47 protein-coding genes and 2 pseudogenes (1 of these 49 only partly in view) are annotated in these 57,671 nt (G+C 36.0%); 29 read left to right on the top strand and 20 right to left on the bottom strand.

The genetic code is table 11. The annotated features are described in order from the left end of the window. Positions 1-65 precede the first annotated feature (65 nt). The 5 genes from lpdA to pta all read right to left on the bottom strand — a co-directional run bounded on the left by lpdA (position 66) and on the right by pta (position 9,207). Positions 66-1,847 carry a dihydrolipoyl dehydrogenase gene (gene lpdA / locus IPH52_12390; GenBank protein ID MBK7055826.1) on the bottom strand — a complete coding sequence of 594 codons (1,782 nt, stop codon included), beginning with the start codon at positions 1,845-1,847 and terminating at the stop codon, positions 66-68. 11 nt (positions 1,848-1,858) lie between these two features. Then, complete coding sequence (aceF, locus tag IPH52_12385; GenBank protein MBK7055825.1) at positions 1,859-3,145, bottom strand: dihydrolipoyllysine-residue acetyltransferase; 1,287 nt, start codon at positions 3,143-3,145, stop codon at positions 1,859-1,861. A gap of 13 nt (positions 3,146-3,158) precedes the next feature. Next, complete coding sequence (gene aceE / locus IPH52_12380; protein ID MBK7055824.1) at positions 3,159-5,849, bottom strand: pyruvate dehydrogenase (acetyl-transferring), homodimeric type; 2,691 nt, start codon at positions 5,847-5,849, stop codon at positions 3,159-3,161. A gap of 67 nt (positions 5,850-5,916) precedes the next feature. Next, on the bottom strand, positions 5,917-7,122 hold the full coding sequence (locus tag IPH52_12375; protein MBK7055823.1) for an acetate kinase: 1,206 nt from the start codon (positions 7,120-7,122) through the stop codon (positions 5,917-5,919). Between the two features lie 3 nt (positions 7,123-7,125). Then, a complete protein-coding gene (pta, locus tag IPH52_12370; protein ID MBK7055822.1) occupies positions 7,126-9,207 on the bottom strand; it encodes a phosphate acetyltransferase in 2,082 nt (693 codons plus the stop codon). A 678-nt stretch (positions 9,208-9,885) separates the two neighbouring features. On the opposite strand from pta, the gene IPH52_12365 reads away from it, so the two are divergent. Continuing rightward, entirely contained in the window at positions 9,886-10,071 is a 186-nt protein-coding gene (locus tag IPH52_12365; GenBank protein MBK7055821.1) for a hypothetical protein, read from the top strand. A gap of 342 nt (positions 10,072-10,413) precedes the next feature. On the opposite strand, the gene IPH52_12360 is transcribed toward IPH52_12365, so the two are convergent. The 5 genes from IPH52_12360 to IPH52_12340 all read right to left on the bottom strand — a co-directional run bounded on the left by IPH52_12360 (position 10,414) and on the right by IPH52_12340 (position 17,761). Further along, positions 10,414-11,316, bottom strand: a complete 903-nt coding sequence (locus IPH52_12360; GenBank protein ID MBK7055820.1) for a hypothetical protein — start codon at positions 11,314-11,316, stop codon at positions 10,414-10,416. Between the two features lie 412 nt (positions 11,317-11,728). After that, positions 11,729-12,055 carry a DoxX-like family protein gene (locus IPH52_12355; GenBank protein MBK7055819.1) on the bottom strand — a complete coding sequence of 109 codons (327 nt, stop codon included), beginning with the start codon at positions 12,053-12,055 and terminating at the stop codon, positions 11,729-11,731. Positions 12,056-12,095: 40 nt separating this feature from the next. Next, positions 12,096-13,796 carry a hypothetical protein gene (locus IPH52_12350; protein MBK7055818.1) on the bottom strand — a complete coding sequence of 567 codons (1,701 nt, stop codon included), beginning with the start codon at positions 13,794-13,796 and terminating at the stop codon, positions 12,096-12,098. Between the two features lie 9 nt (positions 13,797-13,805). Next, positions 13,806-15,413, bottom strand: coding sequence for an FAD-dependent oxidoreductase (locus tag IPH52_12345; protein MBK7055817.1), 1,608 nt, complete (start codon positions 15,411-15,413; stop codon positions 13,806-13,808). 212 nt (positions 15,414-15,625) lie between these two features. After that, complete coding sequence (locus IPH52_12340) at positions 15,626-17,761, bottom strand: adenylate/guanylate cyclase domain-containing protein (GenBank protein ID MBK7055816.1); 2,136 nt, start codon at positions 17,759-17,761, stop codon at positions 15,626-15,628. A 110-nt stretch (positions 17,762-17,871) separates the two neighbouring features. On the opposite strand from IPH52_12340, the gene IPH52_12335 reads away from it, so the two are divergent. From IPH52_12335 to IPH52_12230, 22 genes and pseudogenes are all read left to right on the top strand, one after another. Then, complete coding sequence (locus tag IPH52_12335; GenBank protein MBK7055815.1) at positions 17,872-19,086, top strand: tyrosine--tRNA ligase; 1,215 nt, start codon at positions 17,872-17,874, stop codon at positions 19,084-19,086. Positions 19,087-19,129: 43 nt separating this feature from the next. Beyond that, entirely contained in the window at positions 19,130-19,840 is a 711-nt protein-coding gene (locus IPH52_12330) for a hypothetical protein (protein ID MBK7055814.1), read from the top strand. Then, positions 19,837-20,019 carry a hypothetical protein gene (locus tag IPH52_12325; protein MBK7055813.1) on the top strand — a complete coding sequence of 61 codons (183 nt, stop codon included), beginning with the start codon at positions 19,837-19,839 and terminating at the stop codon, positions 20,017-20,019. The genes IPH52_12330 and IPH52_12325 overlap by 4 nt, the downstream gene beginning before the upstream one ends. 542 nt (positions 20,020-20,561) lie before the next feature. Continuing rightward, positions 20,562-23,573, top strand: a complete 3,012-nt coding sequence (locus IPH52_12320) for an Eco57I restriction-modification methylase domain-containing protein (GenBank protein MBK7055812.1) — start codon at positions 20,562-20,564, stop codon at positions 23,571-23,573. Beyond that, a complete protein-coding gene (locus IPH52_12315; protein ID MBK7055811.1) occupies positions 23,573-24,331 on the top strand; it encodes a hypothetical protein in 759 nt (252 codons plus the stop codon). The genes IPH52_12320 and IPH52_12315 overlap by 1 nt, the downstream gene beginning before the upstream one ends. Positions 24,332-24,699: 368 nt before the next feature. After that, positions 24,700-25,392 carry a hypothetical protein gene (locus IPH52_12310; GenBank protein ID MBK7055810.1) on the top strand — a complete coding sequence of 231 codons (693 nt, stop codon included), beginning with the start codon at positions 24,700-24,702 and terminating at the stop codon, positions 25,390-25,392. 20 nt (positions 25,393-25,412) lie between these two features. After that, positions 25,413-25,745: a nucleotidyltransferase domain-containing protein gene (locus IPH52_12305; protein ID MBK7055809.1), complete on the top strand. Its 333-nt coding sequence runs from the start codon at positions 25,413-25,415 to the stop codon at positions 25,743-25,745. Continuing rightward, positions 25,682-26,131 carry a HEPN domain-containing protein gene (locus IPH52_12300; GenBank protein ID MBK7055808.1) on the top strand — a complete coding sequence of 150 codons (450 nt, stop codon included), beginning with the start codon at positions 25,682-25,684 and terminating at the stop codon, positions 26,129-26,131. Before IPH52_12305 ends, IPH52_12300 begins: the two co-directional genes overlap by 64 nt. A 3-nt stretch (positions 26,132-26,134) precedes the next feature. Next, positions 26,135-26,575, top strand: coding sequence for a hypothetical protein (locus tag IPH52_12295; GenBank protein ID MBK7055807.1), 441 nt, complete (start codon positions 26,135-26,137; stop codon positions 26,573-26,575). Positions 26,576-27,284: 709 nt separating this feature from the next. Continuing rightward, the gene (locus tag IPH52_12290; GenBank protein ID MBK7055806.1) at positions 27,285-28,787 is read left to right on the top strand and encodes an MFS transporter; all 1,503 of its coding nucleotides are present in this window, start codon (positions 27,285-27,287) and stop codon (positions 28,785-28,787) included. Positions 28,788-28,789: 2 nt separating this feature from the next. Next, a pseudogene (locus tag IPH52_12285) lies at positions 28,790-30,533 on the top strand (dihydroxy-acid dehydratase). A gap of 14 nt (positions 30,534-30,547) precedes the next feature. Next, entirely contained in the window at positions 30,548-31,363 is an 816-nt protein-coding gene (locus IPH52_12280; GenBank protein MBK7055805.1) for a 2-dehydro-3-deoxyglucarate aldolase, read from the top strand. Further along, complete coding sequence (locus IPH52_12275; protein MBK7055804.1) at positions 31,364-32,263, top strand: SMP-30/gluconolactonase/LRE family protein; 900 nt, start codon at positions 31,364-31,366, stop codon at positions 32,261-32,263. A gap of 1 nt (position 32,264) precedes the next feature. Then, positions 32,265-33,131 carry an NAD(P)-dependent oxidoreductase gene (locus IPH52_12270; GenBank protein MBK7055803.1) on the top strand — a complete coding sequence of 289 codons (867 nt, stop codon included), beginning with the start codon at positions 32,265-32,267 and terminating at the stop codon, positions 33,129-33,131. A gap of 13 nt (positions 33,132-33,144) precedes the next feature. After that, positions 33,145-33,963: an SDR family oxidoreductase gene (locus tag IPH52_12265; GenBank protein MBK7055802.1), complete on the top strand. Its 819-nt coding sequence runs from the start codon at positions 33,145-33,147 to the stop codon at positions 33,961-33,963. Positions 33,964-33,978: 15 nt separating this feature from the next. Next, complete coding sequence (locus IPH52_12260; GenBank protein ID MBK7055801.1) at positions 33,979-34,758, top strand: sulfite exporter TauE/SafE family protein; 780 nt, start codon at positions 33,979-33,981, stop codon at positions 34,756-34,758. Positions 34,759-34,868: 110 nt separating this feature from the next. After that, a complete protein-coding gene (locus IPH52_12255; GenBank protein ID MBK7055800.1) occupies positions 34,869-35,858 on the top strand; it encodes a hypothetical protein in 990 nt (329 codons plus the stop codon). 76 nt (positions 35,859-35,934) lie between these two features. Further along, positions 35,935-36,603, top strand: coding sequence for an ABC transporter ATP-binding protein (locus IPH52_12250; protein MBK7055799.1), 669 nt, complete (start codon positions 35,935-35,937; stop codon positions 36,601-36,603). Next, positions 36,600-39,128, top strand: a complete 2,529-nt coding sequence (locus IPH52_12245) for an FtsX-like permease family protein (GenBank protein MBK7055798.1) — start codon at positions 36,600-36,602, stop codon at positions 39,126-39,128. Before IPH52_12250 ends, IPH52_12245 begins: the two co-directional genes overlap by 4 nt. 30 nt (positions 39,129-39,158) lie before the next feature. After that, positions 39,159-40,046: a hypothetical protein gene (locus tag IPH52_12240; protein MBK7055797.1), complete on the top strand. Its 888-nt coding sequence runs from the start codon at positions 39,159-39,161 to the stop codon at positions 40,044-40,046. A 150-nt stretch (positions 40,047-40,196) separates the two neighbouring features. After that, positions 40,197-41,426: a response regulator gene (locus IPH52_12235; GenBank protein MBK7055796.1), complete on the top strand. Its 1,230-nt coding sequence runs from the start codon at positions 40,197-40,199 to the stop codon at positions 41,424-41,426. Between the two features lie 27 nt (positions 41,427-41,453). Next, the gene (locus tag IPH52_12230) at positions 41,454-42,509 is read left to right on the top strand and encodes a hypothetical protein (protein ID MBK7055795.1); all 1,056 of its coding nucleotides are present in this window, start codon (positions 41,454-41,456) and stop codon (positions 42,507-42,509) included. Positions 42,510-42,519: 10 nt separating this feature from the next. Here IPH52_12230 and IPH52_12225 read toward each other — a convergent pair whose 3' ends face one another. Both IPH52_12225 and IPH52_12220 read right to left on the bottom strand, forming a co-directional pair. After that, complete coding sequence (locus IPH52_12225) at positions 42,520-42,969, bottom strand: TIGR04452 family lipoprotein (protein ID MBK7055794.1); 450 nt, start codon at positions 42,967-42,969, stop codon at positions 42,520-42,522. A 64-nt stretch (positions 42,970-43,033) separates the two neighbouring features. Beyond that, positions 43,034-43,690, bottom strand: a complete 657-nt coding sequence (locus IPH52_12220) for a hypothetical protein (protein ID MBK7055793.1) — start codon at positions 43,688-43,690, stop codon at positions 43,034-43,036. A 156-nt stretch (positions 43,691-43,846) separates the two neighbouring features. On the opposite strand from IPH52_12220, the gene gap reads away from it, so the two are divergent. From gap to secG, 3 genes and pseudogenes are all read left to right on the top strand, one after another. After that, the gene (gene gap, locus IPH52_12215; GenBank protein ID MBK7055792.1) at positions 43,847-44,854 is read left to right on the top strand and encodes a type I glyceraldehyde-3-phosphate dehydrogenase; all 1,008 of its coding nucleotides are present in this window, start codon (positions 43,847-43,849) and stop codon (positions 44,852-44,854) included. Between the two features lies 1 nt (position 44,855). Further along, positions 44,856-46,796, top strand: a pseudogene (locus tag IPH52_12210) (triose-phosphate isomerase). 48 nt (positions 46,797-46,844) lie between these two features. Continuing rightward, the gene (gene secG / locus IPH52_12205) at positions 46,845-47,255 is read left to right on the top strand and encodes a preprotein translocase subunit SecG (GenBank protein MBK7055791.1); all 411 of its coding nucleotides are present in this window, start codon (positions 46,845-46,847) and stop codon (positions 47,253-47,255) included. A gap of 29 nt (positions 47,256-47,284) precedes the next feature. Here the strand turns inward: secG and IPH52_12200 are convergent, their stop codons facing one another. The 6 genes from IPH52_12200 to IPH52_12175 all read right to left on the bottom strand — a co-directional run bounded on the left by IPH52_12200 (position 47,285) and on the right by IPH52_12175 (position 52,282). After that, entirely contained in the window at positions 47,285-47,878 is a 594-nt protein-coding gene (locus IPH52_12200; GenBank protein ID MBK7055790.1) for a hypothetical protein, read from the bottom strand. 91 nt (positions 47,879-47,969) lie between these two features. After that, entirely contained in the window at positions 47,970-48,668 is a 699-nt protein-coding gene (locus IPH52_12195; GenBank protein MBK7055789.1) for a methyltransferase, read from the bottom strand. After that, positions 48,665-49,693 carry a radical SAM protein gene (locus IPH52_12190; GenBank protein ID MBK7055788.1) on the bottom strand — a complete coding sequence of 343 codons (1,029 nt, stop codon included), beginning with the start codon at positions 49,691-49,693 and terminating at the stop codon, positions 48,665-48,667. Before IPH52_12190 ends, IPH52_12195 begins: the two co-directional genes overlap by 4 nt. A 15-nt stretch (positions 49,694-49,708) precedes the next feature. Then, entirely contained in the window at positions 49,709-50,998 is a 1,290-nt protein-coding gene (locus IPH52_12185) for a glycosyltransferase (protein MBK7055787.1), read from the bottom strand. 82 nt (positions 50,999-51,080) lie between these two features. Continuing rightward, on the bottom strand, positions 51,081-51,857 hold the full coding sequence (locus tag IPH52_12180; GenBank protein MBK7055786.1) for a DUF4476 domain-containing protein: 777 nt from the start codon (positions 51,855-51,857) through the stop codon (positions 51,081-51,083). Between the two features lie 20 nt (positions 51,858-51,877). Beyond that, positions 51,878-52,282, bottom strand: coding sequence for a hypothetical protein (locus IPH52_12175; GenBank protein ID MBK7055785.1), 405 nt, complete (start codon positions 52,280-52,282; stop codon positions 51,878-51,880). Positions 52,283-52,436: 154 nt separating this feature from the next. On the opposite strand from IPH52_12175, the gene IPH52_12170 reads away from it, so the two are divergent. Then, on the top strand, positions 52,437-53,735 hold the full coding sequence (locus tag IPH52_12170; GenBank protein MBK7055784.1) for a hypothetical protein: 1,299 nt from the start codon (positions 52,437-52,439) through the stop codon (positions 53,733-53,735). 3 nt (positions 53,736-53,738) lie between these two features. Here IPH52_12170 and IPH52_12165 read toward each other — a convergent pair whose 3' ends face one another. After that, complete coding sequence (locus IPH52_12165; protein ID MBK7055783.1) at positions 53,739-55,037, bottom strand: aminopeptidase P N-terminal domain-containing protein; 1,299 nt, start codon at positions 55,035-55,037, stop codon at positions 53,739-53,741. Positions 55,038-55,278: 241 nt separating this feature from the next. Here IPH52_12165 and IPH52_12160 point away from each other — a divergent pair, with 241 nt between their 5' ends. Together IPH52_12160 and IPH52_12155 are read left to right on the top strand one after the other, a co-directional pair. Next, positions 55,279-56,514, top strand: coding sequence for a 2-isopropylmalate synthase (locus tag IPH52_12160; GenBank protein ID MBK7055782.1), 1,236 nt, complete (start codon positions 55,279-55,281; stop codon positions 56,512-56,514). Positions 56,515-56,560: 46 nt separating this feature from the next. Further along, complete coding sequence (locus IPH52_12155) at positions 56,561-57,184, top strand: hypothetical protein (GenBank protein ID MBK7055781.1); 624 nt, start codon at positions 56,561-56,563, stop codon at positions 57,182-57,184. Here IPH52_12155 and IPH52_12150 read toward each other — a convergent pair. Beyond that, on the bottom strand, positions 57,177-57,671 hold the final stretch of the coding sequence (locus IPH52_12150) for an ATP-binding protein (protein MBK7055780.1). 930 nt of this gene lie beyond the right edge of the window; only the last 495 of its 1,425 coding nucleotides appear in the window; its start codon lies off the right edge, out of view — the gene reads right to left on this strand; it ends in the stop codon at positions 57,177-57,179. The genes IPH52_12155 and IPH52_12150 overlap by 8 nt on opposite strands.

Raw genomic sequence — 57,671 nt, 5'->3', positions numbered from 1 at the left:
AGCCACAGATACCCTTTAGTATTTGAGTTCTGTGGCTTCTTCTTATTGCTTTGCTAAATACAAATTTACTTCTTCTGCGGTGGCACATCCGTGCAAGTTCCGTGGGCAATTTCTGCTGCCATTCCGATTGATTCTCCCAGAGTAGGGTGTGGATGAATTGTTTTTCCAATGTCAATTGCATCTGCTCCCATTTCAATCGCAAGACAGACTTCGCCGATTAAATCACCCGCGTGAGTTCCCACGATTCCTCCTCCGATGATCCGGTGAGTTTCTTCATCAAATAAAAGTTTTGTGAAACCTTCATCGCGGGTATTCGCTATTGCCCGCCCACTTGCCGACCACGGGAAATGACCTTTTTTGTATTTGATTCCTTTTTCTTTGCATTGCTCCTCTGTGATTCCCGCCCACGCTACTTCGGGGTCGGTGTAGGCTACGGAAGGAATTTGTTTTGCATCAAAATAAGACTTCATACCAAACGCTGCCTCTGCTGCCACATGTGCTTCGTGAACTGCTTTGTGTGCGAGCATTGGTTGACCGATGATATCGCCTATCGCAAAAATATGACTTACGTTTGTTCTTTGTTGGTTGTCTGCTGGAACGAAACCTCTATCCGTAACGGCTACTCCCGCTTTGTCGGCGTCAAGCTTTTTACCGTTTGGAGTTCTCCCTACCGCAACTAATACTAAATCATAAACTTCTGGCGAGGAAGGAGCATTCTCTCCTTCAAAAGAAACATGAATTCCGTCTGGCTTTGCTTCTGCTTTAGAGGCGCGAGTTTTTAACATTACTTTGTCGAAGCGATGTGCATTCTTTCTTTCCCACACTCTTTGTAAATCCCTGTCTGCACCTGCCATAAGACCGTCCATCATTTCAGCAATATCAATTCTTGCGCCTAATGTGCTGTAAACGGTAGCCATTTCAAGACCAATGATCCCTCCACCAATCACAAGCATTCTTTTGGGAACTGATTTTAAAAGTAGGGCGCCTGTGCTATCTACAACGCGTGGATCAACGGGAAGGAAGGGAAGTTTTACTGACTGACTTCCTGCTGCGATAATTGATTTTTGAAAGCGGATAATCTCTTTTTTCCCCGTTATCTTTTGTCCAGTTCCTTCTGTTAAGTCTACTTCGATATGATTTGCATCTATGAACTTTCCGTAACCGCGGATAATCTTCACTTTGCGCATCTTTGCCATTCCAGCAAGACCCGTAGTGAGTTTTCCCACAACTGAATCTTTGTGTGCTCTTAGTTTATCAATGTCAAGTTTTGGATCTCCATAAACAATCCCATGTGCCGCCATTGATTTTACTTCCTCCATAACAGCCGCCGTGTGAAGTAGTGCTTTAGAGGGAATACAACCCACATTTAAACATACTCCCCCGATTGTAGGATAACGCTCAATTAACACAGTGCTCATTCCGAGATCAGCGCTTCTGAAGGCAGCACTGTATCCACCGGGTCCTGCACCCAAAACTACCATTTCACATTCGTGATCGACTTTTCCATTGTATGAACCTGCGGGTAAAGGAGTAGTAACCGCTTGTGGTTTGGGAGTCTCTGCCTTTGGTGGAATATTTGTATTAGGCGCTTGGGTCGTGCTTGCAGTTGAGGCGACTTCGATTACTGCGATTACTTGCCCTTTTCCAACTTTATCACCGACTTTTACTGCGACTGATACAATTTTACCTGCTTCATCTGATGGAATTTCCATGGAAGCTTTGTCTGATTCTAATACCAATAGAGCTTGTTCTTTTTGGACAATATCCCCTGGCTTAATAAAAATTTCGATAATAGGAACTACATCAAAATCTCCAATGTCTGGAACTTTAATTTCTTTTTCTGCCATAGTAAATCCTTTTACAATACCACTCTGCGGAAATCTGCGAGTAACTCCGCGATATACACGTTAAATTTTGTTCCAAGCACTCCATCAATTACGCGATGGTCTGCTGTCAGAGAAAGAGGACAAATCAGTCTTGGGATAAATTCTTTTCCATTCCAAACCGGTTTTATTGAAGCTTTACTCACTCCAAGAATTGCAACTTCCGGTGCATTTATGATTGGAGAAAAATACGTCCCACCTATACCGCCTAACGACGAAATAGTAAAGCAAGCACCTTGCATTTGTTCTGGCTTAAGCTTTCCTTCTCTTGCAAGTTTTGCAAGCTCTCCGGCGTCTTTTGCAATTTCATAAATTCCTTTTTTATCCGCATCTTTAATCACAGGAACAACAAGACCGTTTGGAGTATCTGCTGCAAATCCAATATGGAAATATTCTTTTAAAACTAAATCATCTCCATCGAGTGAGCTATTGAATTCAGGGAATTTTTTTAGTCCCGCGACACAAGCTTTGATGATAAACGAAAGCATTGTAATTTTAATTCCAGCTTTTTCGTTTTGTTTGTTTGTATCATTTCTAAATGCTTCTAAATCAGTAATGTCTGCATCTTCGTGGTAGGTGACAGATGGAATGACTATCCAGTTGCGAGAAAGATTTGCCGCAGAGATTTTTTTAATTCTAGAAAGCGGCTGTCTTGTAGTTGAGCCAAATTTACTGAAATCCACCTTAGGCCAGGGTAATAGGTTTAAGCCAGAACCCTGTGTCCCAGCGCCAACTGAGGTTTGTCCGCTCATGACTGACTTCACAAACTTTTGCACATCTTCTTGTGTAATTCTTCCTTTCGGTCCTGTTCCTTTGACTTGGGTTATATCAACTCCAAGCTCCCTTGCATACTTTCGCACACTTGGACTTGCATGACTTGTGCCTGAGATAGTATCATGAGTAACCGCTTGCGCCTGAACTTGAGGAGCTTCCTTAACTGCTTGCGGTGGAGTAGGCGCTATCTGTTGCACAGGAGGAGGTGTAGGCTTAGACGGAGTAGCCGCTACTGTAGAAGTAGACTCATCAGCTTCTAAAATCAAGAAGGTATGATCTTTCGAAACCTTATCGCCAATTTTAATTTTTATTTCTTTTACAATTCCCGCTGCCGGAGAAGGAACATCCATACTTGCCTTATCAGACTCGAGAGTAATAAGCGATTGCTCTGCATCTACCATGTCACCTGCTTTTACATGAACTTCAATTACAGGTATATCACTGTAATCCCCTATATCGGGAATTTTAACATCAATTAGTTTTGCCATATAAATTCCTATCTCACACTGTTAATGGATTTGGTTTCTTAGGATCAATTCCGTATTTCTTAATTGCCTCGGAAACTTTTTTGTATTCAATTTGACCTTCATCTGCAAGGGCTTTGAGTGCCGCAATGGTCACCCACTTTCTGTCTACTTCAAAGAAGTGACGAAGCTTTTCTCTTGTGTCCGATCTTCCAAAGCCGTCAGTTCCAAGAACAGAGTATCTCTTGCCAGCGTTTTGAATCGCAGGACGAATTTGCTCGGCAAACATTCTAATATAATCAGTTGCCGCAATCACGGGACCTTTTGTGTCTTTGAGGCAAGCTTCTACGTGGCTAATTTGCATTTTCCCCTCTGGGTTTAGCAAATTATTTCTGCTTACTGTATTCCAGTCGCGACCTAGTTCGGTAAAACTCGGACATCCCCAGATATCACTTTCTACTCCCCAATCATTTCTTAGCATTTCGGAAGCTGCAATTACTTCTCTAAAAATAGTTCCACTTCCTAGAAGTTGCACTTTTAGTTTTGCATCTTTTGATTTAGTAAGTTGATACATACCTTTCAGGATATTTTTTTCTTCTCCCTTAGGTAGACCCGGATGCGGATAATTCTCGTTCATCACAGTGATGTAATAGAATACGTCTTCCTGGTCTTGATACATTCTTTTTAATCCATCTTGTAAAATGACCGCTAGTTCAAAACTAAACGTTGGATCATAGCTAATACAATTTGGAATGGTTGCACTCCATAGATGACTGTGCCCGTCTTCGTGTTGTAAGCCTTCTCCATTGAGAGTAGTGCGCCCGGATGTTCCACCAAGTAAAAATCCACGGCTTCTCATATCACCGGCAGCCCAGCATAAATCTCCCACTCTTTGAAATCCAAACATAGAATAGAAAATAAAAAATGGAATCATCGCCACACCATGCGTTGAATACGCAGTAGCCGCTGCAATCCAATCACTCATAGCTCCTGCTTCATTGATTCCTTCTTGTAAGACTTGCCCTTTTTTGTCTTCGCGATAGAACATAAGTTGGTCTTTGTCCTGTGGGGTATAGAGCTGACCCATTTGATTCCAGATTCCGAGTTGTCTAAAGAGTCCTTCCATACCAAAGGTTCTAGATTCATCGGGAACGATTGGCACAATTCTCTTTCCAATCTCTTTGTCTTTGAGGAGAATATTGAGTATGCGCACAAATGCCATTGTAGTAGAAAGCTCTCTTGCATCTGTTGTTGCTTCTAATAGTGAGGCAAACGCGTCTAAGCCAGGAACTTTGAGAGTGTCTCCTTTTTTTCTTCTCTGAGGTAAATATCCGCCTAACTCATTTCGACGAGCCCGCATATAATTCATTTCGGGGCTATTCTCTGCAAATTTTACAAAGGGAAGTTTGTGCAATTGGTCATCTGTTACAGGAATTTTAAAATGATCTCTAAATGCTTTTACATCCACGTCACTCATATGCTTTTGTTGGTGAGCAATGTTCATAGCTTGTCCCGAGCTTCCCATCCAATAGCCTTTTACAGTCTTTGCGAGAATAACGGTAGGTTGCCCCGTGTGATTTACTGCTTGGTGATACGCTGCATATACTTTGTGAACATCGTGTCCACCTCGGTTCAGATTCCATACATCTTCGTCTGACCAATCAGCGACTAACGCCTGTAATTCGGGAGTGTTAAAAACATGCTCGCGAATGTAGGCTCCGTTCTTAGATCGGAAGGTCTGGTATTCTCCATCTACAATTTCTCCAAGTCGTTTCATAAGGAGTCCTTTCTTATCACGCGCAAAAAGAATATCCCAATGTCTTCCCCAGATTACTTTGATAACATTCCAGCCAGCACCTCTAAATTCGCTTTCTAGTTCTTGGATAATACTTCCATTTCCGCGAACAGGTCCGTCTAGTCTTTGCAGGTTACAGTTGATTACAAAAATTAAGTTGTCTAATTTTTCTCTTCCTGCCATTCCTATAGCGCCTAACGACTCAGGCTCATCTGTTTCTCCATCACCTAGAAAAGCCCAGACTTTTCGAGGTTCGGTTTTTATTAATTCTCTAGTCTGCATGTATTTCATGAAACGTGCCTGGTAGATTGCCATGATAGGACCAAGTCCCATTGACACAGTTGGGAATTGCCAGAAGTCAGGCATGAGCCACGGGTGCGGATAACTAGAAATACCCTTTCCGTCAACCTCCTGGCGAAAGTTGATTAACTCTTCTTCAGTTAAACGCCCCAATAAAAATGCACGGGAATAAATTCCGGGAGCACAATGTCCTTGCACATAGATTAAATCTCCTCCATGTGTTTCAGAAGGAGCGTGCCAAAAATGATTGTATCCTATATCGTATAACGTTGCTGCGGATTGGAAAGAAGAAATATGTCCACCCACATTCGAGTCCTCATTAGCCCGAAGAACCATTGCCATTGCATTCCAGCGAGTGTAAGCACGAATTGTTCTTTCCACTGCTTGATTACCCGGAAGAGGAACTTGGTGTTCAACTGGGATTGTATTGATGTATGGAGTTTCAGCTTGGAATGGCTGCACAACTCCATTGACTCTTGCAAATTCTATTTGCTTGTCAATGAGGTAAGCGGCTCGGTCAGTGCCTTCGACTGCGATGACTCCATTAAGAGCCTCAAGCCACTCTTTTGTTTCAACTGGATCTACATCCACTTGTTTTGCATTTGTAATTGATTGTTCTGGTGTTGCAGACATACCTTTTCTCCGATTTAGGAATTAGCCATTTAGATTACGTATATAGACTTTTGTCTATCGAAATATTTTAATTTGCTTCAATCACATCTTTTGCCTGTTGGGCAATTTCTAGTTCTTCATTTGTGGGGCAAACAAGAATTTTAATTTTACTTTTCTCAGTATTTATTTCACGAACTTGTTTACTACTCGCATTGTTTTTATTTTCATCTAATTCAATTCCGAGAGAGGATAAATCTTCCATACAAAGTTTTCGAATTTCTGTTGCGTTCTCGCCAATGCCCGCAGTGAAAACAATCGCGTCTAATTTTCCATCGAGTCCAACTAAATAGGCTCCAATGTATTTTCGAATTCGCTTTACATACATTTCAATGGCAAGCTTTGCATTTTTGTCGCCTTCTGCTTTCTTTGCTAAAATATCTCTCATGTCATTTAGAGCGGATATTCCCTTTAATCCGCTTTGTTTGTTTAGAAGTGTATCAATTTCTTTATAAGAAAGCTTTACATGGTCTGCCATAAAAAAAGGAATCGCAGGATCTAAATCTCCCGTTCTTGTTCCCATGATAAGACCTTCGAGTGGAGTCATACCCATGGAAGTATCAAAGCTCTTTCCGTTTTTAATCGAGCAAACACTCGCACCGTTTCCTAAGTGGAGGGTAATCAAGTTTACACTCTCAATTGGTTTGTTTAGAAACTGTGCCGTTAGTTTAGAAACATATTGATGCGAAGTTCCATGAAATCCATACCGACGAATTTTGTATTTTTCGTAGTATTCATTTGGAATTGCATAACGGTAATTACCTTCAGGCATTGTCTGGTGAAAGGCTGTATCAAATACGGCTACGTTTGGAACTCCTTTAAAGAATTTCTTAGCTGCATAGATACCGGAAAGATTTCCTGGATTGTGGAGTGGGGCGAGTGGAACATTAGACTCTATAGCTTTAATAACATCTTCGTCGATGATCGTAGGTTTGGTAAATGTTTCTCCTCCATGCACGACTCTATGACCAATGGCAGAAATTTCTGAAGAGTTTTTAATCACTCCGTCTTTAGTGGCAGTCAATAACTCATCCATTTCACTGATTCCTGTCTCGTGATCGGGGATTGATTTTTCTATGACGATACTTTCTTTTAGATTCACAGAGCTGAATTTATGCTTTGCAGTCTTTTCTCCAATTCTTTCTATGAGTCCAGAGGCTAATACTGATTTGTCATTCATTTCGAATAATTGGTATTTAATAGAAGAGCTTCCTGTGTTGATTACAAGTATTTTCATTTTTTACTCCTGAGCCTGAATAGCTGTGATGACGACTGTATTTACAATATCAGGAACCGTGCAACCACGACTCAAATCATTGACTGGTTTTTTTAAGCCTTGCAATACCGGACCTATCGCCACCGCATTTGCCGATCTTTGCACTGCCTTATACGTGTTATTCCCTGTGTTTAAATCTGGGAAAATAAATACAGTTGCCTTTCCTGCGACTGGATTATTTGGCATTTTGGTGGCAGCAACATCTGGATCAATCGCCGCATCGTATTGAATCGGACCTTCAATTAAAATGTCTGGCATTTTAGCTCTTACAAGAGCTGTTGCCTCTCTTACTTTTTCTACTTCTTCTCCTTTGCCTGAATCTCCTGTCGAATAAGAGAGCATAGCCACACGAGGCTCAATTCCGAATTGCCTTGCCGTTTGTGCAGAAGAGATAGCAATTTCCGCAAGCTCGGCAGCAGTTGGATTTGGATTTACCGCACAATCACCATATACCAGAACTTTATCAGGTAAACACATTAAGAATACACTTGATACAATCGAAAAGCCTGGTTTTGTTTTGACAAATTCTAGAGAAGGTCTAATCGTATGCTGCGTGGTATTGATAGATCCCGAAACCATTCCGTCGGCGTGACCTTTGAAAACCATCATCGTGCCATAGTAACTAACGTCACTCATCACGTCCTTTGCATTGTCCATTGTAATGCCTTTGTGCTTGCGAAGATCGTAATAGGTTTCACAATAATCTTGAAAGTCTTTGGACTGAGTTGGCTCTATTATAGTAACATCTTTTAGTTTGAGTCCGAGTCTTTTGATTTTTTCTTTGATTTCTTTTTCTTTTCCGAGTAGGGTAACGCGCACAACGTCTCTATCTATTAAAACCTCTGCCGCACGAAGAATTCTTTCTTCGATTCCTTCTGGCAATACAATATGTTTTTTTAATGCTTTTGCTCTTTGGATTAAATCAAATTCGAACATCTTTGGTGTGACGAGTTTTGATTTGTAGACAATCATTTTTTCTTTTAATTTCTTTGTGTCTACGTTTGATTCAAAGAGACCGAGGTAAATACTGATTTTGCGCTTATCCTCTGAGGCAACTTTGGAATCAATGCTATTGATCTGGTATACGGTGCGAAGAGTATCCTCTTTGGTAAGAACAACAGGAATATGAGCATCTAATCCTTCAATGATTTTTTTGATATTATCATCAGGACGAATTCCTCCAGTGAGAACAAGTCCCATTATGCGCGGGAAGTTTTTATTTTCTGCACATAGAAATCCACCTAGAATAATATCGGCTCTATCGCCAGATACTATCACAAGTGTCCCATCTTTGATATGATTTAAAAAATTTTCTAATCTCATCGATGCAACCGTAATATGATAAGCATGACGCATTAGGTATTGGCTTCCGTATAGAATTTCTGCATCCAGTGAATCCGCGATTTCTTTCATGGTGAGAGTGCTTAGTATATCGTTTTCAGGAATAAAGTTGATTGGAAAATTCGCACTCTTAACCTCTGGAGAATCCTTTAGAGCTATAAAGTTGTCTCTTGGAACACGAGTTACGATTGCGCCTAATATTGTGCAACCGGAATTGGAATAAGACTCGATCGCAAGATTCAAATCAGAAAGTATATCTTCATTCTCTTTTCGAGTAGCGGGTAACACTAACATAACCGGTGCACCTAGATTTTTGGCAAGCTCGGTATTGATTTCAAATTCAAATGAGCTAGTAGAGCCAGAAAAATCAGATCCTTCCATTAGTACAAAGTCATACTCTTCTTCTAACTTTCTATATTTCGCCATAATTGTATCAATTAAAACACTTTGCTTATCCTCTGAAATAAGAGTGAGAGCTTCATCCATTCCCATACCAAAAGTATCTTCATATCTAATTTGTAGATTATAATGAGTGCGAATTAAATTTATATCAGGATCCATCTCGCCATTTTCACGATTTTTTATAATAGGGCGAAAAAACGCGACTCTCGAAACTCCGCTTTTTAACAATTCCATGATTCCCATGGCAACTAATGATTTGCCGCTCTTCGGCTCGGTCGTAGTAATGTATAAACTCTTAGACAATTGATTCTCCTGTGCTAGTCAATGTATGACTACAACCATTTATTTTGGCAAGCGATTTATTGAAAATGGATGAGTTGTTTTAAGCTTTCCTGAATTGGAGAATGATTAGTTCTTCTTGAAATCTTTTGGAATTATTTATTGATATCTTTAAATGAATTTCTTAAATAAATTCTTGCATGAAGTTTTACATGGATTTTTGAGTGAATTTATGCATGGGTTGAACGGACGCCCATACGGAGAGTATTGCGCCCCGTTGGGGCTTTCGTAAATTTGCACATCTTTTTCGTTTTCTGACCTATATAGAGTAGGAGCCAAACTACTTTGTATATTTGTTCAACCAATAAAAGTAAACCCGCTTATATTCCTGCCTTCGAAAGATGGAGTCTATACAAATCTATATGGATGGATCACTGGGAAGAGTTTCGGAGAATTTATAACACAAGATTCTTATCGAAGTATGGAGAACTTTTTGACCTAACCCCATATCTTCAGATGTTGTCGGATATTAATACGTAGCCCCTTCCCTAAAAGGAAGGGGAATTAATTGTAAAATTTACTAATCTACCAAATCTATACTGTAAAATCCCCTTCCTTTAAGGGAAGGGGCTAATTGTCATTGTTCATCAAAAGTATAAAGTGTGGTGTTAGGTAGAACAAACGATTGATGTTTATGAATTCATGGCGCGGATGTTGTTCTTCTTGCCTGATCCCAATCGTAAGATGATTCGCTATTATGGAATCTATGCAAACCGCATTAAAGAAAAGCTTGAATTCATCGAACAAAGAACTTGGGCGCAGGCTATTGAGAATAGCTTTGAAGCAAAACCAAAAAACTGCCCTGACTGTTTTAAAAAAATCCCCTAACCCCTTTACGAAAGGGGAAAGCTGCAGCTAACCGTTGTTTATTCCTACTCAGCTAGAAAGACAATGGAAGGATTAAAAGAAACGCATACCTATCTGAATGGATACTTTCGACCAAAGGTTCGTCCTCCATAAATAATCTCGAATTATTACTTTTGAATTTTGAATCCTATTGACATTTTTTAAAGCCAAGTTTTTCTTGGATACCAGAGGTATATCTTGACAATAGTCGGGCTTTTAAATTGAGGCAAAAATTTTACCCCGTTTAGTTCATAATACCTTTTTTGAAAGAGACGCAAAATCGGATTTAAAGAGATGTTTAGAAATTAACAGAAAGAATGAAATTTAAAAATAAGAAGATAACTTTATTCCAAAGAATAATATTATAGGAAGGAAAATACTTACGGAATAGACAACACTTGGCACAACGAGTAATTCATACATTCTCGACTTATAATCATGTTCAAGGTCAATGAGTGAATTTGCACTCATTACGTGTGCTCTGCTTAAGACAAGGTCAAGTTCTCTGGCAAACTTGGCTCTATAATTTTCCACGCCACAATACATACAATTCTTTGATACAACATTATCCGTAAATTTAATTTCCGCTCCACAGGTTTTGCAACTTAAAACTTCTTCTAGCACGAATTCTCGATTTTTAAAAACACTGGGAATCTCATTTGTAAAACTCTCAAAGACTTTTCCCATTGAAATAATGAGTGACAAATAAAAACTTGCGGCAAATAAAAATGTAAAAGAAAAAATTACCCCATCAATAAGTTGCGATTCAAATAGATAATCAGTTTCTGAATTAATTCTTTTTGAGCTAGTAGCTAAAAATAAAAAAATTGCGACAATCAAAAATAAAGAAAAAATCATTCCTGCTTTAAATGGGACTGATGTAAGAAAAGAAAATTTTCTAAAAGTTTTCTGTATTTTGAGCAATTGATCATTTTGTGCGATACGAAGAATGATAATGTTTTTATATTCTTCCGGCATTTTAAATTCTGTATTGCAGCTATTACATTGAGTATCCGAATAATTAAAATTAATTGCTGCTCCGCAATTTTTGCAATTAAACGGCATTAATACAGTCTTCGACTCTAGCGGCAAATCACTTATTTTTTTCTCAAATGGTATGTAAGACTTACCTAGCTCAACTTGCCTTCGATACTTCAATACAAAGACTATACTCAAAATAAATAAAATTAAACTAATAATATCAAAAACAATAATTGCTATGTTCATAATTATTCGCCATCAAAAATAAAATATTCCTGCTCGTCAAATATTTCTGTGTTCTTTGTAAAAATCCAAGAATTTGCTCTTCCTTAAAAATATAAATGATACGACCAACCCACTTTCACCGAACTTGTCGTGATATTAGTCGCACCGTAAAATCAACAAATTATATGATTATGATAAATCTGAAGTAAATCCATAGTTGACTCTGGAAATATCTTTTCATAGTTCGGAATTAGCTTTTTTACATTCTTAAAATCGAACTCTTTTCCTGTGGCTTGAAATAATTCAAAAGGTCGGATAGTATAAGCTTTTAATTTGTGGGATAGAAGGAGATAGAATTATGAGAGAAGTTGAATGCAAATTCCTAGAAAGAAAAGTCTCTCCCCCACACCTGCGCCTCTGTGGCAAAAAATTCCTAAGTATACCACCAAGCCCAAACCATCAACGCGAACTGAATTGGAAGTCTAATCGTAAGTAACCACATTGGAATTTTCATGCCGGCACCTTTGGACGTAAAGTGGTAGATATTGGCAGGAAAGACTGCGAGGAGTAGGGCGATTACTCCCCAGGCGGCGAGACTTCTTGTTGCTTCTGGAATAAGTGCAATTCCTAAAATGATTTCCGCTACTCCACTGAGGTATACGAGCATTAGCTTCATTGGGAGGATGGGAGGCACAATGCGTAAGAAAAATTTTGGATTTATGAAATGCATAATACCGGCGAATGTATAAAAAAATGCCATGATGTAGAGGGTAATGATTTTTAGTTCCAAAATTTATTCCTTAAATTTTATCCCGTCGAATATCTTTTACTTTGTCTTCGAAGGTTTTGAGCGGCTGACGGTTTTCTGCCGCTATTACATTTTCTTTTCGTTGAATGAGTTCCAGGAGTTGACCTGCAATCTTTCCTAGATTTTCACTTAATTCGTGTAAGGATTCGGCGGCATGAACAGAGTCGAGTGTTAAGTCTGCTTTATTTTTATTTCTAATTTGAAATTCAGAGAGAGCATTTTTTTCGTCTTTGACTAAGGCGCATATGTTCTCAGCAATCTCGGTAATATTTTTTACATCACTGTTAATTGCAAAGCTTGCTTTTTCCTGGTCTTTAATACTTGCACTTAAACCACTTAAGAAGGATTCATTTTCTTCGACTACATTTGAAACTGATTCTAGTTTTGAGGAAGTTGCTTGAATCATCTGAGAACTTTTTTCTATGTTCTTAACTGTTGCATTTACAATCTGATGAATTTCTTTAGATGATTGTAAGCTTTGCTCTGCTAACTTTTGCACTTCCATGGCTACAACAGAAAATCCTCTTCCCTGTTCTCCTGCTCTTGCTGCTTCGATGGATGCGTTAAGCGATAAGAGATTTGTTCTATCGGCTATATCATTGATTGTTTGCGAAATGTTAAGAATCTTTTCAGATTGCGATTTCATTTCGTTTACCACTTGCATTGTATCATTTAAGAATGCTACACTTTCTGCTGAAGTCTCTCTTGCATGAGTGGCTCTCTTAGAAGATTCCTTTCCGCCTTTTGAAATTAGGTCAATAGACTCGGACATCTTTTGGGTTCGACTCGATATCTTTGAAATCATTTGGAGCTGTGCGTTTGAGATCGTATTGATTTCTTCTCCGTCTCCTACAATCTTATCAATGACGACAGTATCTTTTTGAAAGAAAATTTCTTGCTCTTTCACTGTTTTCTCCATCGTGCCTGTGTTATCTCTTAGCCGCTCCATCATATTTGTGAGGCTAATAGAAATTTCCTCTATCTTATGTAATAATTGCTCCATGACTGTGGTGTTGTATTTATACTTTGATTCGGATTCGGAAAGCATTCCCATGAATGCCCGCGTATCGTTTGCCAAATAAGAAATCGTGAAGCCAGCAGCCAATAAAAAAATAATCTTTGAAATTTCTGTCGGCACACGTAAATAATGTGCATCCAGTAATTTGGATGAATCATTTGTAAAAGACATCCATCCTGAAGATAAAGATAAAAGAATTAAAAGAGTATATAAACCCGCAGCGAAAAATCCTGTGAACAAAGAGAACTTCTTATCAAGCCGAAGTCCAGCCAGGCAAATATAAAGAAAGAAAACATCAAACGTAGCAGGCTCTTTTAGAGTTAATCCCCAACCGAAAGTTGAATCAAAGTGCATTCCATATTTTGCCCCAAAGACTCCTAATAAGTCAATACTCGTAGAAATATATTTGATCCAATAAGAATAGGAAAGTTTTGGAAGTGTTATTTCCCAAAAAATTGCACTTATTAACATTAAGGTGGCAATTAAAAATAAGGAATAATAAACGGGTGGTGTGCTTCCAGATCTATAGGCAGAGAAGGCAGTAATAAAAAATAAACCAATAAAGCCGAACCGGACATGGTTGATTTTTTTTTCCACTTCCAAGCTTTTTTCTTCGTATGATTTTCTAAATATTACATCTGAATCTCTTTTGCCCTTATTCTTTTCTTCGATCACGCTCTTCTCCTATTCGATAGTTGCTTTTAGTTTCATTATTAAATCACGGGCTTCTCTTTCTTCTTGATTTTTTTTGGCGATTGTCCATTTGAATTCTTTTGCCATGGTTGATGATACCGGTTTAACGAACTTAGCCGCTAAATCAAGATCTGTAAACAATACTCGCATTCGTCTACCAATAACATCAACTACGGATAATGCAAATTCACTTCTCATTGCATGAAGGACTTCTTCTTCAAAGTATCCCGATTCTCTTATAATTTCTCTTGGTCTTTTTCCTAAGATTTCGAATACTTCCCCGCCATAGTAATTTCGAAGGCGTTTGGCAGTGTCAATGTCTAGTTTGTAATCCTGAGCTATTCTAAGATACATATTCTCTGAATAGCCACCTTTGCCAATGAAATTGTAATTGTATGTCTCACAGGCTCGCACAGGAACTAATTTGCCAACCTGTATCATTTTATCTGTTAGGTCTTCTGCCATTTTGCGGTAGGTAGACCATTTGCCACCACTCATTGTGATCAGATTGGAGTCGGAGACTAACATCATTTCTTCTCTAGAAATATTCTTTGTATCCGAATTTCCGTCTGCTGAAATAAGAGGTCTTAGCCCCGCGAAGACAGAAAGTATATCTTCCTTCTTTAATTCGCTGGCTAGATACTCATTTCCTGTTTTTAAAAGAAATTCAACTTCATTTTCTAAAGGGATTGGTTCTCCTGTGATAGAATGGATTGGAGTATCTGTCGTTCCCATTACTACATGGTCTTCCCAGGGTAATAGAAATACTACCCGACCATCACTTGTCTTGGGAATAATCATCGCACTGCTGCAAGGAACTTTTGATTTTGCAAAAACAAGATGAATTCCTTGACTTGGAGCTAATATTGGTTTTGCGTTACTGTCGTCCATTTTTCTTACTTCGTCTATAAATACACCCGTAGTATTGATCACTAGTTTGGTGTTTACAGATAGTTCTTTTCCGGATAATAGGTCTTTAACTCTCGCACCGATAATTTTCCCTGAATCATTTTTTAGAAGAGATACTAATTCTACTTTGTTGCAAACACAGGCCCCTTCCATTTCAGCAGTTCGAGCCAGTAATACATTTAATCTTGCATCATTGAACTGTGCATCATAATATGCGATTCCACCTCTTAGATCAGTTTCTTTTACGGCTGGAAATTCTTTTATAAATTCTTGTTTAGAAATTCTTTTGTGTCCGGGTAAACCGCTGTCACCCGCAAGCACATCATACATGGTAAGACCGATAGAGTAGTAGGGCTTTTCGTAAAACTTATAGCTTGGCATTAAAAATTTAAGTGGTTTAACCAAATGAGGAGCGTTTGCTAGCAATCGCTTTCTTTCTGTGAGTGCCTCTCGGATCAATCCGAAATGCATCTGCGCGAGATAGCGAACTCCTCCGTGAATTAGTTTTGTAGAGCGACTAGAGGTTCCTGCTGAGAAATCTTTTCTTTCTATTAAAGCTACATTTAATCCTCGTAGAGATGCGTCATGCGCCGTGCCAGCACCTGTCGCACCGCCTCCAACAATTAAACAATCAAATTGTGTTTTGCTCAGTCTTTCTATTTGCTTTTTTCTTTCTACTTGTACTGCCATAATCAATTTCCTAACTCACATAATTCTGGTGGGGTTGTGTAATGATTAAGAAAATATTTCTTACAGAGTGCACAGAGTCCCCAAAGAGTTTTGAATTCTTCTCTGTGATCTCGGTGTGCTTTGTGGGAAATAATATTTTCACACAATGCCCCTAAATGCATCATTCTTATTGTTTTTAAAAACAAAATCCTTTTTTTGCAATGCTCAGAAAATTACTTAACTTCAAACACTTCTACGCCGTCCCAGGCATCGGGTGTTCCAAATTTCATATAATAATCACACCGACTTATGAAAAGAGTGGCGGCTTTATCATAAGGATTTGCTTCTGAAACAGTTTTAAATATATTGCGGGCAGTTTCAAAATCTTTTTGTAAATAAAATGCGATTCCTCTTTCAAACATTGGCTTGGAGTTGGATTTGAATTCCGCAATTTCTGGTGAGGGGTCATGAATGATTTCTAAGATTCCAATAGAATCCGTTTTTCCTTTTACTTGCACTCGACCAAGCATTCGGTATTGGTAATCATTTTGATTACCAAGTCTTTCAAAAATAGCATCACTGATTAAAATGGGAGCCCCGTAAATCTTTGTCAAACCTTCTAGTCTAGAGGCAAGATTTACCGCATCCGAAATTACCGTTGCATCCATTCGATTTGCTTCTCCGATTGTGCCTAACATCAAATTTCCTACATGGATTCCGATTCCTACTTCAATTGGTTTGTAGTTGGATTTGTTTCGAATTACGTTGTATTCTCTGACTGTGTTTTGCATTTCAATTGCTGCTCGAACTGCATCTTCTGGATGTAAGGGAAAAAGTGCCATTATCCCGTCACCCATAAATTTATCAATGAAGCCCTGGTTGTTTCGAATGATTGGACCGACTCGTTTTAAATAGGCATTTAGAAATTTGAATGTTTCTTCTGGAGTCATTGTTTCGGATAATGCGGTGAAACTTCTAATGTCACAAAACATCACAGACATTTCTGTTTTTGTTTGGTCGCCGAGTAGAACTTGTGTAATATCATCTCTATGTAAGAAGGTGATGAAGTCGGCAGGGACAAATCGACTGTAGGCGAGGTTCGTAGATTTTAAGTGAATTGAAAGAGATTGTGTTCTCTGGAAAGTCTTTGAAAAAATAAGAGAAAGAATAAAAGACTGAGAGAAAATAAAAATGAACAGTCCAAAGGGAGCAAGAAAGCTAGAACCATAAATCTCATTTACAACGATATCACCTATGATAGCAACAAAGAAAATCGTCCAACCCACACAGGCGGCAATTGCTCCCACTCGCTTGTGGATAATACAAACGATCAATACATAGATAGAATAGAATCCACAGAATAAAGTAAATAGCTGAAAATAGGGTAAGGTCTGCGTAAAGAAGAGAGGAGGGGTTAATATCACTATTGCGACAAATGTGCTACCGATGATGTTCATTACAATCCAAACTCTTCTTTTAAACTCCGTAGAATAAAGGTAGAATACAAATCCGGCAAATACCTGCGTGCTCACATAAAAGGTAGTATACTCAATTTTAATTTGTAAGTCCCAGTTGATATTGGGGATCATGGCTGTTATCCACGTCTCACCAGTAAATAGGATTCGAACGGAAATAATAAAACAAAATAGACCAAAGAATAGATAGGTATTCTCTTCTCTTCTCAAAATAAAAAGACCGAAGTGGTAAATGGTCATTATACAGAGAACGCCAAACAAAAAGAAATCGTAAAATAAAGCATTACTGTTTTGTTTTATGATATCTTCTTCTAAGCCAATGTAAAGACTTTGCCAGAGACCACCTTTTTTATGATTGAAATTAGAAACATGGGCGATGATTTCGATAGGATTTTCGGCAGTGAAACTGTGAATCTGGCTATTATAATGCGGCTCCATTTCTTTTCTAGAGACTCCAACCCGTCCATCCTCGGAGACTAGTTTACCATTAACCCATACTCTAGACGCAGTAGCCGCGTAACTGATTTTGATTCCAAGAGCTTGACCGATTTGAGAAGGAGGAATTGGAATAGTAAGGCGATAGGTGGCATATCCTTCTCCCGTTACAGTTTCTGAGTTGATTGCTTTTCCATTCCACGTTCCCGGAACAATGAGTGTGGCTGAACGAACGGGAAGTTTTTCTAATAGAAAATCCTTTGGCTCCAAAAAGCGCGACCAGAAGAAATCCCATTCCCCTTCTAGATTCAGGATTCCATCTTCTTTGAAGTCCCAGGTCACAGGTGTTAAATCCAATACACCGTTTACAGCTTTGGGTGCAACCTTTTGACTCTTGGATCTACAATCTATAAATAGGAACTGGAATAAAATTAAGAGGATTATGTATAAATATCTCATGCAAACTCAACTTATTTCTAAGAATAAACTTATTTAAAGTCTATTACTTAAATTTCAACTAATAAAAATGAGTTTCTCATTAGAGATAGAAAAAAATAAAGTCCAGAAGTATGAATCAAGTAGAAAGTTTTGAACTAATCAAGCGGGGAACTGTTGAAATCATCCCTGAGACTGAATTAAAAGATAAATTACAATTAAATCGCAAACTCATCATTAAGGCAGGGTTTGATCCAACTGCGCCGGATTTACATCTAGGACATGCGGTGCTACTTAGAAAGATGAAGCATTTTCAAACTCTAGGTCATGAAGTTCAATTTTTACTCGGCGACTTTACAGGAATGATCGGTGACCCAACTGGAAAATCAGAAACCCGTAAACGTTTAACAAAAGAAGACGTTGTGCGAAATGCTGAAACCTATAAAGAGCAAGTCTTTAAAATTCTAGATCCTGATAAAACCAAAATCGTTTTTAATTCACATTGGTGTTCCAAGATGAATTTTGAAGATGTATTGATACTTAGTTCTAAATACAATGTAGCAAGACTTTTAGAAAGAGATGATTTTAACAAGCGGTATAAAGCGGGTAACCCCATTTCGCTGATAGAATTTTTATATCCACTCGTGCAAGGGTATGACTCTGTTGTGATGGAAGCAGATATTGAACTTGGTGGAACAGACCAAAAGTTTAATCTACTAGTTGGAAGAGAATTGCAAAGAGATTATGGAAAGACTCCACAGACTGTAATTACACTCCCACTCCTTGTCGGACTCGATGGAGTTAAGAAAATGTCCAAGTCTCTTGGAAATTACATCGGTTTTAACGAAGATGCAATCAATATGTTCGGAAAAATCATGTCCATTTCAGATGATCTAATGTGGAACTACTTTGAACTACTCACTGATTTACCTAAATCGGAAATCGAAAATCGTAAATCTGCAATTTCAAAAAAAGAAGCACATCCAAAAGAAATAAAAACCGAACTTGCTAAACTCATAATGGATCAATTCCATTTACCAGCAAAGAATGCAGAAGCGATAGAAGAATGGAACCGAGTGCATAACACAAAAAACCGCGCGATTCCAGATGAAATTGAAACGATAAACATAGGCGAAGATGTATTTGCCTCAGGACAAACGCAACTATTACAGGTGCTAGCGAAGTATGAGTTCATTCCTTCTACCTCCGAAGGAAGAAGACTTGTGAAGGCGGGAGGGCTTTATTTAAACGAAGAAAAGCTTTCCGATGAAAAGTTAGTTCTAGAGAAAGGAAAAGAATACCTGGTAAGACAGGGTAAAAAAGGAAAATTTTTAAAAATAATAACATAAAATATGTTGACAAAATATTCTAATCCCTACAATAGCACCGTTCATGACTCATAGAAATATGAGAATGAAATTTCTCCTGCTTATTCTCCTTGTTTTTAGTAGAATTTTATTTTCCGCCGAAGTAAAACTTCGGTCGGAAAATGTTTTTCTTTGTGATATAATAGAAGAGAATCCAAATTCTATTACAATCCTATTTAAAAATCAAAAGTATAAAATTCCCCGTAGCGAAATTCTAGCGGTTAATCCCGATATTACCGGTCCACATAAATCATATCAAAATTCTATTCTGACTTTAGAAGATAACTCTGTAGTCAAAGGCTTGTTAGTCGAAGAAACAAAAGATATGGTAACAATCGAAAAAGACAAAGACCTACTCGCGATTCCTAAAAATACAATCAAAGAACTTAAGAAGCCAGAGGATAAGCCTTATTTGCTTCCTGATTCTTATAAGGTAATCGAAAAAGAAAAGTCAGCTTCTTCTTGGAGTATAGGTCTATTAGCCGCAGGTTTTAAAAATGGAAAGCTGGTAGGAGAAACAAACTACGCAACGTTTGGAGGAGGAGCTTTTATAGAGCCTTCCTTTTTAAAGTTTAGCGATAGATGGCTCATGGGCGTTCAATCTGAATTTTTAGTTCTTCCGGCGGAATCAATTATACATTCTTTCAAAACTTTCTATATATCCAATTCAACCATATTCTATTGGGTCAAAATTTATATTATAAAATTGGAATTGGTTCCTCTTATTTTTCTATGATCGAAAGCAGTCAGACTCAAAGTTTTTTTAGACCAGCAGTGACAGGCGAATTCGGCTGGCAAAATTCAATTGCAGATAAATATATCCTGCGCATCGGCATTCGCGAAAACGGAATCTATGAAAATCCAAAGCTATTAGATATGCTTGGTTTGCAAATCTCGCTTGGGTATCGTTTGTGATTTGAAGCTTTCAAAGAATACCACGGATGCACACGGATGAACACAGATGGTTTGTGTTTAGGGATTAAATCACATATTGTCATTCCCGAAATTTTCAATCGGGAATCTCAATGTCTAAAAGCTCTACTCCAGTCATTTCGAACATACGAAGGTGTTGGGTTTGCGACCAAGCAAACGGGGGGAACATCGTGAGAAATCTATCTGGCAAAGAAAGGAAGAAGATTTTTTACCACAAAGGACACAAGGGTTTTCACAAAGCTCACAAAGGTTCTAATTTTCATTGTGATCCTTGTGTGCTTTTCACTTCGCTTTGTATTGCGGATAAGAGAAATATAATGTCAGCAGTAATCTCAAGTAGGCTATCAAAGATACTCAAAGTCGTGTTTTTAGTATCTTTGATAGTATTGTTGATATTATCCTTAATAGTATCAAAGAGACGAAGGAAAGTAAAAGGGAGTTTATTCGCTGGATTTTGAGAATATTATAATTTGACAGCAGTATTTACACAAAATAGACTGTTTTTCTAGTGCATTCAGGAAGTTATGAAAGAGAAATTAAATAAACTAAAAGAACTTTGCGATCTATTCGAGTCGAACATCAAAGAATATAAAAGTGCTAAGTATGATGAAGCGAATACTAGAACGGATTTCATTGATAAATTTTTTGAAGTCTTAGATTGGGATGTTAGAAATAATCAAGGCTATGCAGAAGGTTACAGAGAAGTAGTAAGAGAAGATAAAGTAATCATAGAAGGAAAACCGAAAGCTCCGGATTATAGTTTTAGAATTGGCGGGAATAGAAAGTTTTTCTTAGAAGCCAAAAAGCCTTCTATCAATATCAAAGAAGAGATAGAACCAGCTTTTCAAATTCGCCGTTATGGTTACACCGCCAAATTACCATTATCCATTCTGACTGACTTTGAAGAGTTTGCAATTTACGATACTAGAATCAAACCTGAGAAAACAGATAAAGCAAGTGTAGCCAGAGTTTTTTATTGCACCTATGAAGACTATGAAAAACATTTTGAATTTATTTATAATACATTTTCTAAAGACGCGATCAATAAAGGAAGTTTTGATAAATATGTTATAGAAAATAAAAATAAGAAAGGCTCATCGGAAGTTGATAAAGAATTTCTTTCTTTGATCGAAGACTGGCGCGAGTCACTTGCGAAAAATATTGCCATTCGAAATAAAGATTTAGATATTTACTCTTTAAATAATTCTGTTCAAGTAATCATTGATAGAATTATTTTCCTTCGCATCGCAGAAGACAGGAACATGGAGAAGTATGGGATGTTACTTGAATGTATCCGTCGTGATGCAACAGGTAAAGACGCGATTAATCGCGTCTCTACAATATACGCAGATCTCAACAAAATCTTCATAAAGGCTAATGACAAATATAATTCAGGATTATTCAAACCAGAAAAATGGATTTCTGAATTAGATATTGATGATAAGACTTTTCAAAATATTATAAAGTATTTATATTACCCTGATTGTCCTTATGAGTTGTCTGTCTTACCAATTGAAATTTTAGGAAATATATACGAGCAGTTTCTTGGAAAAACGATTCGCCTAACGTCTTCGCATCAGGCTAAAGTAGAAGAGAAAGAAGAAGTTAGAAAAGCCGGCGGTGTTTATTATACTCCTCAATACATCGTAAATTATATTGTTCAAAATACTGTTGGCGAAAAAATAAAGGGAGTTGATTTATATAATCATCCGAGGCTAACAATCCTTGACCCCGCTCGTGGTTCTGGAAGTTTCTTAGTCGGCACATATTCTTTTCTTTTAGATAAATACCTAGAAAGTTATACGGATAAAAAAAGATTAGAAAAGTGTTTGAAAAATGGTCTTATTTATCAAGTGTCGGGGAATACCTATCGCCTTTCTATAACGGTTAAGCAAGATATACTGCTTCGTCATATCTTTGGAGTAGACATTGACAACCAAGCTGTTGAAGTAACAAAACTTTCTCTTCTCTTAAAACTCATGGAAGATGAAAACACAGAAAGCGCAGACAGACTTTTTAAACATAGCGATATTAAACTTCTTCCCGATTTACAAAATAATATCAAATGCGGCAACTCTCTAATAGGCTCTGACTTTTATTCTGATAAAAATCTTTCTTTATTTGGCAAAGAGGAAATGCGAAAAGTTAATACTTTTGATTGGGAAAAAGAGTTTGCGGATGTTTTTAAAGATAGTGGTTTCGATTGTGTAATTGGGAATCCGCCGTATGTGAGACAAGAAACATTAGGCGAAGAATTTAAAGTATACGCCAAGAGTCATTATAAAAACACATTCGCAGGAACTGCAGATTTATATGTTTACTTCATTGAAAAATCATTATCTTTATTAGCGGATAATGGTCTTTATTCTATCATAGTCGCTAATAAATGGATGAGAGCAAACTACGGAGAAGCACTACGTAAATTCTTAAAGATAAAACGAATCTTTGAAATCATAGACTTTGGAGACTTACCTGTTTTTAAAAATGCTACTACTTATCCTTGTATAATAAAAGCAAACAACGATAAGCCGCAAACTATCCAAACAGTTCAAGTAAAAGATTTAAACTTTCCTTCCTTGCAAGACCTTGTAAAGAAAGAAGCCTACCAAGTAGATGTAAAAGCTTTAGACGATAAAGGCTGGTCACTCTCCAATCAAAAAGAATCTGCTCTTCTTGAAAAAATTAAAAAAGCAGGAGTTCCACTCGATGAATATGTGGAAGGAAAAATTTATAGAGGTGTATTAACAGGTTTTAATCCTGCGTTTATTATTAATGAGGAAACTAAAAATTCATTAATAAAAAAAGATAAGAAGTCCCAAGAAATAATTTTTCCGTATGTTTCGGGAGATGAAACAAGGTTTTATTCAATAAATTGGAACAAGCGGTATATTATTTTCACTAAACGAAATATAGATATAGATTCTTATCCCGCTATTAAGGAATATTTATCAAACTATAAATTGGAACTTCAGCCTAAAAAAAGTCCAAAGGATAAAATAGGAAGAAAACCAGGAAAATACAAATGGTTTGAAATACAAGACTCGACAGAATATTATTCTGAGTTTTTTAAAGAAAAAATAGTATACGGTCAATTTCAAATTAAATCTGATTTTTCCTATTCAGAATCTCCTTTGTTTTTTGGAAGTAACCATTATATGATAACAATGGAGAATAAGCAAAAGTTGAAGTTGTTATTAGCAATATTAAATACAGAAGTTTTCTTTTATTTTATGGAACGTATTTCCGGTCTTATGCAAGGGCATACACTGACAATTCAGAAAAGTCACATGGAAAAATTTTCCATCCCCAAATTCGACCTATCCGACGAAACACAAAAAGCCCAACACGATAAAATCATCTCTCTCGTAGAACAGATGGTATCCGCACAAAAAGAATTAAACGCGGTGACTAACGACTCCGATAAAAAACTCCTTCAACAAAAATGTGATTTGTTGGATAAGCAGATCGATAAGTTGGTCTACGAATTATACGGATTAACCGATGATGAGATTAAGATTGTGGAGGGAGTGGCGTGATGTTTATTTATAAATTTATTATTCCTTTTTGTTTTCTAATTATTTCATACCAAGCATTTAAAAATAATTTTTTTCAAAATATTGCATCGGATAAAATAATTACTATTTTAAGTTCATTTACAGGAGCCGCTTTTGCTTATCTATTTGTAGTTTATAGTGAAAAGTTGAAAAAGATTAATGATATAAAGCGAAATCATATAAATAGTTGCATAGATATTGAAAGGTTCATTATTCAGCAAATTAGTATAAAAAATCATAATAGTATGATAATAGAAGAGTTAGAAAAAATATTATATCAAAACCAATTATGGTCGCCATTATTTAGATCGTTTAAGGAAAGAGATCAAATTATTCAAGAGAATCGAAATATTGATATAGTTAATCTGTTTTTTCAATTCTCAGATTATTCGCAATTCTTAAATGAGTCTAGTAACAACCTTATAACTAATTATAACGAAATGCGAACGATTATTAATACCATACAGGACCCAAATAAAAAAAATGAAGAAATCGAAATTATGAATAAGATACTTTTACATAGAATCGAATCACTAAAGAAAGATTATTTGAATCTTGAATATTATTTAAGTGAATTATATTCCGAAACACAAGCATCTTTATCTTATAACCAAAAGAGTATTTCAAGATTTTTCTTTATGCCAGAAAATAAATTACCGAATCGATTCAAAAATAAAAAAAAGAAATTCAAAGAAGAATTTATTAAAGAGCTTAATAGTATAAAAGGTATAAATGCGTAATATTGTCGGCGGGAAATAATGAGTAATAATGATATCAGCACTATAAGATCATTTTATGACTTATCTAAACACCATAAAAATTCTAGCGAAATTTTAAGTCAATTGTATGAACAAATTGACGACCATGCGCTAATAGAAAGAGCTATTTCAGGTTTTAAAACGGAAGATTTATTTTTCGATTTATTTTCAGTAATGCCCTGGATAAAACTACTTCATAAATTAGATGAAAACCTTTACCTGAATCTTCTAGAGATAAATATCAAATCCCTGATTTTTTATGTTTATATGAGAACTATGAATCTGTTAACCTTCCTCTACATGTAGAAGTAAAAACAGTAAATAAAAATAAAATCAAATTAGATAATATTATGAAAATCCAATTCGAAAATAGCCTTAATTATTGTAAGTCTCTTAATATATCTCTGGTATACGCTATCTATTGGAAAAAATTCCATTTCTGGACAATTAATACTTACGATTCATTTATAGAAAAGAAAAAGAAACTTGAAATACCGTTGCTGACTTCGTATGGGCAAGACATTTCGCTTATTCTCGGTGACTTAACATATTATATCTCAAATAATTTCTATAGAATTTCGTATTATAGAAGAGGCGATGAAGGAAATATTATCGATAATAAATACGGTGGATTAGTAAAAGATAAAATAAATCATGAAGACACAGAGTATGATTTAACACCATACGAATCAGGAATTATTTCTAGCATTGTTAGATTGAAAGAAGAAAAAAGAAACCAAGTAGATAATAATACATTGGAAGTATTTCGCAAACCAATATCGCCGATAACAATGAAATTATCTACGATGATTATTCTCTTTTTGTCTAAACAAAATATTCCAATTAATCACCAAAGTTGCCATAATGCGCTTTTTACAATTCTTGAATTATTTAAAAAATTAAATATTAAACAATATTTTATAGTTCCAAATAAAAGAACTAGTGCATCTGATAGTATAATTGAAAAATCTTTCAATAAACACTTTTTTTCAAAATATATTGAATTAAATAATACAAACCAAAATAAAGAGGTCTCAGTATGACTCAAGAAAGTTTAAAGGAAATGTTTTTATCAAATCAAATCGTATTAAATGATCCCATTATAGAATTTTTCTCAAAAAATTTGAAATCCAATCTTTCTGAGCACCTAACAGCATTAATCCTCTTTGGTTCAAGAGCCAGAGGAGATGCAAGGGAACATTCCGATTATGATTTTTTAGTTATCGTAGATAAAAAAGATAGAGATATTAAAAGTAAAATTGTGGATGTGGAAGTAGAAACTTTAGATAGGTTTGAAAGACTAACTTCAAGTTTGGTTTGGGAAGAGAAGGATTGGGAATTGAAAAAAAGATTTCCGATTGGACTAAATATTTTAAAAGAAGGCGTTTTATTATGAGTGCTGATAAAGAAATCTTAAAGCTCATGATAGAAAAAGCGGAAAGTAAATTAGAGATGGCTAATATAGCTTTAACAAACGATCAATATGATGATGCTGTTTCAAGAAGTTACTACGCAGTATTCCATGCAATTTCGGCTTTACTTTTTACAAAAGGTTTATCTTTTTCTTCTCATTCTCAAACAATCGGTGCATTTAATAAAGAATTTGTTAGGACTGATATCTTTCCAAAATATTATTCAAAAAAAATTCAAACTCTCTTCGATGAAAGACAAACAGGAGATTATGATATTCGTTCGGACATTGATGCGATAGTGGCAAAGGATTCTATAGAATTTGCGAAAGAAGTGCTTGATAGTGCTAAATCTTATTTGGAGAAAGGCTAAACTATGCTAACGCAATTATATAAAAATTTTTTAAAAGACAAAAATGAATATAAGAATGCTGAAATGTATTGGGAGAAATTATTCCAATACATTTTTAGTCAAACGAATATTGAATCTTATAAAAGATTAAAAAATTCATTTAGCAATGGGGAGGAATTCTTAGATGGAAATCCAATTACAGATAGGTATTTCCCAAAGAGTAAAAAAGCGATTCGAATTATACAACAAGAGATTACTACTAATTCTATTAAACTAGATGCATGGATTGGAAAATTAGAAATCGAAGAAGGTATAGAAATTTTAGAATTAGTTATATCATTGGAATTGTCGGAAGAGAGTGCTGAAATCGTCAAAAGCCTAGTTGATGAGTGGATAATAAAAGACTTAAACAAAGAAGAAATGGAAATCTTTCGCGACAGGGATGTTTATCAAAAAGTTGCCTGAATTGATTCAGCCAATTTTAAATATTGATGTAGATGATACTTATTGGGATGGAATCGAAAAACTTAATTTTAAATAGAATATATTCTTCTTGCAAGAAATTCGAATTGGTAGAGAAGGATGGGTAAATATCAATGCTAGGATCCAATGAAAATAAGGCAGAATCACTTAAAGAGTAAAAACTTCGAACTTTGAGTTAATATTTCGATTTTTATAACAAAAGAAGGAATATTGAGTTTCTACTTAGAAATTTGAGTTATTATTTAGATTTTTGTAAGAAATTTGTGAGCATAAAGCTTCTAACATTGAAATTTGAGTTATTATTTAAATTTTTGTAAGAAATTTGTGAGCATAAAGCTTCTAACATTGAAATTTGAGTTATTATTTAGATTTTTGTGAGAAATTTGTGAGCGTAAAGCTTCTAACATAGATTTTTGAGTTAAATTTTAGATTTTTGTGAGAAAAGAAAGAACTTTGAGCAAAATATCTGAACTTTGTATAAATATTTTCAATTCCGAGAAATAATTATGATTTTTAAGTTAGAGTTCTGAGTTCAGAGGAATTTTTTAGAAGGATGCATTGATCTCTAACTTTACTACTTAAGTGAAAGGTAGTATGACATTGATTTCTGCTGTAAAAAAAAGCATTCCATTCTACTATGTAACTAACGTATATACAATGGGTAGTTAGGATGGTAGGGAGTGCAATGCAAATGAGTGATAGCGCAAGAAATACAAAGGCGCAGCAAAACAAAGTAAGATTTCACAATCTCCTTGCCTACGGAATCGGAGATCTATATGGAGGAGGGGCATTTACTCTTATAGGGATTTATATGATTTATTTCCTGACTAATACTGTTGGTCTTTCGGCAACAAAGGCAGGATTGGTTTTCGGTTTAGGAAGAGTCTGGGATGCGATAACAGATCCTATCATGGGATATATTTCGGATCATACAAATTCTAAATATGGACGAAGAAGAGTTTATTTTTTAATCGGTATGGTGCCTGCCGCTCTTTCGATTTTACCCATGTGGATAGTGCCTTTCTCAAAGACTACGAATGGTTATATCGTATTTTTTTATTATCTTTTAAGTTACATGCTTTTCAATACTGTGTATACAGTTCTCATTACTCCGTATTCTGCACTCAATGCTGATATGACTTCCGATTATAAAATGCGTTCTCATCTTTCAGGATTTAGAATGGCATTTTCCCAATTGGCTTCTTTAATCTCCGGTGTAGTGGCTCCGATGATTTTAAAGAAATTTGATAATCCGCATGATGGTTATTTTTATATGGCGTTATGTTTTGGAATTTTTTATTCCTTCATCTGGCTAATTGTTTTTTGGGGAACATTTGAACGAGAGGATTTGGAAAAAAATTCACATAGGGATTTTAATTTCAAAGAAATCATAAACAATTTCTTGACAACTCTTTTGAATAAATCTTTTAGAATGCATTTGGGAATGTATATCTTCGCCTTCATTTCACTTGATGCTATCAACTCTCTTCTTTTCTTTTATCTAAATCATTACCTGAAAGTCCCCGATCTAAAACCGGTTGCAACCGCAGCCTTATTTGGTTCGGAAGTATTGGTGGTAGCGGTTTATATTTATATTGCGAATAGAATCGGTAAGGCAAAAACATTTCGAATCGGATTATCCATTGCAATCCTTGGTTTTTTAAATCTTCTTTTTCTGACTCCTGAAAATGCAAATCCTTTGACAGTAGCTCTTTTTTTTGCCTTCATTGGAATCGGTTTTTCGGCTGGGAATGTAATGCCGTTTGCGATTCTACCGGAAGTAATAGACGTAGACGAACTCATCACATCAAAAGATCGGGCAGGAACTTATGCGGGTTTTATGACGTTCTTTCGAAAATTTTCTCAGGGGCTGATAGTTCTACCCTTAGTAGGTATGAGCATTGACATGATAGGATATAATCCAGAAATTAAAACTCAGTCCTCCTTTACTGCTTCTGGATTTAAATATTTATTAATCCTTATTCCGATACTTGTTAATATTGTCGCCATTATCTTTTCTATGAAATACAGGGTTACTCCGCAAAATCATTCGATTTTGAAGCATGAAATTGATAGACTAAAAAATGGTGGCAGCAAAAAAGATATAAAACCAGAGACCCAAAAAATATGTGAAATGCTGACTGGTTTTCCTTATGAGAAATTATACGACGAAAAGATAATAAGAAGGATATGAATATGGCTCATACAAAAAAAAAGGTAGATATAAAAGATCTCAGAAGCCAAAAATGGTTTGCTCCTGATACGATCAGGGCATTTGCCCATAGGCAGAGAACGCAGCAATCTGGATTTAATCGGGAAGAGTTTATGGGAAAACCGGTTATAGGAATTATCAATACCTGGAGTGAACTCAGTGCCTGTCATTTTCATTTGAGAGACAGAGCTGAGTCTATAAAACGGGGAGTTTGGGCGGCGGGAGGATTTCCGGTTGAATTGCCCGCCATATCTGTTGGAGAGGTAATCGTAAAACCTACAACTATGCTCTACCGAAATTTTCTCGCAATGGAAACAGAAGAGCTACTTCGCTCTCATCCTATTGACGGTGCTGTTCTTTTGGGAGGATGCGATAAATCTACTCCGGCATTATTAATGGGTGCTTTGAGTATGGATATTCCTACTATTTTTTGTCCAGCAGGACCTATGTCTAGTGGTAAGTGGCATGGAGTAAGTAGGAGCCGGAACGCATACTAAAAAATATTGGGATGAACTTCGGCTGGGTAAAATTAACAAAGAGGATTGGATTGAATTAGAAGGGGCAGTGACTCGAAGTTTTGGAACCTGTAATACTATGGGCACAGCTTCTACTATGACTTCGATTGCAGACGCAATGGGTTTTTGTATTCCGGGTTCTTCTAGCATTCCTGCAGCAGATTCGGGACATGTTCGAATGGCTTCCAATTGCGGAAAAAGAATTGTCGAAATGGTTTGGGAAGATTTAAAACCTTCTAATTGGCTGACAAAAGAACATATTATGAATGGTGTGATAGTTTATCTGGCTCTCGGAGGCTCTACCAATGCCGCTATTCATTTAATTGCAATGGCGAATCGAGCAGGTATAAATTTAACTTTAGAGGAGATGGGCGAGGCTGCCAAAAAAATTCCTGTCTTAGCCAATCTATTTCCTTCCGGTGTTCATCTCATGGATGATTTTTATTTTGCCGGAGGACTTCTTTCTCTGATGAATAAAATTAAAGACCATCTATATCTAGATTGCGCTGGAATAACCGTCAATTCCTGGAAAGAGATATTAGAAGATAGAGTCTGTTACGATGACGATGTGATACGAGACATGGATAATCCTGTTGTTCCGTTGTCACAGGGCTCTACTCTTACTGTTCTTCATGGTAATCTCTGTCCGAATGGAGCAGTAATGAAATCAAGTGCAGCAGATCCGAAATTTAGAAAACACAAAGGACCTGCTATTGTGTTTGATAGTCCCGAAGAAATGGCGGCGCAACTGGATGATCCGAATCTAGATGTAACAGAAGATTCGGTTCTTGTGCTCCGTAATTCCGGTCCTGTTGGTGCACCCGGAATGCCTGAGTGGGGAAATCTTCCTATTCCTAAAAAACTATTAACAAAAGGAATCAAAGACATGGTTCGAATTTCTGATAGCAGAATGAGCGGGACCCATTACGGGTCTTGTATATTACATGTTGCTCCTGAATCCGCTATCGGAGGACCTCTAGCATTATTAAAAACAGGCGATATGGTCGATTTGGATATGGAAGCGGGAACATTGAATATGCTAGTTTCGGATGAAGTTTTAAATATCAGAAAAAAAGAATGGAAACCCGCTTATAAAAAATATGACAGATCCTATACGGCACTTTATCAACAACATGTAACACAGGCGGATAAAGGTTGCGATTTTGATTTTCTCGAAGGAAATAAACCTACCCCGGAACCGGGCATTTACTAATAAAAAGGAAAACTATGAATACTCCGAAAAATAAATTTAAAGAATGGTTTGCCGAGCGTAGAAAACCTGTTCCTCTGGGAACTTGGATGATGACGGGAAGCGCGAGTGTAGCAGAAGCAATGGGCTTTGTGGGTTTTGATTTTCTAGTGATGGATATGGAGCATGTTCCCATTGATATAAAAGATGCTATCGATATTATGAGGGCATTGGAAGGCACTCCTACGAAAGAAATTCTAACTAGAATTCCCTGGAATGATCCTGTGACAGTGAAAAGAATAATGGATGCCGGAGCTAATAGTCTGATGTTTCCTTTTATTCAAACCAAAGAGGAGGCGGAGAAGGCAGTCAACTCGACTCGTTATCCTGCTTCCGGCAATCAAGGAATTCGTGGAATGGCTGCTGTTCATAGAGCAAGTAGATTCGGACAGTATACGGATTATTTTAAAGTAGCCAATGAAAATATATGTGTAGTGCTGCAATTGGAAACTCCGTCTGCATTGGAAAATATGAAAGAAATTGCCTCTGTTCCAGGTGTTGATGCATTATTTATAGGACCCGGTGATCTTGCCGCGAATATGCATCATATTGGAGAAATCACAGATCCTGCTGTTCAAAAGGCTTTGGAAGATGGTCTTAAAAAATGCCATGAATTAGGTAAGCCCTGCGGAATCGTTGGGGGCAATCCAGAGCTAGTAAAAAAATACATAGAGTGGGGATTTGATTTTGTAGCGATTGCTTCTGATATGAGTATGATGATTGCGAGAGCCAAGGAGCAAATTTCGGCAGTGAGAAACGAAGATAAAAAAATTTCCGGCGGAGCAGTTTACTAGGTGAGCTATTCATTGAAAACCGAATTGGAAATCGGTGCCGTTCTCGGGGAAAGTCCTATCTGGTCGAAGAAAGAGAATGCTTTGTATTTTGTTGATATTCTTGCTCCCTCTATACATAGATTCGAGCCCGAGACTAGAAAGCATTCAGTTTTCCAGGTTCAAGAACATATTGGATGTATAGGACTCAGAGAGAACGGAGGCTTTATAGCTGCAATGCGAAATGGGGTCTATCTTCTCAATTCATCAGGAGAAATGGAAAAGAAAATTGCGGATAATCCTACTGATCCGATACATAGCAGATTCAATGACGGCAAAGTAGATCCCTGGGGGAGATTCTGGTGCGGCACAATTTGGGAGCCAAGAGATTTTTTAAACGGTAAGCTTTGTAGAGTTGATTCAAATCTAAATCTGGAAGTCAAAGCAGGTGATATTCTAGTTTCCAATGGACTTGCCTTTTCTCCTGATAGAAAATGGATGTTCCATTCCGATACTCCAAATCATATATTATATCGATACCCACTCGATACGACCACGGGAGAAATTGCAGGCTCTAGAGAAGTATTTATGAAATTTGAAAAACCGCAACCCAATCAACTTTATGGAGGGCGACCGGACGGAGGCACCTTTGATAGGGAGGGTTATTATTGGTCTGCTCAATTTGGAGGAGGAAGAGTTTTACGAATCTCTCCAGACGGCAAGATATCCGATGAAATCAAACTTCCCGTGAACTGGCCTACAATGGTTTGCTTTGGGGGAGATGATTTGAAAACTTTATATATAACAAGTTCCAGGGAAAATAGAACCGAAGAAGAGCTAAGGGAATTCCCTCAATCTGGAAATTTATTTTCAGTTCGGTTGCATGTAGCAGGCTGTGAAGAGCCTTTTTTTAAGGAGAAATAGAATGAAAATAGGATTTATTGGTTTGGGTTTAATGGGAGAACCTATGAGTTTGAATCTGGTGAAAAAAAGCGGACATCCTGTAAAGGTTTTCGATTTTGATAAGGCGAAAGTCCAGCTCTTGACAGAGGCAGGTGCAGAAAGAGGGGAATCTTCTGAAGAGATTGGGAAAGACTGCGATGTAATTTTTACGATGGTTCCAAAATCCGAGCATGTGAAATCGGTTTATGAAGAACTGCTAAAAACAGCCCGACCGGGACAGATTCTTGCAGATATGAGCACGATTGATCCTGATGTTTCAATTGAACTATCAAAGAAAGTTGCTCTTACAGGTGCTGTAATGCTAGATTGTCCCGTAGTCAAATCCAGACCTGCTGCAATAGAAGGAAAATTGGGAATCTATGTAGGCGGAAATAAAGATGTATTTGAGAAAATCAAACCTCTACTTTTATGTATGGGCGTTAATGTAATTCACCTAGGAGAAAACGGGCGCGGGCTTGTCATGAAACTATGCCATAATGCACTCGTTGCACAAATTCAAAATGGGGTAAACGAAATGCTTACCGTAGCAGAAGAATTCGGAATAGGCATCGATGATTTTGCAGAAGCGGTTTCTTACGGAGGAGCAAGTAATTTTTATCTTACTAGCAAGCTTCCCTCTTTAAAAGATAAAAATTTCAATGCGGCTTTTTCCTTGGAAAATATGCAGAAGGACATCCACTGCCTATCTGATTTGCTGTCTCCCCTTGATTTAAAATTTGCAGGAATTGAAAATGTCCGTAGGGTTTATGATTTATCTGTAAATGATAAACTGGGCAAAGAAGATTTTTCTGCTACTATCAAGACTGTAAAAAAAATATCCAAATCATAAACAGGAGTGCTCCATGACAAATTATAAAACTGCCATTTACGAATCTTTAAAAAACAAAGTAATTTTTATTTCGGGGGGAGCCTCAGGAATTGGAGCTGCTTTTGTAGAAGCATTCTTGCAGCAGGGATCGATTGTATCTTTCATCGACTTTGATAAGGACTCTGCCCGAAATCTGACAGAAAGCTTTGTTTCGGAAAAACTGCTTCCAGAGGATAAAGCTGATTATCCTAATCTTTTGTTTCAATTCTGCGATGTGCGAAATATCGATCAATTGAAAGAATGCATTTCCAATACTGAAAAGAAATTCGGGAAAATTGATGTTTTGATAAACAATGCAGCGAGAGACGACAGGCATAAGATTGAAGATGTAACAGTGGAATATTGGGATGAGAAAATGCAAGTGAATCTGAGACATCAATTTTTTGCAGCTCAGGCAGTGATTCCCGGTATGATTAAAAATGGAGGGGGATGCATTATCAATATGGGTTCTATTTCCTGGATGCGCGGACGACCCGATATGATTTGTTATACAACTCCGAAAGGAGCGATTAATGGAATGACTAGGTCTATGGCGAGGGAGCTCGGTGATAAAAATATTCGAGTCAATAGCCTTGTTCCCGGAGCAATCCGAACAGAGAGACAAGACAAAATGTGGGCAGGAAATCCAGAAGGCTTTGAAAAAGCAAGTCAGCAATTCATTGATTTGCAGATGTTGAAATTCAGACTGGATGCGACCGATTGTGCTAAGCTCGCTCTCTTTTTGGCTTCGGATGAATGCAGGGGATGCACGGGTCAAAACTTTATCGTAGATGCAGGACTTTCAATTCTTTAATTCAAAGAGGATTCAATGGATTTTTTAACTATAAACCTACCCGATGGTTCCTTACTTTCGCTGGAGACATTAATAATTGTAGTTTGCTTAATGTTTCTATATACATTTGTAGGAATCGTAGCCGGTTTCGGCGGGGCTTTAGTCACAATGCCTCTTTTAACAATGTTTATTCCGGTGAAGGTGGCAACTCCTATTAGCGTATCCGTCGGAACAATTACGGCTCTTTACGCCATTTATATAGATCACAAATCTATTGATTGGAAATCCGCCATTTCATTGATACTATCAGCTTTTGTCGGAATCCCGCTCGGATTGTATGCATTAAAATATATTCCTGATACTATTATGAAAGGGGGACTTGGAATATTTTTGATTATTTATTCTATCTATTCTCTTCTTGGTCCCAAACTTCCGAAGATTGATAGTCCTTGGCTGCCCTATCCTTTTGGTCTTTTCGCTGGTGCTCTCGGAGCTGCTTTTTCAACGAGCGGTCCTCCGGTAGTAGTCTATGGAACTCTTAGAGATCTGGCTCCATCGACTTTCAGGGGAACCCTGAGCGCATTTTTTGCAACTAATAATACTGCTATTATGGCAGGAATGATTTCCGGAGGGATTATGACATTTGATATTTTGAAAATCGTATTGATATCATCTCCGGCCTTAATTGCGGGTGCTCTTATCGGCAATTGGATTCATAAAAAAATTCCAAAAGAGAAACTTAAAAAAATCATCTTTGGTCTTCTCATACTTTCAGGAATCATGCTTTTAAAAGCTGCATTTACTGCAGGTAGATGACATTGAGCGAGCTCAGGATAGTATTCACAAGCTATGATTCAAATTCATTGTCAGGTCGGCTTTACTGATTTCTGCTATAAAAAAAAAGCATTCTATTCTACTATGTAACTATGACAAACCTAGTTAAGCGTAGTTTTATCGTTTTTGTTCTTCTTTTTAGTTTAAACAGTTTCGCCCAAGAGGGGGATGAAAAACAAAATCCTTCTCGCGCTGGTTATGATTATAAAGGCAAGCCATTCACTGAATTGACTTCTGAAGAAAAAAAGATTTTAGATACTATTCTTCAAGAATATATAAATCGTTCTGATATTGTATTGACCGAAGAGGAAAATCGACTTTATTCAGAAAAAATTGCCTATCTCGAAAAAGTAGAAAAAAGTTATTGGGATAAAATTAAAATTGGAATTGCATTTGGATTTTTAGGAATTCTTCTTTTGCTAGTTGCACTAAAAAATCTAATTTCTTTTTTTATAAAAAATCCAGAGAAGAAATATCAATTTGTATTGAAGACTGATTTTACTTATAGAATGCTCGCTGTCTTTTTGCCTGTAGCCGCTCTTACTTCTTATGCTCATACTTTTATTCCTCTTATCTTTCCGTTTACATTTTTACCGCCTTTTATTGTATGTGCTCTTTATTTTTGGTTTGGTTATAATAAAAAGAAATTTGAAAAAAGTCTAACGGATATTCGTAGTCAGCCTCGCACTTGTCCTCTATGTAAAAAAGAAATGCGTTTACTTTCTAAAGCCGAAGAAGAGAAATATTTAGACGAAGGACAAATCCTAGAACAAAAAGTAAAATCAGTCGAATACGATGTTTGGCTTTGTAGTTGTGGGAAGGTGCAAATCGAACGTTACACCGCAGTCTTTTCCAATGAGGTAAATAAAGAAATTCCAATACCCAAAGTCATTCAGTGTAGTAAATGTAAATATGAAACACTTAAATTTATCACAAGCAAAACTTTATTAGCCCCTGATTACGACAATCCAGGGAAAATCCAAATTAACCGCAAATGCGCCAACTGCGGCGAAGTAACCGAAGTAGTAGAGCCAATCCCAAGACTCATTCGTAAACGTTCCAAGAAGATTGGGAAAGTGTAAAAAAGAATTGAAGTGGAAACGAAATTTTAAATAAATTTCTTTAGAAGTATGGAAAGCTGACCTAGGGGGCAAAAGTATCAAAACAATCAAAATCCAAAATGTAAAGAAGTCCTACAACTTCGGAAAGAATAAGATCGAAGTATTAAAAGGGATAAATGCAGAGTTGCCGCTGGGGAAGCTTGTGACTTTGATGGGACCTTCTGGTTCGGGGAAGTCTACTCTTATGCATATTCTTTCAGGAATAGATAAGCCGGAAGAGGGAAGTATCTTTGTGGGAGAGGAAGAGGTTTCGGCATATTCTGAGAGCGAGATTACTGAATACAGAAGAAGTAAAATTGGAATTATATTTCAGTTTTTTAATTTGATGCCTTATCTTTCGAGTGTGGAAAATGTGTCTTTGCCGCTTTATCTAGCTGGAAAGGGAAAAAAGGAAGCTCATGAATTAGCAAAAGATTCACTTAGACTGGTTGGACTTTCAGAAAGACTCACACATAAACCATATGAACTTTCCGGTGGGGAACAACAGCGAGTAGCAATTGCGCGGGCGATTACGAATCGTCCTGAGATTATATTTGCAGATGAGCCTACTGGAAATTTAGATACAGAGAATTCAAATCGTATTATGGAGCTTTTAATTTCTTTGCAAAAAGAGCGCGGGTTTACGATTGTAATGGTGACGCATAACGCTGAAATTGGCGCTATGGGTGATGTTAAACTTAAAATGAAAGATGGAAGGCTTCTTTGAATCATCGCCTGACGTATCTTTTTTTAGTAGAATACTTTCGCACTCATAAAGTAAAAACTTTCTTTTCTCTTCTTGGAATTGTTCTGAGTGTGGCTCTTTTTGTTACGACTACTTTCAATGGAGAAAGAGCAGAGAAGACACTGGTGGATTTTTCTCTCGGTTACTTTGGCGACAAGTATCAAGCCAAAATAAAAAATCTAAATGATCGAATTGGAATTGAAGATTTAGTTATTGAGAAACTCTTTTATGAAAATGAGTTACGTTTTATTGATTCCATTCATCCCCGGATTCAGAAGTCTATTACGATTCTAGATACGAAAGAGAGTATAACCGTTGTTTACCAGGGAATTGATTTTATAAAAGAAGCCTCCGATTTTCGTAGTCAACTAAAAGGCTGTGAAGGGGAAGATTGTAAAAAGAAAGACGCGCACACTTTGATAAGTTCTGCGCTGTATGAAAAAATTGGTAAGACTAGTTTTCGATTTTTACACGAAGGAAAAACATACAATGTAGAAGACGCCGAAGTTTTAGAAACAGAGGGTGGAATTTTTATTTTGGAAGATTTGTCTTTTGCTAAAGAGCGATTTGGACTAAATAATTACAGCTTTTTATTACTTGCTACAAATCACTTGAATGCAGAGGATTTGGGAATTTTAAAATCCAAATTAAATGCAATCGATTCGGGTTTAAACATAGAAACAGCAGAAGAAATTAGAGCTAGAGCTGCTAATGTGCTAAAATCGTTTCATCTCAATTTGATTATCATTTCTATGATCTCTGTTCTAATAGCATTTTTTATGGTATCGAATACGATGAGCGGAATCTTCATTAACCGCAAACGAGAGCTTGGAATTTTACGATGCTTGGGAACGAGTAGGGGAGAAAATCTTTTTTTATTTCTAATGCAGTCTTTGATTCTAGGTGTGCTAGGGACTTTCTTTGGAATTTTACTGGGAGCTTTCTTTTCTAAGTATTCTATTTTTAGTGGTGAATCGACATTAACCGATGTAAATCAATCTATTTCCTATTCTAAGATTCCGCTTAAGATAATTCTTGCTAGTTCCTTTATTGGAATCATTGGATCTTTATTTTCGGGACTCTTTCCTGCGATTCGATCTTCTAAGTTGCAGCCGATTATCATTGTGCGCGAAGACCCAAATTTAATACAAAGCTTTAATTATAAATTGGTTTTCTATTTTGGGCTCGGAATGATTCTTTTAGCTTTTTTACTTTCTACCATTAAGCTTGATTTTTCGATTCCCGTCTTTGGGCTTGTAGCGATTGGAATGATTATTCTTGGACAAACACTTTGTTTTCCTTATTTGATGAAATTATTTTTAGATTTCGTAAATTGGATTTTAGATCACGCCGATCATGCGTTTATTGAAATACGGATTGGATTTGAAGAGATTGTTCAGAATGCAACTAAGAATACTCTTACCTCGGCTACTTTGATGTTGGGGATATCTCTTATTATCTCCCTTTCTGTTCTCACTGGAAGTTATGAAAAGTCAATTCTTGATTGGACAGAAAGAGAATTTCCCTATGACTATTCTATTTTGAATTATTCTGATTTGGAAACAGGAACTGATTATGGAATTCCACTTTCTCTTCCTGAAAAAATTGCGAGCCTTGGAAATATAGAAGAAGTAGATGTTTTTATTTTAAACACAAAAGCAGAGGTTGGTGATAAAATATTTACCATCCACGCCTATGATATGAAATTAGCGATAGCAAGAGAAAAGCGAAAGGGAATTTCTACTTATCCTGATTTTGATTTGGAAAAAGATATTTTGGTATCGGCTAATATGGCTTATCTGAATGGATTTAAAATCGGGGATAGTTTAAGAATAAATTCCCATTTAGGAATCAAAGAATTTAGAATTGCAGGGACAAGAGAGCATTTCTTTTCTGAGAATGGAACGATCATGATGGACTATCGGCTTTTCAAAAATCTATTCGGCATTGATACTTACAAATCAGTGCGTGTAAATATTTTAGATAAATCAAAACAAAAAGAAACTTTCGAAAATTTAAAGTCTGCCATTGGATTTGATCCCAATTTGCGACTAATCAACTCTCAGGAGTTAAAAGAAATTTACATTGGTGGAGTGAAGAAGGTTTTTAAAGTTTTGGAATCTTTGAAATATACCGCGGCTATTATTGCGTTTGTATCTCTCTTTTCTTCCATTCTTTATAATCTATCTGACAAGCTACGTATCTTTGGAGTCATTCGCTCGATTGGCTCGACACAGACACAGCTAAACAAAATCGTATTTGCAGAAAATCTATTTCTAACTTCTTTTGGAACAGCAATGGGCGTAATTTCTTCTTTTTTATTAAATCCAATTATCATCCATGTAATCAATAAATCCGCCTTTGGTTGGACTCTCTCCATCGAAATCCCGTATTTATTGGTTTTTTTCTGTCTTTTTAGTGTTCCGCTGGTTTCCTTCATGGCAACTCTCTATCCTTTTTTCTTGTTAAAAAAATTGAGTTTACGAGAAATCCTTTCCTATGAATGATTCGGAAATACCGAAAATAAGAATAGTTCTATGTCTGTTTCCAATATAAAAATTTTACAAGATATCGCAAACCAAATCAAAGAAGAAAATGTGCGCGGACGGGAAAGAATTCCTACCTCTGAGTCTTTGATTAAGAGAATGATGACTCTTCATTCCAAAAGCGCTGAAGATATTAAGTTTTACCTCGACCAACTAAAAGAATTGCACTATATTTTCATCATCAATGTAGTAGCCTCTGATCCTGCTTTATTTGTGCAAGGTGTAGATTCTTATGTATATGCAGACCAATCCATTTTAAGTGAACTAAAACATCATACAGAGCAGAGACTGACACAGGTGTATGAGAGCACTTATTACAAAAGAAAATCTGGATTTCAGATTGTGAGGGAGTTACTTCCTAAGATTAAGGAATTTAATAATACTCAGCTAGGAAGAACCTTAAACGAAGCTATCATGATTGATGAATACATTCGCCTAATTGCGACTAACGCTTTCGAATACACTGATTCATGGCGAAAAGAAAAACTCTATAAGCTTTACCGCGATGAAGAGCCTAACTATGAAGTAGAATACGAAGATGAGAATAACGGTGGTTATTCATCTAGCTCAGAGCGTCGTTATATGGATCCAGGAAATAGCAAATGGTCGAGAGCTGTAAATCAATTTTCGATTCGTTTTCTAATTCGGATTCATTTTCGTAAATATGAATTTGATGTAGTAAAAAAATTAGTCCAAACTTCTAAGATTTCCATGCTAGACGATTTAATCTATATTCGTAATCTTCTAAAAGATTTAGAAAAGCAATTGGATAGAGACACTATTTTGAAATATCATCTGGATAAAATCATAGAGCTAAGACGCATTACACAGGCAAAGATCAACGTTCTACGAAAAATCCAACAGAGTGCCGCTTCGTAATCTGTTTTCTTTGCTTGTAAAAAAAATACGCTTGAAAATAAAGTTAGGCAAGTTTAATTTTGGTATCCGTTTGCATTTATAATTTTGTGAGCGAATTAATAGGAGAGGAAAAGTTTTTGTGACTCAGAGTCACATTATTCCTGATAGAATATGAACAAAATATTAGTTGTCGATGACGATGAGGTGATTTTAGAAGCCTTAATCAATACTCTTTCTAAAGCAAAATACCAAGTAGTGTCAACGACAGATCCTATTCAGGCGTATGAGCTTTATTGTGCAGATCCTACTCTTGTTGTAATTTCTGATATTGTAATGGGTGAAATGTCTGGAAAAGACTTTATGCTAAAGTTATTTGAGGCAGGATTCACACCTCTCGTGATTATTCTTACCATGATGAATGATAGCAAAACGATCATTGATCTATTTAAAAGTGGAGCACATGATTATATCATAAAGCCTTTTTCCGCAAGTGAATTGGTTATGAAAGTCAACAAGGCTTTTGAATTGGCAGAACTTAGAATCGTAAATGAAAATATTCAAAAAGAGCGTGAGATTCGTCTTGAGCATCAGTTCAATTGGAATATATTTAAAGAACAAACGGTTACCAAAGAGTTGGCGCATTCCGATAAAGGTCTGATTGATGGAATTAAAACTAGCCTATTACAAGGTTCTGGAATTGGTGCAATAGTTCCATTAATTGATATGATTAAGCAATCAGCAAAACCAGAAGGAGATGATTTTATAGTTAAGAGAAAACTTTTGACTATGTTATTTGCCAATGCTGAATTTTTGAATCGATTAGTTGATACGATCGCTGACATTGATCTAGTAAATCATACTGAGCTTCCAAAAGAAAAAATTACAACTGCTGACTTTCATCAGCTTGTGAAAGATGCAGTGAAAACTGTTTCAAAATACGAAGGAATTCGAAACCATACAGTAGTCCTAACGAAGAATTTTGCAAGTGCCGATGAGAAAAGAGTCTTTGCTATTAACAGCGAATACTTGAAGAAAGCAATACAAGAGCTTTTGATTAATGCATTCAAATTTTCTGATGAAGGCACAAAGGTATTTATCTTGTATGAATTTTCTAAAGACAAGATGATCGTATCTTTTCTAAATACTCCTGATCCAAATGGAAAAGAAAAAAATGGGATTCAGCCCGAATATCATAGCATTCTATTTGAACCTTTCTTTCGACTTTCCAGGTATGTATACGAAAATTTTCCGACACTTGATTTTGGTTTGGGACTTTGCACTGTAGATACAATTCTGCGAAATCATAAAGGAAAAGTTCGCGTGGGTACTCTTAAAAATCATATAGAGCCAAATAAAGGCGTTTTCATTAACTTTTCACTCGAATTTCCTTTTGCAGATTAGTGCTGTTCGAATTTTCGTATGGGAAAAATGAAATTAATCGCAGCGTTTTTAGTTTCCTTTTTCTCTATTAGTTGCACATTGCATCATTATCAAATTGGAAATCAGCCTATCAAATTACAGGAAGCACCGGAATGGAAAGAGAAAAAGAAAATTTCTTTAGAAAGTAAGCTTCCCCTTGCGGAAAAATCGGGCAAGGATAATAGTATTGCTACTAGTTACAATTCAGGAGCTATTCATGATTATTTACGTCGCGGTTGCTGCATTGAGATACAAGACCAAGCCGGTTTGCATGTAAAGTATTCTACAAAAGTAAAAGATGATTTACTATATGCCCCAACTGTGTTTCTATGGATGTTTACATTGGGAATAATTCCTGTATTCGAAAAAATTGAAGCTGATGTGAAGATTGAAGTCTTTGATGCGGCAAATCAACATTTGCTACGAGAATACAATTACAGTATTAATGAAAGAGCCTACAATTCCTGGCTCAGTATACCAATGAGTCTAATCCTGATTCCAAATGATTCCTTCGCTCATAGTTTTATTCATATGTTTGATTATCCGCAAAAGTTTATCGCCAATCGATTCGAGAAAGATTTCTTAGAAGATTTATCTGCTGGAAAATTTTCAGATTCAGCAATATCCCAAACTGCAAAGAAAAACAATACAAGCCATTCTCGCATTGCGATTCTCCCAATCAAATACCAATATTCAAAAGACATTGCCGTTGCAAATGCTATCCGTGATAAAGTGGAAACAGTTCTTGTAAATAAGAATTACACAGTCGTCGAAAGAGTGAAGTTAGACGAAATCCTAAAAGAATTAAAACTTTCCCAAACAGGACTAACCACATCCGACCAAGTAAAAATTGGAAATATGCTCAATGCATCTAATCTTATTTTAGGGGAAGTCATTGAAGTAAATCGTAATGATGCATCGTTAGAATTTTCGATTCGCAACATTGATATGGAAACAGGAAAGATTCTCTGGAAGCATGAATTCTCTATCGACGAACAACAATTAACCCCTTCTTTAAACAAAGCCATGAAAGACTTTGATTCAAAATTAAGAGCGCAAAATTAATCTTATTCGCTTACGGTAGCGCAAGTATTTTTAAAAGAAGCTCATTTTTCTTGGCTGATTTTCCTCCAGTGCTAATCGGACCTAGTTCAATTAGACCAGCTTCTTTTATATTGCAATTAAGAAGAGTAGGCACACCTCCAAGAGGAAGACCTATGGTGCGAATTTTATTTATACAATCATTTACTCCTTCTTTTTCGTAATTCAACTTCGGGTTAATAGAGATTACACTCGGTAACATAAATACCAATATCCCAAGACTATGAGAAGACCTAAATGGAAGTGAATTCTTTAAATTGGTTGTAAAGTAAGTATTGTTAATTGTAGTAGCTTCATTTCTTAAGCGGTCGAGGACTTCACTTCCTTTGAGTGTATTCTCTTTATCTGAAGGTAGATACATGCAGGAAATAAATAAGTTTAATAGTAAAATTGCGGTGAGTTTTATATTGACTTGGGTTTTCATAATTAATTTTGAATTCTCTGTAAATTGAGTCAATACTATTTTACCATTTTGTAGAGAACATCCATTACCTACATTGACTAATTGTCTGTGGTTTATTTTGAAAGTAAATCATACATTCTTCTGTTTCCGTATAATCGGCGCAACTTGTTCTGGATTGGTCTTGGTCATTAGGGAAAAGCATTGTGCATTCATTACAACATTCATTCTTATAATTTCGATTTAAAGTAAACCCATTGAAAATATCTTTCATCGTTTTAAAATTTTTAGGGAATAGGGCAGCATTCGTGTAAGCATGAATTACGAATAGATTTACACCATCACTTGCGTAAACGATATAACCATAGGTTTTTCGTTTTTGTTTGAAGCCCATTGTTTTTGCCCAATAGCCTTCTAAGTGGTAGAGTGGGAATTCTGCCTCCCTATCAAGGCTAGTATAATTTTCTGCCCAGAGCTGTAGATTTTTCAAAGTTTGAAGGAAGCCTTGCTTTAGATCGTGGGCTTCTCTAGGGAAGACATAGATTTCTAAATGAATCCGATCTTCTTCGCTCGAAGCAACTAGAATTGGTTTATGCTTGTGATCGGCGAGAGATTTCGTTAATTCCCAATGGGTTGGCAATTCAATTCGGAAATTATGAGTTTTGAATGTATACGTCATCCTCTCATTCGAGAAAAGGACAGAAGCCATGGTGAGATAGAGAATAAGTAAAATCTTTATCTTCATACATTATATAATACGAATGAATGCTAAAAAGAATAGAATAATTTTTATTTTTTCTAATTTTACTTTTTGACTCATAGAAATAGCAAAATTACCTTGTTATCAGATAGAAATAAAATTCTAATTTTTTTGAAAAAATTAGATTAGAGGAGCATTTAAATGACAAAAATTGCAATTAACGGTTTTGGCAGAATTGGGAGACTCGTTCTCCGTGTTGGTTTACAAGATCCCAATTTAGAATTTGTGGCAATCAATGACTTGGTAACACCTGACAATTTAGCTTACCTATTCAAATATGATTCAACTCACGGTAAATTCAAAGGAACTGTAGAGCATGATGCAGAAAATATCATCATCAATGGAAAAAAAATTAGATGCTTAGCTGAAAAAGAGCCTGAAAAGCTTCCGTGGAAAGCAATGGGCGTTGAATATGTAATCGAATCTACTGGTAGATTTACAGATAAAGAAGGCGCTGGAAAACACCTAACAGCAGGTGCTAAAAAAGTAATCATCTCTGCTCCAGCAAAAGACAAAGACATTCCTACTTACGTTTTAGGTGTGAATGAATCCAAATACAATCCTGCAACAGAGCACATTGTTTCCAATGCTTCTTGCACAACCAACTGTCTTGCTCCTATCGTAAAAGTAGTTCTAGATAATTTTGGTTTCTCAGAAGGTTTAATGACAACTGTTCACGCAATGACAGCTACTCAACCAACTGTAGATGGTCCTTCTAAAAAAGACTTCCGTGGAGGAAGAGGGGCAGCTCAGAATATTATTCCTTCTTCTACTGGGGCTGCAAAAGCTGTAGGTCTTTGTATTCCTGAAGTAGCCGGAAAATTAACAGGTATGGCGTTTAGAGTTCCAACTCCTGACGTATCTGTTGTTGACTTAACTGTTAAAACAGTAAAACCAACTTCTATTAAAGAAATTAAACAAAAAATGAAAGAAGCTTCTGAAGGAAGTTTGAAAGGAATTCTTGGATACACAGAAGAAGCAGTTGTTTCCAATGACTTTACAAGCGATCCTCTTTCTTCTATTTTCGATGCAGATGCTAGTATTGAGTTAAATGCAAATTTCTTCAAACTCGTTTCTTGGTATGACAATGAAATGGGATATTCAAATAGAGTTGTTGATTTGATTAGATATATGGTAAAAAAAGGATAAGATGAATTTACCCCGAATAGAAAATATAGACGTTAAAGGGAAGAGAGTTTTTTTGAGAGTGGACTTCAATGTCCCTCTCGAAAATGGAAAGGTCGGAGATACAACTCGAATAGTAAAAACTCTTCCTACAATAGAACTTCTTTTGAACAGAGGGGCAAAACTCATTGTAGCAAGTCACTTAGGACGACCCGATGGACAGGTGAATCCTAAGTATTCTATGAAACCTGTGCACGAAGCCTTTGCGGCTATTCTAAATAAGCCTGTGAAGTTTTCTGACCATATCGTAGGAGCAGATGTAGAAAAAAGTTCAAATGATCTAGCAGATGGAGAAGTTTTGCTCTTGGAAAATCTTCGCTTCCATAAAGAAGAAGAAGAGAATAACCCGGAGTTTGCTAAGAAGCTATCTCAACTAGCTGACATTTATATCAATGATGCGTTTGGCGCTGCACATAGAGCCCATGCATCAACCGAAGGAATTACGCACTTTCTGCCTTCCTATGCAGGAACCTTAATGTATCGAGAAATCGAAATGCTCAGTGGATTGATTACAAAACCGGAAAAGCCTTTCGTTGCAATCATTGGCGGAGCCAAGGTTTCTAGTAAAATAAAAATTTTAAAAAATCTTTTTAACAAAGTAGATACAATGTTAATTGGTGGTGGAATGGCTTATACTTTTCTTAAGTCTCGCGCTGTTCCTGTTGGATCTTCCCTCGTAGAAAAAGAATTCGAATCACAAGCTTTTCAAATTATTGATAAAGCAGCTTACGAGAATGTAGATTTTCAACTTCCAATTGATCATATAATTGCTGATTCGTTTAGTGAAAAAGCAAAAACAAAAACAGTCGATAAAATGGGTATCATAAGTGGTTGGATGGGAATGGATATTGGACCAAAGACAGTATCTGCTTACGAAAAAATTATTAAATCCGCGGGAACGATTCTATGGAATGGTCCTATGGGTGTTTTTGAAATGGATAAATTTGCGAATGGAACGATTCAGATTGCAAAGGCAATTGCTAAGTCTAACGCAAAATCAGTAGTTGGCGGTGGAGATTCCATTGCCGCAATTAACAAAGCCGGAGTAGAAGATAAAATTACACATATTTCTACTGGTGGCGGAGCTTCTCTCGAATTTTTAGAAGGCAAGACCTTACCGGGTGTAGCCGCACTACTTAAGAATAACAAGGATTAATCAATGCGCAAGAAAATCATGTCTGGAAATTGGAAAATGAATTTGAACCTCGCGCAAGCTACAGAGCTTGCAGAAGGAATCAAAAAAGGTTTAAGCTCAAAGCAAACTAACTTAGAGCTTTTAGTATTTCCTTCTGCTGTTCACTTACAAAAAGTGACTGAAATTTTAAAAGGAACTTCTGTTCTTGTTGGAGCACAGAATATCTATCCTTCTGGATTAGCGGCTTACACAGGTGAAACCTCTACAGACCAATTAAAAGACCTTGGAATTTCTCATGCACTTGTAGGTCACTCAGAGAGAAGACAGTTTCTCGGAGAGACAGATGCTTTTTTAAATCAGAAAATTCATTTTATTTTGAAAGCGGGATTCGTTCCTGTTTTTTGTATTGGGGAAACTCTTCAAGAAAGAGAGGCTAACAAGACATTTGACGTTGTGAAGCGCCAAGTAGTTGAAGGATTAAAGGGAGTATCTGCTGAGGATATGAAGAAAGTAATCATTGCCTATGAGCCGGTTTGGGCGATTGGAACTGGAAAAGTTGCAACTCCTGAGCAAGCAGAAGAGGTGCATGCTTTCATTCGTAAAGAATTAGTTTCCCTCTATGACGCAAACATCAGCGAATCCATTTCCATTCTTTATGGTGGATCCGTGAAGCCGGATAATGTAAAATCGCTAATGGAAAAACCAAATATCGATGGTGGTTTAGTTGGTGGTGCGAGTCAGAAATGGGATTCGTATTTAGCACTTCTTTAAACTCATATCGCTTGACTTGAAGCTTACTTCTAAGAAATTGGTAACACTATGGGATTTTTAATCGGAACAGTTTTAGTTTTTTTTGTGATTGCTTGCTTCTTTCTAATACTTTTAGTATTAGTGCAAGCTGGTAAAGGTGGTGGTCTTGGTGGAATGATGGGTGGTGCGAGTCAAACAGCGTTTGGTTCTTCCAGTGCAGATGTTCTTACAAAGGCTACTAGAGTGATTGCGATATCTTTTATCGTGTTATCACTTCTACTCTCTTTTTTATTCGCAAAAAAAGAAGAGGTAATTTTAGAAACACAGATTCCTTCTTCTGAAATCGTTCCTAGCAAGGATGATACAAAACCTGCGGATAATACTGCTAATCCTACGAGCACAAATTCTGCTCCAACGAATGCAGCACCGGTAGCTCCAACAGCTCCTACGAATACAACACCAGCTCCAGCGAAACAATAAATCAATGTAAAAAGCATTTTGTGTGATTATCACAAAATGCTTTTTAAATTTCTAACAAGCCTTGTTTGCATAGATTCTTCCAGGCTATGTCCTGATTCAGATTTAATTTCAAAAATATCATCGACTTCCTCTCCTCTAGTGTTTGCTTGCACAGAGAGAATATCCATACATTCCAAATAAAGCATTCGAGCTATATCACACAAAAGTCCTGATCTATCTCTAGTCTGAATTCTTAGTTTGGTTAAATCTTGATTAGCCACATTTTCAAAACTAATCTTTGCAGTCGAATTTCCCCTTTCCGAGCTTGCTTTTCTTCCTTTCTTAATCATATAAGAAGCAATTGAAATCTCATCTCGAAAAAGTTGTTGCATTTCATTCTTTAATTTGTCTAATTCTTCTCTGTCGAGAATTGCATCGGATGAGTTATGAATTAAAAATTCGTCTTCGATTTGCCCATTTTCGAGACTACGAATATTAGCCCCGAGAATATTCCAGTTATTGGCGTGCAAAACAGATGTCACGCGATATACTATTCCTCTTTCATCAGTGGCAAAAAACAATTGCAGTCGAAAATTGTTTCCCTCTTTAGTTGCTTCTAGTCTTAAGAACTCTTCTTTTTCCATAGTTTCATGCATCCTAAGAACAAAGTAGAATTTCAAACTAAGCTTTTTAGGTCAAGTCAAAAATGTTGCATTGAATTCGTTTACCTATTCATCAAAGTAATCTCACATTTCCCATTTCATCAACAACTGCTTGTTTACCTTCTGGGGTGATACAAAATGCTAATCCATTGTAGAAAGGTTCTATTAAAGAAAACCGAGTATTATAAATTGAATTTCCGTTTCTGTTTATATGAAACCAACCTTCCTCATCTTTTGCCCTTGCAAATCCTTTGTGGTAAATATCGAGTAGTCTAAAATATTTATTGTGAAGTAGATTTCCTTTTTTATCAATATGAGTATATCTTCCTTCCTCTCCACAAGCACATGCAATGCCCTCCTTGAAATCGCCTGTATAGAGATATGTTTCCTGATAAAGCCTATTGCCAGTTAAATCGATGTGAAAGTATTTGTTATTAAAGTCCTTAACTACACAAACTTTCTCCTGAAAATTTCCACACCAAAAGAATCTATCTTCATATGCAGCTAATCCATCTAAGCCAATATGGTAATAAATATCTTTTTCTTTTACAACCGCACGATTGAAATAGAATCCAAATACTCTTTCATAGACTTTTGTATAGATTATACTACCATCCGACTGAATATGAAACCAGCCATTCTCCGTTTTCACAGCAGCTATTCCAGGTGATTGGAACTCAAGGACTTCGATAAAATCTTCTTTAAATATCTTAAAGCCATTGTAAGTAAAATTATTGCGACTAGGGGTAATTTCAAAATCTTCCCAATTCATGGTTTTCTCATATTGCAAATTTGACAGAGCGGATAAGACTTATAATTCTCTACAATATTTTGGTATGTGCTACTGTTTAAAGTTTCCGTAAGAGTTTGATTTTGTATATTGCCAAAATCACCGAGAGATTTTCTCAAAGTATCCGGTGCACAGCAGGGAGATATATTTCCCGTCGCAGAAATCCATAATTCTCTTTCGAGAAACGGACAATTGTAATGAGCTGGAATTTCATGTCCTACATCTTCTCGTATTGGTATGATATTTTCAAGTAAGACTTTTTCTTGGTTTGGTTTTAGATAAGTATTTACTATCTCGTTTGCTTCTTTGACGAATTCATTCCATTGGTTTCTATTTTCTATGTTCGCTTTCATGGATAAATTCTTTATCTCATCGAAATGCGCCCAGAGATGGTGACCTTTTAGTCGATCGACGCCTAGACTAGCGGCTAATTTAATTATGTCGGAAAGTTCGTGCATATTATTTTTTAAAAATGTAAGCTGTAATGTGATTCTACAATAATAAGAATTCGTTCTGAAATACTCGTCTCTGTATTCTATAACTTTTTTTAGTTTGGATAAATTCTTTTCAAAAGAAATTCCTTTCATAATCTTTTCAGAAGTATTCGCTGTGGCGCCATTCCATGAGATTTTAATATCAGAACAAATTGGAATTAGAAGTTTAGACCATTCTTCTATACTTTTTTTGGGAAACGTTCCATTTGTTGTTAGGTTTAATTTAATGGAATGCTTGTGACAGAGCGATAGAATACTTTCAAATCCAGCATAGAGAAGGGGCTCTCCCATGGTTGAAGGGATAATTTCTGTTACCCCTAAATCTTTAGCCTGTTGAAAAATAGCTTCTAACCACGCTATTGGCATTCTTCTCATACTTGTTCCAGTTTCTTTCTTAAGATTTGCTATAAAATTACTATATTCACTATGTTCTTCGCACATAATGCAGTGTAGGTTACAGTCTTCTGGATTTGTATCGATTGTGATTCTAAAAAGTTTATTTAATGAACTCATTATTTAAAATATTTCTTAGCCTTTTAATTTATAATTAACTAGGTGATAATAAGTTAATAAAAGTTCATCTACATGCTCTTCAATAGATGGAATATCTCCGGTGTCAGAGAAAAGATAACCTTTTTTACCTAAATCTTTCATTGTGAATAGACTATTAATTGCATTTTCCATTTTCTCTTTTAGAGACAATACATTTCTATGTTTAAAAAGTATGCCGTTAACATTATCCGCTACAAATTCTTTCATTCCACCTACATCAGCAGTAATGACAGGAATTTTAGATTGCTGAGCTTCATGAATTACTAGAGGAGAATTTTCCATCCAAATAGAAGGAACAACCAAGCAATCTATTTCGCCGAACACTGATTTGGCGATGTTCTCATTTTTATATTCTCCTAGAAATTCTATTTTATTCTTAGAAAGTTTTGCTTTTTCTTTTAAAGCCTTTGTGCTTTGACCATTGTCTCTTCCCCATATTTTTAAAATAGCTTCATCTTCAATTTTTAAGAAAGCGTCTAATAGTAAGTTAACTCCTTTTGCTGGAATATGTGTTCCAATATAACCAAATGTAAATGTCTTTACTTTATAATTGTAAAACTTTTTAAATCTTTCTAGTTTAAATCCATAATCTAGAAGTAGAATTTTATTCTCTGGAATAGAAAAATCTTTTATAAATCTATCTTTAAGGTATAGCGAAGGAGAAATAAATAGAGAAACTTTTTCGCAAATCGAACGAGTCTCCTCCATTCTTAAAGCAATCCAATCAGTCCAATTTTGAATTTCTTTTTCTAAAGAATCTTTATGCCCTGAAAAATAAGCATTGTAGCAATTGGTTGCACATTTTCTATCTTCCTGTGAATCGCATAATTGATAGTAATCGCTATTTCCAAAATTAGTCTGTAAAAATTGCCCCCGTGGACACATTAGCCAGAAATCATGAAGAGTATAAACAATCGGGATTTGATTTTCATAGAGTATATCTACAAAACCTGTAGACAAATGATTTAGATGACCGATATGCGCAATATCCGGGTTTACTTTTTGAACAAAAATATTAAAGACATCATCCATTCCCGCGTGACGAAACCCGTCTTTTCCTCGCGGAATATTGATATAATTGATACTTAATTTTTCTGAAATTCGTTCTTCCCTTAAATAAAACTCTGGCAAGTAAGGATTTTCTTCTCTTGTAAAAACAAATACTTCATTTTCTTTGCTCAATTCATTGCAAAGTGTTTGGCTATATACCTCGGAACCTGCATTGAATAAAGGTGGATAACCATGAATTACTTTTAGTATTTTCATAAGACAATATTCGACAAAGTAACGCACGTTATCCACATAAAAAAATGGAATTCAGTATAAAAAACAAAACTGTATCTAAGAATTACTCACATGTTTTATAAATTTGAAATACTTTTTCTCCTACAATTTTATTGTTTATGATCACTGCGAAATGATACCAGTTATTACGAGTAGGCACGGAATTATTTCCTTCATTGCTAAGAAGTTGTTTTAGTGAAATTGGATTTTCATATTTGAATCCTGTCCAATCGGGTAATATATCTTTTGCGCTTTTTGAAAACGGAGTATAACAGGATTGATCATTTTGATTCTTGCATTCTGAAATCCATATTTGTAAACTTGTTGCTTCTACTGCTTTATTTGCACTAAAGGAAAATATAACCTTATCATCCATTGTAAAAGTTTTTTCATCGTTTGCACAATGACTTGTTTTTTTTATCAAGGCAACTTTTCCTGATAAGGAAGCATTTGTATCCTCGATGACTTCTTTTTTCTTTGTTACCTTGATAGAGTTATAAATTTTATAAGCATCCGATTTATAACTTGCGATATCATTTTGAAAAGACGACATGATGACACTTTTATTTTCAGAGTCTTCAATTTTTGTAGAAAGTATCTTAAAAGCATCGACCCGATAACTTCCTATGCTCATTAAATCTAAGATTTCCTTCACTTGTTGACAAGTGTAGGTTTCGGAATTTAAATCGTTTAGCATATCTATCTTATATGAATCTATAGAACTTTTCATATTCTCTTTTAAAGAAGAGAATGCTTGATAGTCCATTCCTTGTCTTTTTGCTTGCGCATAACTATTCACTGTTATGAATGTGAATGTTAAGATTAAAATAATTGTTTTCACAGTATATTCTCCTATATTGTTCATTTCTTAATTTGATCTTCTCTTTCTTCCGTTTTATACCAACTATCTGAAGGTGTTCCCTCTGCGTAGAGGCATGATCTTGTTACGAACAAAATTGAAAACCAAGAAGTCGTCAGTTTTACATCGAGTAAAGATTCCGATTGTATACCTTTTGCTTTTGTGGCATTGTTAGATGTGTCGATGGCATCTTCTATTGCATCTTTCATGTCCCATTTTTTTATTGGGAAGAACAATAACCACCAACTGCAACTATATCCTTCTACTCGCTCCGGTGCTCTCTTCCAATTTTTCACGTTTGAGTTTCGAGTAGAAATTACTGTGAAATCTCCAACACGTGTGCTACATTCAATTAGAAATAAATTTACAATTAGTAACATTACAACTGTAATTTGTTTTATTTTCATAAGACTCTCCTAAACTTTTTTGGTTGAGTATTTGCAGTAGGAATTCAATTGTAAATTACTAAAGAGAGATTTGCAGGCTCTGTTGGAATATAAAAAGGGTATAGAATGTACCCCATAATTTTTCAAATTAAAAAAAATTTTAATAGGAGTGGAAATGAAAAGTAAATCAAATGCCCGCATGGGATTACAAGAAGCGAATTACAAGCAGTATGCGAATATTCTATTTGAATCGACTTCCAAATTTGGAATAAATAAAGAAAAAACATATTTGCTGCTTAGTGTCCTAATTGGGAATTCAGATTCATCTGTGAAAAAAGAAATGAGTCAAAAACGAATTCCTGCAAATTATGTAGAGGCAATTCGTTATATACTTCATTCAGATTCAATTTATGTAGATTATTTTTCCATGCTACTTCCATTTTATAGAGACCAGGATAGTAAAGAAAGCTTGATTAAAATGAAGTTGGAAGTATTGAAAGAAAAGAAAAAGCAACCATATTGGGACAAGTGGATAAGACTCTATGAAATTAAGAAGACGGAAGTCGATGAAAAAAATAATGTGTTAGATTATTTTCAAAAGGAAGAGGTAAATGTAGATTTACCAATTGCACATGCAATTAAAAACATTCATCTTATTTTATGCCCGAATTCAAATTTAAATCTGATTAAAAAAAATTATCAGGAACTGTATACAAAAATTGATAATAGGCTGAATATTTACGAAAGGGTATATCGATCTGTCTTTTATTTAACATATTATTCCTGGCTTTGTGCTTTAGGGCATAGAACAGAATTATCTAAGATTGAGGCAAGCTTAAAAGAGAAAATTCGAGAAATATCCTTTGTGAAAGTAGAAGAGTGCATTAGAGAATTAAAGGAATTAACCTCTGAAAAAAAAGAAAAGGATTCAAACTTACGAAAAACGGTTCGACTCTTAGATTTATACTATGCAGGAAATAAAAGTATGAGTGACTATGAAGGAAGTTACCATTCACTATTTAGCGACAAACGCACATTATTCCTGATGCAATCTGCTGAAATCTTAAATCAAATGAAGCCGATTCAAGAACATGAATTGCTCTATCGGGTTTGCCATAGATATTATAATTTTCTTTACCTACAAAAACTGGTAGAGGATGAGATTTTAAATAAGAATTACTTTGAAATTCCAGAAAGAATTCGTGTTGCATTAGATTGTTTAGAAGACATTCAGAGAATTTGTCGTGGCGGGTTCAATCGAATTCGGATAAAATGTATTTACCATAAGCGATTCTTAGAATTTATCTGGAGTTCCATTGAAGCATATCTCTTAGAAAAAGAAACACTGAGTCAATTTGGTTCGCCTTCTAAAAGAAAACAAAACCATAATAGTTTTTCTTATGATGATAGATTCAATGAAACCGTGAATTGGATGAAAGAACAGCGGGAAATCATTGTTACCCCTTGGGATTGAATGCTAAAATGCAGTTTGTCTAATGGCTTCAATTTCTTCTACCTCTTTTGGAATAGAAGAGGTGAGGTTAATCGGTTTTTTCCCGTTGACTAAAATATCGTCTTCGATACGAATTCCTATACCACGAAAATGCTTTGGAATAGACTTATCGCTTGGATCAAAATAAAGTCCGGGCTCAACGGTTGTAACCATTCCATCTACTAATTTGCGGCTTTCTCCATTTTGAAAGTATTTGCCGACATCATGCACATCCATTCCAAGCCAGTGACCTGTTTTGTGCATATAGAATTTTTTATAGTCTCCTTTTTCCATTACTGATTCAACAGAGCCTTTAATTAGTTTTAAATATTTTAACCCAATGCAAAGATCTCGAACTGTTTCTTCGTGAACGGATAAGAATTGTTTGCCCGCGATTGTATTCGTGATAGCTCTTTTTTGTGCATCTAAAACAACTTCGTAGACATCGCGCTGTGCGGCTGTGAATTTTTTATCGGCGGGATAGACTCTTGTTACATCCGCTGTGTAATAATTCTTTTCCGCTCCACTGTCAATTAGGAGTAGATCCCCTTTTTTGATTTTGCAATTATTAAAAGTATAATGTAGGATAGTCGCATTCGCACCCGTTGCGACTATATGACCGTATCCGCCACCCCAGGCTCCTCGTTTTAAATATTCTCTTTCTAGAATTGCTTCGAGTTCATATTCATACATACCGGGCTTTGTTTCTTGAAAGAGAGCGAGATGACCTTCCATTGTAATCTTAACAGATTCTTCGATGGATTGAATTTCTTCTTTTGATTTAATCATGCGCATTTCATGTAGAAAATCTGGAATTTCAATTCGATGAGGTCCGTATTGTCCGATTCTAGAGCGCTTGTTTAGATGATCGCATACTGCTATTATGCCGCTATCTCGCTCTTTATCCTTTCCAAAGAAATGGAATAGAGTAAAAGTATTGGTAAGAAGTTCAACTGATTTGTCGTTCCATTGGGTTGTTTCAAATGATTCGTCTAGGGAGAGGATTCTTTTTGCTTCCTTCTTTCCTATTCGGATCCCTGTCCAGATTTCTTTGTCTTTGTCCTTTGGTAATACGAAAAGAGAAGAATAATTTTTTTTCAAAACTAAAATTGCATCTGGCTCAGTGATTCCAGTTAAATAAAAAAAATCGGAGTCCTGTCTGAATTTATATTCTACATCGCGGTTACGTATGAGGTGAGTAGCGGCAAACAAGAGTAATGTCTCGCCGTCTTTTAGTTGGGATTGAACTTTCTTTATTCTTTTTTTGTAAATTTCGTATTCCATACTTCTTATTTATCGAAGCTAACGGGAAGTAACTAAAATTTTTATTGACAAAAAAATCATTCTTTCCGACTGTATTTCTATGATTCAAAAATTCTTCACAACGCTGCTCCTCCTTCCACTACTTATGTAGGTTGGCGTGAGCATAGACTTGTGAAAAGAGAAAAGCCCACTCCAGCCGGAGCGGGCTTTTTTGTTTGTGGATAATCTTCCGTAAACGTTAGCCCCTTCCAGGAATGAGCGAATGAATACAAGGAGAACAAACATGAACAAACATTTTACAAATCGGAAACCCTTTTTCTATGATGTCACATTGCGTGATGGAAACCAAGCTTTACGAAAACCCTGGAATTTAGAAGAGAAAGAAATTATCTTTCATCAACTCGTAAAGTTGGGAGTAGACGCCATTGAAGTAGGCTTTGCTTCTGCTAGCGAAAGCGATTTTAAATCCTGCGAATACTTAGCAAAGATTGCGCCAGACAATATTGTTATATCGAGTCTTTCGCGAGCTAAGAAACAAGAAATCGAAATATCCTGGAACGCGATTCGACATGCCGCTAAGTCACGGTTACACATTGTTTACCCCGTTAGTTCTTTTGCTATTGAAAATATGTTGAAAATTTCAAACGAACAAGTCGTCGCTAACGTGAAAGATGCAGTCCAATATGCACGCAAATTAGCAGGCGATAGGGGAACGGTTCAGTTTAGTGGAGAACATTTTGGCGATTGTCTGGATACTGTTGATTTTGCGATAAAAGTTTTTCAAGCGGCAATTGATGCGGGTGCAGATGTAATTAACCTTGCCAATACAGTCGAGCGTTATCGTCCAATGATTTTTTTGGATATGATTGAGCAAGTTGTAAATTCGTTAACGGGCAATGCTATCATTTCAGTCCATACGCACAATGATTTAGGAATGGCAACGGCAACTACAGTAGAAAGTTTTTTTAAAGGAGTTACTCAAATAGAGACTTCCTTAAATGGATTAGGGGAGAGAGCGGGTAATACCAATTTGTTTGAAGTTGCCTGTGCGCTTTATAATTGTGGAGAGAGAGTTGATTTGAATATGGAAGAAATTTTTCCAACAGCAACTTTGGTTTCTAGAATGTCAGGAATTCCGATCCATGAAAAAGCTCCTTTGATTGGCAGTGATGTATTTGCCCATCGAAGTGGAATTCACCAGGATGGAGTCAATAAAACAAAGCATTTAAAAAAATCTGCTTATGGTGCTATTGACCCGAGTGTAATTGGTCGAGAAGATGGACACCGGATAACATTCACTAGCCAGTCAGGTGGAGGAGCAATCAAGTCGATTCTTTCCGAAAAAGGATTTTATCTTAGTGATCGCGAAATTAGTGATTTGCAGCCAATCTTAAAAAAATATTCAGATGAAATCGGAAGGGAATTAGCAATTTCTGATGTCTTGGAATTTGCTAGCAAGTTTAAGAAAGAAAGGACAGAAGGCTTAGTTTATTCTTAGAAAAACTTGACATTGGCTCAATTTCATTTAGTCTGCTGAAAATACTATGAGAAAGCAAAATGGATTCACTAGGTGCCATAGAATCGCAAAAGTTTTCTGGCACTTTAAATCTTTTCATTATTCTAATTGGGGCTATGCTTTGCTAATCACATTATGCTCCATTTATATTCTGGGTGGAATTCATTATGAATATTTGGAAAGCGATATTAAGATAGAAGAGGTTAATTATAATAATTCTCTAAAAGAGGAAGTGCACACGGTTCTTCGGAATGCAACTGAATCTAAAGACTTTGTTGCGTTAAATCAGAAATGGAAAAAGTATAAAAACCAATTGTTGGTCATGGTTCAAGATTATTATAACTTCAAAATGTATTTCGATAGTCATGAGGGGTATCAATTTGTTACTTCCAATAAACATTTGGAATATTTTTTAGTAGAAAAAAACGATACGAAGTATGAGGTAAATATTTATTCTCTTCGAAAGCAAAAATGGAAATCGGTTTATAAGCATTGGCTAAAATACTTTAGCCGCTCTATTAAATCTAGTAGTAAGTATAATTATCTAACTGTCTGGCTAATTTGTCTTTATCCTTTATTGTTTATTTCTTTCATAACAACAAAGGCTTGGTTTAGAATTAAACGATTTGCAAAGAGCAAGAAATCTATTTAAAATTTTTCACAAGATAAACGGAATTACCCTTTTCATTGAATTCAATTTTATCAAAAAATTCGCGAGCCATCATAATTCCTCTTCCGTGACCAATTTGAACAAGAGCCAAATCATTCTTAGGTCGAGATAGCATTTTCTGATGATCAAATCCATCGCCTGCATCCGTTATGCGAAATTCTACTCGATCAGGAAGGAGTGAATACTCAACGCTAATCTTTTTAGAAATGTTTTTCGGGTCTTTTTGTCTATCGATTAAAATTTGGAAATACTCATCATTAGCCAGTGATTCTGATTTTTCTTCAAAACTGATTCCCAGGTTCCCATGCTCGACTGAGTTCACAAGGAGTTCTTTTAGACAAAGTTTTAGTTCTAAAATTACTTCGTTATCCAAATACTTTGCACATGCTTTCGATACTCTCTTACAGATAAAATCTACCTGTGTCAAATAATTTCCAATTTTATAAACCTGATTTTCTGTTTCACATAA

Source organism: Leptospiraceae bacterium, assembly GCA_016708435.1.
Classification (GTDB): domain Bacteria; phylum Spirochaetota; class Leptospiria; order Leptospirales; family Leptospiraceae; genus UBA2033.
The sequence above is the reverse complement of the archived record's forward strand: the minus strand, read 5'-3'. Positions and strand labels throughout refer to the sequence as shown.

Bases quoted from the DNA above. Each gene is read 5' to 3' on its own strand.
- lpdA (MBK7055826.1), bottom strand. From the start codon at position 1,847: ATGGCAGAAAAAGAAATTAAAGTTCCAGACATTGGAGATTTTGATGTA.
- aceF (MBK7055825.1), bottom strand. From the start codon at position 3,145: ATGGCAAAACTAATTGATGTTAAAATTCCCGATATAGGGGATTACAGT.
- aceE (MBK7055824.1), bottom strand. From the start codon at position 5,849: ATGTCTGCAACACCAGAACAATCAATTACAAATGCAAAACAAGTGGAT.
- IPH52_12375 (MBK7055823.1), bottom strand. From the start codon at position 7,122: ATGAAAATACTTGTAATCAACACAGGAAGCTCTTCTATTAAATACCAA.
- IPH52_12365 (MBK7055821.1), top strand. From the start codon at position 9,886: ATGGCGCGGATGTTGTTCTTCTTGCCTGATCCCAATCGTAAGATGATT.
- IPH52_12360 (MBK7055820.1), bottom strand. From the start codon at position 11,316: ATGAACATAGCAATTATTGTTTTTGATATTATTAGTTTAATTTTATTT.
- IPH52_12355 (MBK7055819.1), bottom strand. From the start codon at position 12,055: ATGGCATTTTTTTATACATTCGCCGGTATTATGCATTTCATAAATCCA.
- IPH52_12345 (MBK7055817.1), bottom strand. From the start codon at position 15,413: ATGGCAGTACAAGTAGAAAGAAAAAAGCAAATAGAAAGACTGAGCAAA.
- IPH52_12340 (MBK7055816.1), bottom strand. From the start codon at position 17,761: ATGAGATATTTATACATAATCCTCTTAATTTTATTCCAGTTCCTATTT.
- IPH52_12335 (MBK7055815.1), top strand. From the start codon at position 17,872: ATGAATCAAGTAGAAAGTTTTGAACTAATCAAGCGGGGAACTGTTGAA.
- IPH52_12330 (MBK7055814.1), top strand. From the start codon at position 19,130: ATGACTCATAGAAATATGAGAATGAAATTTCTCCTGCTTATTCTCCTT.
- IPH52_12325 (MBK7055813.1), top strand. From the start codon at position 19,837: ATGATCGAAAGCAGTCAGACTCAAAGTTTTTTTAGACCAGCAGTGACA.
- IPH52_12320 (MBK7055812.1), top strand. From the start codon at position 20,562: ATGAAAGAGAAATTAAATAAACTAAAAGAACTTTGCGATCTATTCGAG.
- IPH52_12315 (MBK7055811.1), top strand. From the start codon at position 23,573: ATGTTTATTTATAAATTTATTATTCCTTTTTGTTTTCTAATTATTTCA.
- IPH52_12310 (MBK7055810.1), top strand. From the start codon at position 24,700: ATGAAAATCCAATTCGAAAATAGCCTTAATTATTGTAAGTCTCTTAAT.
- IPH52_12305 (MBK7055809.1), top strand. From the start codon at position 25,413: ATGTTTTTATCAAATCAAATCGTATTAAATGATCCCATTATAGAATTT.
- IPH52_12295 (MBK7055807.1), top strand. From the start codon at position 26,135: ATGCTAACGCAATTATATAAAAATTTTTTAAAAGACAAAAATGAATAT.
- IPH52_12290 (MBK7055806.1), top strand. From the start codon at position 27,285: ATGAGTGATAGCGCAAGAAATACAAAGGCGCAGCAAAACAAAGTAAGA.
- IPH52_12280 (MBK7055805.1), top strand. From the start codon at position 30,548: ATGAATACTCCGAAAAATAAATTTAAAGAATGGTTTGCCGAGCGTAGA.
- IPH52_12270 (MBK7055803.1), top strand. From the start codon at position 32,265: ATGAAAATAGGATTTATTGGTTTGGGTTTAATGGGAGAACCTATGAGT.
- IPH52_12265 (MBK7055802.1), top strand. From the start codon at position 33,145: ATGACAAATTATAAAACTGCCATTTACGAATCTTTAAAAAACAAAGTA.
- IPH52_12260 (MBK7055801.1), top strand. From the start codon at position 33,979: ATGGATTTTTTAACTATAAACCTACCCGATGGTTCCTTACTTTCGCTG.
- IPH52_12255 (MBK7055800.1), top strand. From the start codon at position 34,869: ATGACAAACCTAGTTAAGCGTAGTTTTATCGTTTTTGTTCTTCTTTTT.
- IPH52_12240 (MBK7055797.1), top strand. From the start codon at position 39,159: ATGTCTGTTTCCAATATAAAAATTTTACAAGATATCGCAAACCAAATC.
- IPH52_12235 (MBK7055796.1), top strand. From the start codon at position 40,197: ATGAACAAAATATTAGTTGTCGATGACGATGAGGTGATTTTAGAAGCC.
- IPH52_12230 (MBK7055795.1), top strand. From the start codon at position 41,454: ATGAAATTAATCGCAGCGTTTTTAGTTTCCTTTTTCTCTATTAGTTGC.
- IPH52_12225 (MBK7055794.1), bottom strand. From the start codon at position 42,969: ATGAAAACCCAAGTCAATATAAAACTCACCGCAATTTTACTATTAAAC.
- IPH52_12220 (MBK7055793.1), bottom strand. From the start codon at position 43,690: ATGAAGATAAAGATTTTACTTATTCTCTATCTCACCATGGCTTCTGTC.
- gap (MBK7055792.1), top strand. From the start codon at position 43,847: ATGACAAAAATTGCAATTAACGGTTTTGGCAGAATTGGGAGACTCGTT.
- secG (MBK7055791.1), top strand. From the start codon at position 46,845: ATGGGATTTTTAATCGGAACAGTTTTAGTTTTTTTTGTGATTGCTTGC.
- IPH52_12200 (MBK7055790.1), bottom strand. From the start codon at position 47,878: ATGGAAAAAGAAGAGTTCTTAAGACTAGAAGCAACTAAAGAGGGAAAC.
- IPH52_12195 (MBK7055789.1), bottom strand. From the start codon at position 48,668: ATGAATTGGGAAGATTTTGAAATTACCCCTAGTCGCAATAATTTTACT.
- IPH52_12190 (MBK7055788.1), bottom strand. From the start codon at position 49,693: ATGAGTTCATTAAATAAACTTTTTAGAATCACAATCGATACAAATCCA.
- IPH52_12185 (MBK7055787.1), bottom strand. From the start codon at position 50,998: ATGAAAATACTAAAAGTAATTCATGGTTATCCACCTTTATTCAATGCA.
- IPH52_12175 (MBK7055785.1), bottom strand. From the start codon at position 52,282: ATGAAAATAAAACAAATTACAGTTGTAATGTTACTAATTGTAAATTTA.
- IPH52_12170 (MBK7055784.1), top strand. From the start codon at position 52,437: ATGAAAAGTAAATCAAATGCCCGCATGGGATTACAAGAAGCGAATTAC.
- IPH52_12165 (MBK7055783.1), bottom strand. From the start codon at position 55,037: ATGGAATACGAAATTTACAAAAAAAGAATAAAGAAAGTTCAATCCCAA.
- IPH52_12160 (MBK7055782.1), top strand. From the start codon at position 55,279: ATGAATACAAGGAGAACAAACATGAACAAACATTTTACAAATCGGAAA.
- IPH52_12155 (MBK7055781.1), top strand. From the start codon at position 56,561: ATGAGAAAGCAAAATGGATTCACTAGGTGCCATAGAATCGCAAAAGTT.